43 protein-coding genes and 1 pseudogene are annotated in these 47,218 nt (G+C 65.7%); 27 read left to right on the top strand and 17 right to left on the bottom strand.

The genetic code is table 11. From position 1 onward, the window contains the following. The first annotated feature begins 2 nt into the window (after positions 1 to 2). Positions 3 to 1,916 (top strand): SurA N-terminal domain-containing protein, encoded by a 1,914-nt coding sequence (locus VG320_RS21220; protein WP_327202032.1) that lies wholly within the window; start codon positions 3 to 5, stop codon positions 1,914 to 1,916. A 105-nt stretch (positions 1,917 to 2,021) separates the two neighbouring features. Here VG320_RS21220 and VG320_RS21215 read toward each other — a convergent pair whose 3' ends face one another. After that, positions 2,022 to 2,369 carry a hypothetical protein gene (locus tag VG320_RS21215; protein WP_327202031.1) on the bottom strand — a complete coding sequence of 116 codons (348 nt, stop codon included), beginning with the start codon at positions 2,367 to 2,369 and terminating at the stop codon, positions 2,022 to 2,024. Between the two features lie 183 nt (positions 2,370 to 2,552). Further along, complete coding sequence (locus VG320_RS21210) at positions 2,553 to 3,215, bottom strand: arylesterase (protein WP_327202033.1); 663 nt, start codon at positions 3,213 to 3,215, stop codon at positions 2,553 to 2,555. A 75-nt stretch (positions 3,216 to 3,290) separates the two neighbouring features. Between VG320_RS21210 and VG320_RS21205 the strand changes: the two genes are divergently transcribed. Beyond that, on the top strand, positions 3,291 to 4,031 hold the full coding sequence (locus VG320_RS21205) for an ABC transporter ATP-binding protein (protein ID WP_414696091.1): 741 nt from the start codon (positions 3,291 to 3,293) through the stop codon (positions 4,029 to 4,031). Between the two features lie 77 nt (positions 4,032 to 4,108). On the opposite strand, the gene pgi is transcribed toward VG320_RS21205, so the two are convergent. The 3 genes from pgi to VG320_RS21190 all read right to left on the bottom strand — a co-directional run bounded on the left by pgi (position 4,109) and on the right by VG320_RS21190 (position 8,964). Further along, positions 4,109 to 5,728, bottom strand: a complete 1,620-nt coding sequence (gene pgi / locus VG320_RS21200) for a glucose-6-phosphate isomerase (protein ID WP_327202028.1) — start codon at positions 5,726 to 5,728, stop codon at positions 4,109 to 4,111. Between the two features lie 225 nt (positions 5,729 to 5,953). Then, positions 5,954 to 7,537 carry an NAD(P)H-hydrate dehydratase gene (locus VG320_RS21195; protein ID WP_327202027.1) on the bottom strand — a complete coding sequence of 528 codons (1,584 nt, stop codon included), beginning with the start codon at positions 7,535 to 7,537 and terminating at the stop codon, positions 5,954 to 5,956. A 131-nt stretch (positions 7,538 to 7,668) separates the two neighbouring features. Next, positions 7,669 to 8,964 (bottom strand): FAD-dependent oxidoreductase, encoded by a 1,296-nt coding sequence (locus VG320_RS21190; RefSeq protein ID WP_327202026.1) that lies wholly within the window; start codon positions 8,962 to 8,964, stop codon positions 7,669 to 7,671. A gap of 463 nt (positions 8,965 to 9,427) precedes the next feature. Here VG320_RS21190 and purL point away from each other — a divergent pair, with 463 nt between their 5' ends. Next, entirely contained in the window at positions 9,428 to 13,504 is a 4,077-nt protein-coding gene (gene purL / locus VG320_RS21185; protein ID WP_327202025.1) for a phosphoribosylformylglycinamidine synthase, read from the top strand. A gap of 175 nt (positions 13,505 to 13,679) precedes the next feature. After that, entirely contained in the window at positions 13,680 to 14,804 is a 1,125-nt protein-coding gene (locus VG320_RS21180) for a Fic family protein (RefSeq protein ID WP_327202024.1), read from the top strand. A 69-nt stretch (positions 14,805 to 14,873) separates the two neighbouring features. On the opposite strand, the gene VG320_RS21175 is transcribed toward VG320_RS21180, so the two are convergent. The 5 genes from VG320_RS21175 to VG320_RS21155 all read right to left on the bottom strand — a co-directional run bounded on the left by VG320_RS21175 (position 14,874) and on the right by VG320_RS21155 (position 18,722). Next, positions 14,874 to 15,656, bottom strand: coding sequence for a peptidylprolyl isomerase (locus tag VG320_RS21175; protein WP_327202023.1), 783 nt, complete (start codon positions 15,654 to 15,656; stop codon positions 14,874 to 14,876). A gap of 43 nt (positions 15,657 to 15,699) precedes the next feature. After that, positions 15,700 to 16,023, bottom strand: coding sequence for a BolA family protein (locus VG320_RS21170; RefSeq protein WP_144271246.1), 324 nt, complete (start codon positions 16,021 to 16,023; stop codon positions 15,700 to 15,702). Then, entirely contained in the window at positions 16,020 to 16,553 is a 534-nt protein-coding gene (locus tag VG320_RS21165; protein ID WP_327202022.1) for a septation protein A, read from the bottom strand. Before VG320_RS21165 ends, VG320_RS21170 begins: the two co-directional genes overlap by 4 nt. 93 nt (positions 16,554 to 16,646) lie before the next feature. After that, positions 16,647 to 17,066, bottom strand: a complete 420-nt coding sequence (gene msrB / locus VG320_RS21160; protein ID WP_327202021.1) for a peptide-methionine (R)-S-oxide reductase MsrB — start codon at positions 17,064 to 17,066, stop codon at positions 16,647 to 16,649. A 45-nt stretch (positions 17,067 to 17,111) separates the two neighbouring features. Next, positions 17,112 to 18,722: a protein adenylyltransferase SelO gene (locus VG320_RS21155; RefSeq protein ID WP_327202020.1), complete on the bottom strand. Its 1,611-nt coding sequence runs from the start codon at positions 18,720 to 18,722 to the stop codon at positions 17,112 to 17,114. A 167-nt stretch (positions 18,723 to 18,889) separates the two neighbouring features. Here VG320_RS21155 and VG320_RS21150 point away from each other — a divergent pair, with 167 nt between their 5' ends. From VG320_RS21150 to VG320_RS21135, 4 genes are all read left to right on the top strand, one after another. Continuing rightward, the gene (locus VG320_RS21150; RefSeq protein ID WP_327202019.1) at positions 18,890 to 20,638 is read left to right on the top strand and encodes a 3-(methylthio)propionyl-CoA ligase; all 1,749 of its coding nucleotides are present in this window, start codon (positions 18,890 to 18,892) and stop codon (positions 20,636 to 20,638) included. Positions 20,639 to 20,843: 205 nt separating this feature from the next. Next, positions 20,844 to 22,940 (top strand): 3-hydroxyacyl-CoA dehydrogenase NAD-binding domain-containing protein, encoded by a 2,097-nt coding sequence (locus VG320_RS21145; RefSeq protein ID WP_327202018.1) that lies wholly within the window; start codon positions 20,844 to 20,846, stop codon positions 22,938 to 22,940. Positions 22,941 to 22,969: 29 nt separating this feature from the next. Beyond that, positions 22,970 to 23,605, top strand: coding sequence for a bifunctional nicotinamidase/pyrazinamidase (gene pncA / locus VG320_RS21140; RefSeq protein WP_327202017.1), 636 nt, complete (start codon positions 22,970 to 22,972; stop codon positions 23,603 to 23,605). 64 nt (positions 23,606 to 23,669) lie between these two features. After that, entirely contained in the window at positions 23,670 to 24,848 is a 1,179-nt protein-coding gene (locus VG320_RS21135) for an acetyl-CoA C-acyltransferase (protein ID WP_327202016.1), read from the top strand. Here the strand turns inward: VG320_RS21135 and VG320_RS21130 are convergent. Next, a complete protein-coding gene (locus VG320_RS21130; RefSeq protein WP_327202015.1) occupies positions 24,845 to 25,231 on the bottom strand; it encodes a hypothetical protein in 387 nt (128 codons plus the stop codon). The two genes, VG320_RS21135 and VG320_RS21130, sit on opposite strands and share 4 nt — an antisense overlap. A 203-nt stretch (positions 25,232 to 25,434) precedes the next feature. Between VG320_RS21130 and VG320_RS21125 the strand changes: the two genes are divergently transcribed. The 6 genes from VG320_RS21125 (at position 25,435) to VG320_RS21100 (ending at position 30,860) form a co-directional block, all read left to right on the top strand. Beyond that, the gene (locus tag VG320_RS21125; RefSeq protein WP_327202014.1) at positions 25,435 to 26,913 is read left to right on the top strand and encodes a PLP-dependent aminotransferase family protein; all 1,479 of its coding nucleotides are present in this window, start codon (positions 25,435 to 25,437) and stop codon (positions 26,911 to 26,913) included. Between the two features lie 62 nt (positions 26,914 to 26,975). Continuing rightward, positions 26,976 to 27,278 carry a Dabb family protein gene (locus VG320_RS21120; protein ID WP_327202013.1) on the top strand — a complete coding sequence of 101 codons (303 nt, stop codon included), beginning with the start codon at positions 26,976 to 26,978 and terminating at the stop codon, positions 27,276 to 27,278. A gap of 20 nt (positions 27,279 to 27,298) precedes the next feature. Then, a complete protein-coding gene (locus VG320_RS21115) occupies positions 27,299 to 27,793 on the top strand; it encodes a PaaI family thioesterase (protein ID WP_327202012.1) in 495 nt (164 codons plus the stop codon). 75 nt (positions 27,794 to 27,868) lie between these two features. After that, entirely contained in the window at positions 27,869 to 28,867 is a 999-nt protein-coding gene (locus VG320_RS21110) for an NADP-dependent oxidoreductase (protein ID WP_327202011.1), read from the top strand. Between the two features lie 98 nt (positions 28,868 to 28,965). After that, positions 28,966 to 29,862 (top strand): SDR family oxidoreductase, encoded by an 897-nt coding sequence (locus tag VG320_RS21105; protein WP_327202010.1) that lies wholly within the window; start codon positions 28,966 to 28,968, stop codon positions 29,860 to 29,862. Between the two features lie 35 nt (positions 29,863 to 29,897). Then, positions 29,898 to 30,860: an alpha/beta hydrolase gene (locus tag VG320_RS21100; RefSeq protein WP_327202009.1), complete on the top strand. Its 963-nt coding sequence runs from the start codon at positions 29,898 to 29,900 to the stop codon at positions 30,858 to 30,860. A 3-nt stretch (positions 30,861 to 30,863) separates the two neighbouring features. Here VG320_RS21100 and VG320_RS21095 read toward each other — a convergent pair whose 3' ends face one another. Together VG320_RS21095 and VG320_RS21090 are read right to left on the bottom strand one after the other, a co-directional pair. After that, complete coding sequence (locus VG320_RS21095; RefSeq protein ID WP_327202008.1) at positions 30,864 to 31,709, bottom strand: NRDE family protein; 846 nt, start codon at positions 31,707 to 31,709, stop codon at positions 30,864 to 30,866. A 57-nt stretch (positions 31,710 to 31,766) separates the two neighbouring features. Further along, complete coding sequence (locus VG320_RS21090) at positions 31,767 to 32,783, bottom strand: folate-binding protein (protein ID WP_327202007.1); 1,017 nt, start codon at positions 32,781 to 32,783, stop codon at positions 31,767 to 31,769. A gap of 77 nt (positions 32,784 to 32,860) precedes the next feature. Here VG320_RS21090 and mltG point away from each other — a divergent pair, with 77 nt between their 5' ends. The 10 genes from mltG to VG320_RS21040 all read left to right on the top strand — a co-directional run bounded on the left by mltG (position 32,861) and on the right by VG320_RS21040 (position 43,443). Beyond that, a complete protein-coding gene (mltG, locus tag VG320_RS21085) occupies positions 32,861 to 33,871 on the top strand; it encodes an endolytic transglycosylase MltG (RefSeq protein WP_327202006.1) in 1,011 nt (336 codons plus the stop codon). After that, complete coding sequence (tmk, locus tag VG320_RS21080; RefSeq protein ID WP_027814690.1) at positions 33,872 to 34,492, top strand: dTMP kinase; 621 nt, start codon at positions 33,872 to 33,874, stop codon at positions 34,490 to 34,492. 44 nt (positions 34,493 to 34,536) lie between these two features. After that, positions 34,537 to 35,574, top strand: coding sequence for a DNA polymerase III subunit delta' (locus tag VG320_RS21075; protein ID WP_327202005.1), 1,038 nt, complete (start codon positions 34,537 to 34,539; stop codon positions 35,572 to 35,574). 64 nt (positions 35,575 to 35,638) lie between these two features. Next, positions 35,639 to 36,424 (top strand): TatD family hydrolase, encoded by a 786-nt coding sequence (locus VG320_RS21070; protein WP_327202003.1) that lies wholly within the window; start codon positions 35,639 to 35,641, stop codon positions 36,422 to 36,424. An 89-nt stretch (positions 36,425 to 36,513) separates the two neighbouring features. Next, entirely contained in the window at positions 36,514 to 37,227 is a 714-nt protein-coding gene (locus tag VG320_RS21065) for an ankyrin repeat domain-containing protein (RefSeq protein WP_327202002.1), read from the top strand. Between the two features lie 240 nt (positions 37,228 to 37,467). Next, entirely contained in the window at positions 37,468 to 37,824 is a 357-nt protein-coding gene (locus VG320_RS21060; protein WP_205981610.1) for a Rap1a/Tai family immunity protein, read from the top strand. Between the two features lie 253 nt (positions 37,825 to 38,077). After that, positions 38,078 to 39,391, top strand: a complete 1,314-nt coding sequence (locus tag VG320_RS21055) for a mechanosensitive ion channel family protein (RefSeq protein WP_327201999.1) — start codon at positions 38,078 to 38,080, stop codon at positions 39,389 to 39,391. Positions 39,392 to 39,469: 78 nt separating this feature from the next. Continuing rightward, positions 39,470 to 40,897 (top strand): alpha,alpha-trehalose-phosphate synthase (UDP-forming), encoded by a 1,428-nt coding sequence (gene otsA, locus VG320_RS21050; RefSeq protein ID WP_327201998.1) that lies wholly within the window; start codon positions 39,470 to 39,472, stop codon positions 40,895 to 40,897. 92 nt (positions 40,898 to 40,989) lie between these two features. After that, positions 40,990 to 42,165, top strand: coding sequence for an AAA family ATPase (locus tag VG320_RS21045; RefSeq protein ID WP_327201997.1), 1,176 nt, complete (start codon positions 40,990 to 40,992; stop codon positions 42,163 to 42,165). A 210-nt stretch (positions 42,166 to 42,375) separates the two neighbouring features. Continuing rightward, entirely contained in the window at positions 42,376 to 43,443 is a 1,068-nt protein-coding gene (locus VG320_RS21040) for a glycosyltransferase family 4 protein (RefSeq protein WP_327201996.1), read from the top strand. A gap of 37 nt (positions 43,444 to 43,480) precedes the next feature. Here the strand turns inward: VG320_RS21040 and VG320_RS21035 are convergent, their stop codons facing one another. The 3 genes from VG320_RS21035 to VG320_RS21025 form a co-directional block, all read right to left on the bottom strand. Beyond that, entirely contained in the window at positions 43,481 to 44,068 is a 588-nt protein-coding gene (locus VG320_RS21035) for a BPSL1445 family SYLF domain-containing lipoprotein (RefSeq protein ID WP_327201995.1), read from the bottom strand. 174 nt (positions 44,069 to 44,242) lie between these two features. Further along, the gene (locus VG320_RS21030) at positions 44,243 to 44,689 is read right to left on the bottom strand and encodes a hypothetical protein (RefSeq protein ID WP_327201994.1); all 447 of its coding nucleotides are present in this window, start codon (positions 44,687 to 44,689) and stop codon (positions 44,243 to 44,245) included. Between the two features lie 282 nt (positions 44,690 to 44,971). Further along, the gene (locus VG320_RS21025; RefSeq protein ID WP_327201993.1) at positions 44,972 to 45,295 is read right to left on the bottom strand and encodes a PsiF family protein; all 324 of its coding nucleotides are present in this window, start codon (positions 45,293 to 45,295) and stop codon (positions 44,972 to 44,974) included. Between the two features lie 188 nt (positions 45,296 to 45,483). On the opposite strand from VG320_RS21025, the gene VG320_RS21020 reads away from it, so the two are divergent. After that, positions 45,484 to 45,780: a YciI-like protein gene (locus VG320_RS21020; RefSeq protein WP_327201992.1), complete on the top strand. Its 297-nt coding sequence runs from the start codon at positions 45,484 to 45,486 to the stop codon at positions 45,778 to 45,780. 49 nt (positions 45,781 to 45,829) lie between these two features. On the opposite strand, the gene VG320_RS21015 is transcribed toward VG320_RS21020, so the two are convergent. Beyond that, positions 45,830 to 46,519 (bottom strand): phosphoribosyltransferase, encoded by a 690-nt coding sequence (locus VG320_RS21015; protein ID WP_327201991.1) that lies wholly within the window; start codon positions 46,517 to 46,519, stop codon positions 45,830 to 45,832. Between the two features lie 315 nt (positions 46,520 to 46,834). On the opposite strand from VG320_RS21015, the gene VG320_RS21010 reads away from it, so the two are divergent. Next, complete coding sequence (locus tag VG320_RS21010; RefSeq protein ID WP_327201990.1) at positions 46,835 to 47,056, top strand: hypothetical protein; 222 nt, start codon at positions 46,835 to 46,837, stop codon at positions 47,054 to 47,056. A gap of 77 nt (positions 47,057 to 47,133) precedes the next feature. After that, positions 47,134 to 47,218: pseudogene (locus VG320_RS21005) on the top strand (IS5/IS1182 family transposase); the annotation flags it as partial.

Genomic DNA, 47,218 nt, shown 5'->3' with positions numbered 1-47,218 from the left:
GACTGATGATGCTGATGCTGATGCTGGTGATTCTGCCAGGTCTCGGCTTCGTCGGCATTCAAGGTTTCCGCGGCTTCTTTGACGAAAGCGCCAACGTCGCCAGCGTCAACGGTCACAAGATCACTCGTGTCGACTATGACAGCGCCGCGCGTCAGCAGATGGACCAGGCGCGCCAGATGATGGGCGCGCAGTTCGACGCCAGCATGTTCGACACGCCGCAGCATCGCAAGGACATCCTCGACGGTCTGATCCAGCAGCGCGTGCTCGCCGACGAAGTGCAGCGTCTGCATCTGACGGCATCGGACGAAGCGGTGCGCCGCACGCTGCTCGCCGATCCGATCATCTCGTCGCTCAAGAATCCTGACGGTTCAATCGATCTCGACAAGTACAAGCAGTTGCTCGCGATGCAGGGCATGACGCCCGAGCAGTACGACGAGCGTGTGCGTTACAGCCTCGCGATGCAGCAGTTGCCCGCCGCGCTTGTGAACAGCGCGTTCACGCCGAAGGCGCTCGCGCAGCAACTCACGGGTCTGTCGGAGCAGCAGCGTGACGTGCAGGGCCTCGCGTTCCACGCGAGCGACTATGCACCGAAGGTGCAGCCGACCGACGCGCAGATGCAAGCCTATTACGACGCGCACAAGAACGAGTTCGCTACGCCCGCAACGGCGCAGATCCAGTATCTGGTGCTGTCGGCGGCCACGGTCGCGGCCACGGTCAACCCGAGCGACGCCGATCTCAAGAAGTACTACGACGACAACATCGCGCACTACAAGTCGCAGGAAGAAGTGCGCGCTAGCCACATCCTGATCACGGTTTCGAAGGACGCCAGCGCGGCTGATCGCGCGGCTGCGAAGCAGAAGGCCGAGCAGATTCTCGCCGACGTGAAGGCACATCCGGATCAGTTCGCGCAGCTCGCTCAGAAGGATTCGCAGGATCCCGGCTCGGCCGCCAAGGGTGGCGACCTCGGTTACTTCGGTCCGGGCATGATCGCAGGCGGTCAGGCCTTCGACGACGCCGTCTTCAAGCTCAAGAAGGACGAGATCAGCGACGTGATCCAGTCGGACTTTGGCTACCACATCGTCAAGGTCACGGACATCAAGCCGTCGGTGACGAAGCCGTTCGATGACGTGAAGGGGCAGATTCTCAACGACGTGAAGACGCAGCAGGCCGCGAAGGTGCTCGCCGACACGACGGAAGGCTTTACCTCGACGGTCTACGAACAGGCTAAGAGCCTGCAGCCGGCCGCCGACAAGTACAAGCTGACGATCCAGACCGCTACGGTCACGCCGAAGCCGAATCCCGCGCTGCCGCCGGATAGCCCGCTGAACAACCAGAAGTTCCTGGATGCGGTGTTTGCGAACGATTCGGTGAACAGCCACAACAACACTCAGGCAATCGAGGTGGGCAACAGCACGCTGATCTCGGCGCATGTGACGAACTTCCAGCCCGCTGCCGTACCGGCGTTTGCCGCGGTCAAGGATGCGGTGCGTCAGAAGGTGGTTGTGCAGCAGGCTGCCGATATGGCGCGCAAGGACGGCGAAGCGAAGCTGGCCGACCTGCAGAAGTCGAAGTCGACCGATGGTTTCTCGTCGGCGCTGAAGGTGTCGCGTAACGACGCACAAGGTCTGCCGCCCCATGCGCTGTCCGCCGTGTTCAAGGCCGATGGAGCCAAGCTGCCCGCCTACGTGGGTGTCGATCTCGGCAACGACGGTTACGCGATCTACCGCGTCAACAGCGTGACGAACGGCCCCGCAGTCGATGGCCAGCGTCTCGCGGCAGCGCAGCAGCAGCTTGCCGGCGTCGGCGGTCAGTCGCAGACCCAGGCGTATCTGGATGCGCTGCGCGATCGCTCGAAGGTCAAGTACTATGGCACGCTCGGTGGCTCGAACCAGCAGAGCGACGGTGATGGCCAGTAAGCCCTCGCTTTAAAGCTACAAACGAAAACGCCCCGCAATCTGCGGGGCGTTTTGCTTTTTGCGCGTTGCTGGATAAGCGGCGCGCAGGTATTCAGAAGCAGCACATCACAGGCAGGCGCTGATATCGCTCGTGGCGTCGCCTCCCGCACCGCCGCCGGAGCGGAAGCCCACCCACGTCTTAGCGTTGGCGTTCCAGGCCGGACGAACCGTCGCGGCTGCGCCGTTAGGCGGCTGCTGGCCAGGCACATAGACATCCACGGCCTGGTCGTTGGCGAGCACGCTTTGCGAGACCACCTGCGTCTGCGACTTATCGGCCCACTTCTTGGCGATGCACTGGGCAACGGCCGTTGGCGGTTGCTGGCTGGTGCCGACCGATTGCGTACCGGCGGGCATCGGCTGATTGGCGCAGGCAGCAAGGGCTGCCGTTACGACAATAAGAGGTAAATATTTCACGTTTTATCCCTCCAGTCAGGGTCAATCTGAGATTGGACGAAGTCTCTCGTCCGGCGCAAAAAATGTGACCTGATGCACGACGCTCCTCTGTCAGACGCGCTGTCTAAAAATAACAGCGCAGAACAGCGCGTCTGACAGCGGCAGGATACGCGGCACTGCGCCGGAACGCGCGCCACGTGCCCGCTAGCGCTGCGCGCTGCCGCCAAGCAGCGGCTTGAGCGTCGGCCACACGTTGTCGAGGAGCAAGGGCTGTGCCTGCTGGGTGGGATGCATCTGGTCCGTCTGGAAAAGATCGGGTTTGTTCTCAAGCCCCGCGAGCAGGAACGGCACGAGCGGAACGTGCAGTTCCTTCGAGAGCTGGCCGTAGAGACCGTGGAATTGCTGCGTGTAGTCGGGGCCATAGTTCGGCGGCACATACATGCCCACCAGCACCGGCTGCGCATGACCCTGACGGATCTGCGCGACGATGGCGCGCAGATTGCTGCCGGTAGTCGCGAGCGGCACGCCGCGCAAGGCGTCGTTGGCGCCCAGCTCGACGATCACGACCGAGGGCTTCATGCGTTGCATCACCAGCGGCAGGCGCGCCAGGCCTCCGCTCGTGGTGTCGCCGCTGATGCTGGCATTCGCGACGCTATAATCGATCCGCTCGCTCGTCAGGCGCTGACGCAGCAAGGCCACCCATCCGGTGTCGCGCGGCAGGCCGTATTCGGCGGACAGGCTGTCGCCCAGTACGGCGATCACGGGTTTCGCCGTCGCAGGTTGCGCAGCAGGTGGCGTGGCCGCCGGTGTGGCAGCCTCAGCGGCATTGAGCGCGGCGCAGGGCAGTGCGACCGCCGCAAGCAGCACGAATGCGGTTACGAATGACGCGCGGCGTCCAGAGGCGTGTTTCCTGTCGGCTAATCTTTGCTTCATCATGTGCGAATGAATAGCGATCCAGTCATCGAAGTGCGGGGTTTGAGCAAGCGCGTCACCGACGCGGCGGGCGAACTGACGATCCTCGACGGCATCGACATGAGCGTGCACGCGGGCAGCAGCGTGGCGATCGTCGGCGCATCGGGCTCGGGCAAGTCTACGCTGCTGGGCCTGCTGGCCGGTTTGGACAGCGCAAGCGCCGGCTCGGTTCGACTGCTTGGGCATGAGCTTACCGGTATGGCCGAGGATCGTCGCGCCGCGTTGCGCAATGGCGCGGTCGGCTTCGTGTTCCAGTCGTTCCAGTTGATGCCGCATCTGACCGCGCTGGAAAACGTCGCATTGCCGCTTGAACTGCAGGGCGGTCTGAGCACCCGCGAGGCCTTCACGCGCGCGCGTGCGCTCCTGGAGCGCGTGGGGCTCGGCCAGCGCACTGGCCATTATCCCAAGTTGCTTTCGGGCGGCGAACAGCAGCGCGTGGCGCTCGCGCGCGCCTTCGTCACCCATCCATCTGTCCTTTTCGCCGACGAACCCACCGGCAGCCTCGACGCCGCCACGGGCCACGCCGTCATCGACCTGATGTTCGAACTGAACCGCGCGAACGGCGCGACGCTCGTGCTGGTCACGCACGACATCGACCTCGCGCGCCGCTGCGACACCGTCGTGACGATCGAAGCGGGGCGCCGCGTGCCGAACGCGCTGCACGTCGACGGCCCGGAAGACGCCAGCGATCGCATCGAAGCCGCTCGCTAGGCGGCGTCTACAAAAAAACAGGGCGCGCACGGCAATCACCGCGCACGCCCTTTTTACTTCAGCACAACCTCAATCGTTCAACGCTTGAGCGCCGCGCGTGCCCGCGCGATCAGCGCGCTCGTGGACGAATCGTGCGCCTTCACGTCGCCGCTTGCCGCAGTGAGATCGGCTTCCACAACCTTGCCGAGGATCTTGCCAAGCTCCACGCCCCACTGGTCGAACGGGTTGATATTCCACACCGACGCCTGCACCAGCACCTTATGCTCGTACAGCGCGATCAGCGCGCCGAGCGAGCGCGCCGTGAGCGCGTCGACGAGCAGCGTCGTGGTCGGGCGATTGCCGGGGAACATGATGTGCGGCACGAGTTCGGGCTTGTCGGGGCCGGCGATCTTCTTCGCTTCTTCCTCGGTGCGTCCGAGCATCATCGCTTCGCTCTGCGCAAAGCAGTTGGCGAGCAGCTTCGGATGATGATCGGCGAGCGGATGCTCGGGCGTGAGCACGGCGATAAAGTCGATCGGCACGATCGTCGTGCCCTGGTGCAGCATCTGGAAGAACGCGTGCTGGCCGTTGGTGCCCGGCTCGCCCCACGTGATGGCCGAAGTCGCGTAATCGACAAACTTGCCGTCCAGACGCGCCTGTTTGCCGTTACTCTCCATTTCGAGCTGCTGGAGATAAGAGGGCAGGTAGTGCAATGCTTCGGAGTACGGAGCGACCAGGTAGCTTTGCGAGCCGAAGAAGTTGCGATACCAGATGCCGATCATGCCGAGCAGCACCGGCAGGTTCTTTTCCAGCGGCGCGGTGCTGAAATGCTCGTCCATATCGTGCGCACCGGCCAGCAGTTCGTCGAACTGCTGCGGCCCGATCGCAATCATGATGGAGAGACCGACGGCCGACCACAGCGAATAGCGCCCGCCAACCCAGTCCCACATCTCGAAGACATTCTCTTTGGCGATGCCGAACTTGACGACTTCAGCAGGATTCGCCGATACGCCCACGAAATGCTTCGCGAGCGCGTCTTCCGGGCAACCGTGCTTGACGAACCAGTCGCGCATCGAGCGCGCGTTCGTCATGGTTTCGAGCGTCGTGAAGGTCTTGGAGACGATGATTGCCAACGTCTCTTCCGGATCGATGTTTTCGATCACGCGCCACAGATCGGCGCCATCGACGTTCGAGACGAAGTGCGAGTCAAGCTCCGGCGCTTCCAGATGCTTGAGCGCGTGCACGACCATCTTCGGCCCGAGGTCCGAGCCGCCGATGCCGATGTTGACAATGTGGCGAATGCGTTTGCCGGTGTAGCCCGTCCAGGCGCCGCTGCGCACGGCGTCGGCGAACTTCGCCATCTTCGCTTTCTCGGCGAGTACCTGGGCGTGGAACGGCGCGTTCGGTTCGGTGGCGCGCAGCGCCGTGTGCAGGGCGGCGCGGCCTTCGGTCGGGTTGACGACTTCGCCGGCGAACATCGCGTCGCGGCGCTGTTCGACGCCGGCCTCGCGCGCGAGCTGCACGAGCAGCTTGAGCGTGGCGTCATTGATGCGGTTTTTCGAGAAGTCGGCTGCAAGACCGCCGCCCGCGTATGTATAGCGTTCGGCGCGGGTCGGCGCGGGATCGTTGGCGGGTGCGAACCAGTCGCGCATCTGTTCGTTGCGGATCTGTTCGTAATGCGTCTGTAGCGCGGACCAGGCAGGGAGCGGATTCGTCATGTTCGTCTAGCGAGGGAAAACGAATGAAGGGCGGCGGACGGCGTCAGCCGGTCAGGCCGACGCACGCGTCACGCGCTGCGGGGAAGCGCGCCACCGGTGGGCAGCGCACGAAAGATCAGTATAGCGGGCCTGGGCGAGGCTGAGCACCGGGGCGGCTGTGCTAACGGAATCAGCGAAACGTTAGCAAACGCCGTGCCGCGATTTCTCTCACTATGTGGCCGATCTTCAATCGTTCGCCGCGTAGAAAAGCCGGTTGACGAGGCGTCGCACCATCGGCGCGAGTTCGCCCGCGGCGAGTCCCGCCGGACCGTCGCCTTGCGCGACCAGCGCATCGGCGGCGAGGCCGTGCAGATAGACGCCTGCCAGCGCCGCTTCGAAGGGCGGCAGGCGCTGCGCGAGCAGTGCGCCGATCAAGCCGCCGAGCACGTCGCCGGTGCCGCCCGTCGCGAGCGCCGCGTTGCCCGTCGGGTTGATGGCGAGGCGTCCGTTCGGTGCGGCGATCACCGTGCCGCTGCCCTTGAGCACCACGACCGCCTCGTAACGCGCGGCGAGCGCACGCGCCGAGGCCAGCCGGTCGCGCTGCACCTCAGCCGTATCCGTGCCGAGCAGACGCGCGGCTTCGAGCGGATGCGGAGTCAGCACACACGGCGCGCTGCGCCTGCGCCCATGTTCGCAGACGTGCGCGGCGAGCGCCTCGTCGCGGGCGACGAGATTGAGCGCGTCGGCGTCGAGCAGCACAGCGGTGTCTAGCCGCAGGATGCGCTCGACCAGTTGTCGCGCCGATGCGCTACCGCCCATGCCGCAACCCGCCGCCACGGCGCTCATCGCGTCGAGCGCGAGCTTGCCCGCGCTGTGCAGCATCAGTTCGGGATGCGGCGCGTCATAGGGCGGCGCGTCGCTGCCGAGAAACCCGACGTTCACCTTGCCCGCGCCCGCGAGCAGGGCGGCGCGCGCGGCGAGAATCGGCGCGCCGCACATACCTGTGTCGCCGCCGATGACGGCCAGCGTGCCGAAGCTGCCCTTGTGGGTTGCGAAGTCGCGCGCGGGCATGGACGGCCCGAACAGCGCAGTGGCGTTGAGTTGGGCGATGTGTGCGCTTTGCGGCGCAAGCGGCGATTCAATTCCGATCGGCGCCACGCTTACCAGACCCGCGTAATCGCGCCCCACGCCCGTATAAAGCCCCGGCTTCGCGGCGATGAAGGTGACCGTGTGACTGGCGCGCACGGCCGTGCCGCCGCCGACCACGTTACCGGTGTCGGTATCGAGACCGCTCGGCACGTCGAGCGCGAGCACGTGGCCACGCTCGCGCGTGCGTGCCGACAGGCGTTCGGCCAGCGCGCCGAACTCGCCGTCGAGCGCGCGCGCAAGGCCAATGCCGAACAGCCCGTCGACAAGCCAGCCATAGCCGTCGAACGAGGCGGGCGGCGTCTGCGTGATCGGCACGCCGGCGGCGCGCGCTTCGGCGAGCGCCCAGCGCGCGTCGTCGGGTTTCACTTCGACGGGCATGCAGACTTCGCAGTCGATGCCCGCGCGCTTGAGCGCGGCGGCGGCCACCAGCGCGTCGCCGCCGTTATTGCCCGGTCCGGCGGCAAACCACACGGGACGTGCGCTGGCCGCCGACGGCGCATGCAGGATCTGTTCGCGCAGGAAGTGTGCGGCGGCGGCGCCCGCGCGCGCCATCAGCGTATGGGCGGGCAGCGACGCCTGGGCGGCATGCTCGCGCTCGCGCAGTTGCGCGACGGTGAGCAGCGCCACGGCGCGGTCATGCGGATTGACGAGGGTAGGGTGAGAAGGCGTGGCGTCTGTCATGGTGGCGAAGCGTGCAGGCAAGCACGCGGAAAATCGACACTGCAACGATACCCGAGCGACGCCGGCCCGGGTCCGTAAAAAGGCTCGCTGAGAGGCTAGCTCAGAGGCTAGCTGCGGGACTAACTGCGGGACTAACTGCGCCCCGGCGAGAGCGCCTCGACCGTTTCGCCAGGCAGTTCGGGCGCGGTGCCCGATACCTGAGCGGCGATCAGTCGTGCCGAGCCTAGCGCAAGTGCCCAGCCCGACGGGCCGTGCCCCGCGTTGACGAACAGGCGCGGACTACCGGCGTTGCCCACCGCCGGCAGGCCGTCCGCGGAAAGCAGTTTCATCCCTTCCCACGCGAGCGCCGCCGAGATGCGCGCAGCGCCCGGCGCCCAGTCTCGCGATGCTTCGCCGAGCAGGGCGAGCGCCTCTTCGGTGAGCGCCTCGGGCAGGGCTTGCTCGAGCTGCTTGGTGCGCTGGAGCACCGCGCCGCCTGCGATACGCAGCCGGTGATTCGTGCGCGTGACGACGATGCGCCGAGCGGCATCGACGAGCGTGGAACCGGGCACGCATTCTTCGTGTGCGACCGGCGCGTTGAGCGTATGCATGCGCACCGGATAGAACGGCAGCTTGATGCCGAGCGGCGCGAGCAGCTTCGGCGTCTGCGCGCCCGCCGCGACCACCACCGCATCGGCGGAGATGACTTCGACGTCGCGGTGCTTGCCCGCTTCGTCGGGGCGCGGCGCGAGTTCCACAGCAGCACGCTGGCTTTCGACACGAATCGCGCTCACTGTGCGCCCGGTCTCGAACTGCACGCCGCCGAGCGTATCGAGCGTCTGCTTGAGCTGCTTGACGAACAGCGGACAGTTGGCGACGCGCCCCTGATCGAAACGCACCGCGCCCGCAAATGGCGGATCGGCGGGAATCGTGTGCTCGGCGGCCACGCATTCGTGGGGCGTCAGCACGTGATGCGGCGTCTCGAAGCGGCGCAGCAGTTCCAGCGCGGGCTGGTTGAGCGACCATTCGTCGTTGCCGCGCACGAGATAGAGCAGGCCTTCGCGCTGCTCGTATTCAAGCTGGAAGCGGGTTTCGACATCGTCGAGCGCAGCCTGCGCCGACTCGATCAGCGGACGCAGCAGCGCATAGCGCGCCGCGAACGCTTCGGAGCCGTGCAGCGTGGCGAGGCGCTTGACGAACGCGCGCGCCTGGCCAGTGAAGCCGGTCTTGCAGATCACGCCGCCCGACGAGTGCCGGCCGTTGCGCAGAAAGGTGGGGCCGAACCAGACGTCGAGCGGCGTGGGCAGCACGATGCCGCTATGACCGTAGCTTGCGCCCTGCGCGACGGTGGCGTGGCGCTCGACCACGCAGACGCGATGGCCCGCCGCGCGCAACTGGTAGGCGGTGGCGACGCCGGCAATTCCGCCGCCAATGACGATGACATCCATGATGATTCGATCTGCAGGCAGGCGGTGCGCTGTCGGCCGTCGAAGACCTGGCGCCCTGCCGAAGAGGGTGAGACGTGCGACGCACGCGTAGCGCTGCGCCGATCGGGTGAAACGCGCAATCATAGCAGTCAATTGGGCGTCGTCGCCATGCGCGCGGCAGTGCCGAGGTGCGCCAGGATCGGCTCCACGCCTGCGGGCCGATCGCGCAGACATCGCAAAAAAACGGCTCAGTGAAGCGCGAATGATCGCCGCGGCGTTTTCCCATATCGCGAAAAGGCGTACGGACGTGCTTCGCGCAGTGTCGTCAGAGCGCCGCCAGGGCGGTCGGAGAGGGGCTTCCGGGTTATAATCGCGGTCTCCCTTCGCCTGACCGTCGCCACCGCCCCGCGCGACGCATCGCCACCTTGCGACGCAACCGCGCGAGGCGAAGCCGCGATGTAACCTCGACGCAACGCCCCAGTCCATGGCCCACTTCTCGTGTTTCCCCGGTGCTTCGGCCCTTTCCGACTTCCGTCAGACCCGCCTGCTCGACACGCTCCAGCGTATCGACGCCAACATCGTCGGCGTGCACGGCCAGTATCTGCACTTCGTCAACTCGGCCACGCCGCTTAACGCTGACGACAGCGCGAAGATCGAAGCGCTGATGCACTACGGCGCGCCGTTCGCGGCTGCGCAGGAGCGCGGCAGCGCGGTGACCTTCCTTGTCGTGCCGCGCTTTGGCACGGTGTCGCCGTGGGCCTCCAAGGCCACCGATATCGCGCTTCACTGCGGCCTCGAGCAGGTGCGCCGTATCGAGCGTGGCGTCGAATACACGGTGATCCTCAAGAGCGGTTTGCTCGGCGGCAAGAAGACGCTGTCGGACGACGCGCACGCGCAGGTTGCCGCCGCGCTGCACGACCGCATGACCGAGAGCGTGGCGCCGTCGCGCGACGCCGCGCTGCATCTGTTCGACGAACTGCCGGCGCGCCCGATGCAGACGGTCGACGTGCTCGGCCACGGCCGCGCGGCGCTGGAAACGGCCAATGGCGAGCTGGGCCTCGCGCTCGCCGACGACGAAATCGACTATCTGGTCGAGAACTTCACGAAGCTCGGCCGCAATCCGACCGACGTCGAACTGATGATGTTCGCGCAGGCGAACAGCGAGCACTGCCGCCACAAGATCTTCAACGCGAGCTGGACGATCGACGGTCAGGACCAGGATCTGTCGCTCTTCGCGATGATCCGCAACACCGAAAAGATCAGCCCGCAAGGCACCATCGTCGCGTATTCGGACAACTCGTCGATCATGGAAGGCGCGGTCGCGGAGCGCTGGTTCCCGCGCAAGACGGGCGCTGACGGCACGCCGGGCGAGCAGTACGGCCGCCACACCGAACTCACGCACACGCTGATGAAGGTGGAGACGCACAACCACCCGACCGCGATCTCGCCGTTCGCAGGCGCGGCCACGGGCTCGGGCGGCGAAATCCGCGACGAAGGCGCAACGGGCCGCGGCGCGCGTCCGAAGGCCGGTCTCACGGGCTTCACGGTCTCGAACCTCGATCTGCCCGATGCACGCGAAACGTGGGAAAACGCCCGCGACGCCGCCGTGCCGCTCGCGCACCGCAATCCTGCCGATGCGCATGGCACCTATGGCCGCCCGGACCGCATCGCCTCGCCGCTGCAGATCATGATCGACGGGCCGCTGGGCGGCGCCGCGTTCAACAACGAATTCGGTCGTCCGAACCTGGGCGGCTACTTCCGCGTCTACGAGCAGAACGTCGCGGGCACCGTGCGCGGCTACCACAAGCCGATCATGATCGCCGGCGGCCTTGGCAACATCAGCGACCAGCACACCCACAAGCACGACCTGCCCGCAGGCTCGCTGCTGATCCAGATCGGCGGCCCCGGCATGCGTATCGGCATGGGCGGCGGCGCCGCCAGCTCGATGGCGACCGGTACCAACACCGCCGAACTCGACTTCGACTCGGTTCAGCGCGGCAACCCGGAAATCGAACGTCGCGCGCAGGAAGTCATCAACTCGTGCTGGCAACTGGGCGAAGGCAATCCGATCCTGAGCATCCACGACGTGGGCGCGGGCGGTCTGTCGAACGCGTTCCCTGAACTCGTCGATGGCGCCGACAAGGGCGCGCGCTTCGAACTGCGCCAGGTTCAGCTTGAAGAATCGGGGCTCTCGCCGCGCGAAATCTGGTCGAACGAATCGCAGGAACGCTACGTTCTGGCGATCGCACCGGCCGATCTGCCCGCCTTCGAAGCGATCTGCGCGCGCGAGCGCTGCCCGTTCGCGGTCGTGGGCGTTGCCACCGAAGAGCGCGAACTCAAGCTGATCGACACCGACGAAAAGGCGCTCGCGGCCAATGGCGGCCACCAGCCCGTCGACATGCCGATGGACATCCTGCTCGGCAAGCCGCCGCGTATGCACCGCACGGTCGAACACGCGAGCACGCCGCTCGTGCCGGTCGACGTCACGGGCATCTCGCTCGACGAAGTCGCGAAGAGCGTGCTGCGTCACCCGACGGTCGGCAGCAAGTCCTTCCTCATCACCATCGGCGACCGCTCGGTGGGCGGCATGAACGTGCGCGACCAGATGGTCGGCCCGTGGCAGGTGCCGGTCGCAGACTGCGCAATCACCGCGCTCGACTACGCCGGCTTCAAGGGCGAAGCGATGACGATGGCCGAGCGCACGCCGCTGGCCGTCATCAATGCGCCCGCATCGGGCCGCATGGCCGTGGGCGAGGCGATCACCAACATCGCTTCGGCCCCCATCGCCTCGCTCGACAAGCTCAAGCTCTCCGCCAACTGGATGGCCGCGTGCGGCGCCCCGGGCGAAGACGCCGCCCTCTACGACACCGTGAAGGCGATCGGCATGGAGCTGTGCCCGGCGCTGGGCATCGGCATTCCGGTGGGCAAGGATTCGCTGTCGATGCGCACGAAGTGGAACGAAGAAGGCGTCGCCAAGGAAGTAGTCGCGCCGGTTTCGCTCATCATTTCCGCGTTCGCGCCGGTCGAAGACGTGCGCCGCCACCTCACGCCGCAACTGCGCCGCATCGACGAAGCGGGCGAATCGGTGCTGATCTCGATCGATCTGGGCCGTGGCAAGAACCGCATGGGCGGCTCGATCTTCGCGCAGGTCACGCAGCAGGTCGGCGACGCCGCGCCTGACGTCGATAGCGCCGAAGACCTCAAGCAGTTCTTCAACGCGATCCAGAAGCTCAACGCCAACGAGCAGGTGCTGGCGTACCACGACCGCTCGGACGGAGGCCTGTGGGCGACGGTCTGCGAAATGGCCTTTGCGGGCCACACCGGCGTGTCGCTGAACGTCGACATGCTCACGCTCGACGGCGAGCACGGCACGGACTTCGGCGACGCCAAGGACTGGGCGAAGCAGACCAGCGGCCGCCGCGACGACCGCACGCTGCGCGCGCTGTTCTCGGAAGAACTGGGCGCCGTGATCCAGGTGCCGGCAACGCAACGCGACGCCGTGATGGCGGTGCTGCGCGAGCACAACCTGTCGGTCTGCTCGAACGTGATCGGCACGCTCAACAACCGCGACTCGATCGAAATCTACCGCGACGCCAAGCGCATCTATGAAGCGCCGCGCTCCGAACTGCAGCGCGTGTGGAGCGAAGTGAGCTGGCGTATCGCGCGTCTGCGCGACAACCCCGCCTGCGCCGACGCCGAATACGACGCGCTGCTCGACGCCGCCGATCCGGGCATGCAGCCGACGCTCACGTTCGACGCGGCCGAAGACATCGCCGCGCCGTTCATCGGCACGGGCGCACGTCCGCGCGTCGCGATCCTGCGCGAGCAGGGCGTGAACTCGCACCTCGAAACCGCGTACGCGTTCGACCGCGCCGGCTTCGACGCGCACGACGTGCACATGAGCGACCTGCTGGAAGGCCGCGCCACGCTGGCTGACTTCGCGGGCGCAGTGGCCTGCGGCGGCTTCTCGTACGGCGACGTGCTGGGCGCGGGCGAAGGCTGGGCCAAGACGATCCGCTTCAATGCGCAGCTCGCGGACATGTTCGCGGCGTTCTTCGGGCGTCAGGACACCTTTGCGCTGGGTATCTGCAACGGCTGCCAGATGCTGTCGAGCCTCGCCTCGATGATTCCGGGCGCCGAAGCCTGGCCCAAGTTCACGCGCAACAAGTCGGAGCAGTTCGAAGCGCGCTTCTCGCTGGCCGAAGTGCAAAGCTCGCCGTCGATCTTCTTCGCCGGCATGGAAGGCTCGCGCATTCCGGTTGCGGTCGCGCACGGCGAAGGTTTCGCGGACTTCTCGCAGCAGGGCGATATCTCGAAGGTGGCGGTGGCGATGCGTTACGTCGATCACCGTGGCCAGGCCACCGAAGGCTATCCGTTCAACCCGAACGGCTCGCCGCAAGGCATCACCTCGGTCACGACCGCCGACGGCCGCTTCACCGTGCTGATGCCGCACATGGAGCGCGTGCACCGCACCGTGACGATGAGCTGGCACCCCGAAGGCTGGGGCGAAGCGAGCCCGTGGCTGCGCGCGTTCCAGAACGCCCGCAAGTGGGTGGGTTAAACGCCCTGGCCGCCTGAAGGGCGGCTCCCGCAGCATCCCGGAAACCCCGGTCATGGCCGCTACGGCGGCTGTGACCGGGGTTTTTCTTTGGCATGCGGCGAATAGCTGATTTAATCGCTGCAAATTGTGCGGTGATTAAATTGCCCATGCGGCGAATCCGCGTCATAATCACCGCATGAATAGCGGCGATTACACCTACATCTGGCAAGCCGGCGACTGGCCGGACTGGCGCTTCGACATCGCGGCGCTCGCTGGGCCCATGGTCGAAGCCAGCCGCGCCCAGGGCGTGCTGATGGGGCGTCTGGCGGATGTCGGCATGCGCCTGCGCGATCAGGCAAGTCTCGCGGCGCTGACCGAGGACGTGCTCAAGACCAGCGAAATCGAAGGCGAGCGCCTGAGCGCTGCATCGGTGCGCTCATCGATTGCGCGGCGTCTGGGCGTGGATATCGGCGCCTTGGCTCCGGTCGACCGGCATGTGGAAGGCGTGGTCGCCATGGTGCTCGACGCGACGGCCAGCAACCGCCAGCCGATCACGCGCGAACGCCTGTTCGGCTGGCATGCGGCGCTGTTTCCCACTGGCTACGCGGGCCTGTCGCGCATCACCGTCGGTGCCTGGCGTGACGACGCCACCGGGCCGATGCAAGTCGTGTCCGGTCCTATCGGGCGCCAGCGCGTGCATTTCGAGGCGCCGCCCGCGCCGCTGCTCGAAGCGCAGATGCAACGGTTTATCGACTGGGTCAACGCGCCCACGCCGATTCCGCCGCTTATCAAGGCGGGGCTAGGCCATCTGTGGTTCGTCACCTTGCATCCGTTCGACGACGGTAACGGCCGCATCGCGCGCGCGATCGGCGATCTGCTGCTCGCGCGCGCCGATGGCAGCACGCAACGCTTCTATAGTCTCTCGGCGCAGATCCAGCGCGAGCGCAAGGCGTATTACGAGATCCTCGAACGCACGCAGAAGGGCTCGATGGACGTGACGCAATGGCTGATGTGGTTTCTCGACACGCTCCATCGCGCTGTCGATCAGGCGCAGGTCACGCTGGATTCGGTGCTGGTCAAGGCGCGTTTCTGGCACCAGTGGGCCGACACGCCGTTCAACGAACGGCAGGCGAAGCTGCTCAACAAACTGCTCGATGGCTTCGACGGCAAGCTCACCAGCAGCAAATGGGCGGCCATCGCCAAATGCTCATCCGATACGGCCTTGCGCGATATCAACGATCTGGTCGCGCGCGGCATGTTGCGTAAGGCCGAGGGTGGCGGCCGCAGCACGAGTTACGAATTGATGCCGTTGCCACAATGAGTTGCCATGAAAAAACCCCGCGCCTTTGCAGGTCGCGGGGTTTTGCAGCAGCGAAACCGCAATGCGGTTTTACTGGATCTTTGCTTGCGCGCGCAGTTGCTTTTCGAACGCGAGCAGCTTTTCCTGCTGGAGCTGCTGGACGATCTGCGGGCGTACCTGCTCGAGCGGCGGCGGGGCGATCGCGCGGATGTCGTCGACACGGATGATGTGCCAGCCGAACTGCGTGTGCACCGGCGTATCGGTGATCTGGCCTTTCTGCAGCGACGTTGCAGCAGCCGCGAATTCCGGCACGTAAGCCTTCGGATCCGACCAGTCGAGGTCGCCGCCGTTCTTCGCCGAACCCGGGTCCTTCGAGTACTGCTTGGCGAGGTCTTCGAAGCTTGCGCCGGCCTTGATCTTGGCGATCAGGTCCTTGGCCTGCTGCTCGTCGGCGACGAGGATGTGGTGCAGGTGATATTCCTTGCCGCCACCCGCGCCTTGCGTGACCTTGTCGTACATCGCCTTGACCTCGGCGTCGCTCGGCTGGTTGTTCTTGAGGAAGTCCTCGATCCACGCGTGCAGGATGACCTGCTGCTGCGCCATCGCCAGTTGTGCCTTCACGTCCGGACGATTCGGGATGCCCTGGCGTGCGGCTTCCTGCATCAGCACTTCGCGGTTGATCAGTTCCTCACGCACGGCCTTTTGCAGATCCGGCGTATCTTGCTGGCCCTGGGCCACGACCTGGGCGACGAGCGCGTTGGCGCGCGACGTCGGAATCGGCGTGCCGTTCACAACGGCGACATTCTGCGCAAAGGCGGGAGCCGCCGCGCACGCAGCCAGCAACACCCAGAGACGGGTTTTCTTCAAGGTCATCGAAAAATCCTGATAGGGCGAATCAAAGGACAAATAAGGCAAATCAAAGCGGGGCTTGACGGGGCAGCGCTGCGGCTTCTTCGGGCGTGAGCGCCGTGATCGCAAGGGCGTGAATGCCGCGCTGCATGGCCTCGGCCAGCGCATCATACACCAAGCGATGCCTTGCTACGCGGGCTTTCCCCATGAATGCGGCCGCAACGATCGTGACATGAAAATGACCGCCGGCAGACGCGCCGGCATGGCCCGCGTGCAGCGCGCTGTCGTCGCGCACGACGATCGATTCGACCGGCGCGAGCGCTGCGGTGAGGCGCGTTTCGATCAGCGCGAGGCGCTCGGCGGGACTGGCGTTGAGGAACACGTCGCTCATTCTTCTTCCTTCATGTGACGCGACAGCCAGAGGCTCTGGCCGACGATAAACACGACCAGGATGCCGGTCGCGCCAAACAGTTTGAAATCGACCCACGCGTCAGTGGAAAAGTGGAAGGCGACGAACAGATTGAGAATGCCGAGCAGCGCGAAGAAGATCGACCAGACGAAGTTCAGTTGCGTCCAGACGCGGTGCGGCAGGGAGATCTGCTTGCCCATCATCGCTTCGATGAGGTTCTTGCCGAACGCCACCTGCGAGACCAGCAGCACAACCGAGAAGGCCCAATAGAGCACGGTGGGCTTCCACTTGATGAAGGTTTCGTCGTGCAGGATCAGCGTGGCGCCGCCGAATACGACGACGATGCCCAGCGACAGCCACAGCATCGGATCGACCTTGCGGTGCCGGAACGCCACCCAGGCGATCTGCACGAGCGTTGCGACGATGGCCACGGTCGTGGCCGTGTAGATGCCCCATACCTTGAAGGCGACGAAGAACAGGATGATCGGGAACAGATCAAACAGAAATTTCATTATCGGCCTGGAGTCCGCAAAAAGAGCCGCAAAAAGGGGCGCGACATCGGGAAAACACGCGCCCTGCATCGACGGGGCGCGTGCCTGCCCGCGTCACTTGGGCTCGAATTGTAGCGCAGCCGAATTGATGCAATACCGCAGGCCCGTCGGGGCCGGACCGTCTTCGAAAACGTGGCCCAGATGCGCGCCGCAGTTCTTGCAGCGCACTTCGATGCGCAGCATGCCGTGCGTGCGGTCGGTGCGCTCCTCGATCACCTCGCCGTCGATCGGGCGGAAGTAGCTCGGCCAGCCACAGCCGGCGTCGAATTTCGTGTCCGATTCGAACAGCGGCGTGCCGCAGCAGACGCAGTCGTAGATGCCGCGTTCGGTGTGGTCCCAGTACTTGCCGGTGAAGGCGCGCTCGGTGGCCGCGTGGCGCGTGACCTGATATTGGGTCGGATCGAGCTGCGCGCGCCATTCGGCGTCGCTCTTGTGGCCGGGGTAGGCGTCGGAGTTATGGTCGTCCTGGCTCATGTCGGGTTTCCTGTTGAGGGGAGGATTGCGTAGATGGGGGCGCGCTTACGAAGAGCAACTGACTTCGAGCGAGCTGGCCCACTCGGGCGGCAGCGCCGCATAGGCGGCGTTTTCCGGCTGCTCGTCGAAGGGGCGCTTGAGCACGTTGGCGAGCCGTTCGACTTCGCTGAAATCTTTCTGCGCCGCGCGCTCGATCGCCGTCTGCGCGAGGTGGTTGCGCAGCACGAACTTCGGATTCACCCGGTTCATCGCGGCGGCGCGTGCGGCGTCGTCGCGCGTTTCGTGGGCGAGGCGCGCGCGGTAGTCGGCGGCCCAGGCGTCAAAGGCCGGACGGTCGAGGAACAGGTCGCGCACGCTCGTGTCGCCTTGTGCGTCCAGCTTCGATACGCGTGCGAGATTGCGGAACGTCAGCGTGAAATCGGCGCGATTGGCGTTCATGATTTCGAACAGGCGGTTCACGAGCTGGTCGTCGCCCTCGCGTGCGTGCTCAAGCCCCAGCTTCGCGCGCATGCGCGCTTCGAGCGCGGGCGCGAAATGCGATTTGAAACGCTCGAGCACGCCTTGCGCGTCGGCCACGCAGCGCTCACCGCGCGCTTTTTCGTCGGCGATATCGTAGTGCGCGCCGAACAGCGGCAGCAGCGCCTGCGCAAGGCAAAACAGGTTCCAGTAACCGATCTGCGGCTGGTTGCGGTATGCGTAACGGCCCTGCGAATCCGAATGATTGCAGATGTGGTTCGCGTCGAAACCGTCGATGAAACCGAACGGGCCGTAATCGATCGTGAGACCGAGGATCGACATGTTGTCCGTATTCATCACGCCGTGGCAGAAGCCCACGGCCTGCCATTCGACCATCAGCGCCGCCGTGCTGCGAACCGCTTCGTCGAGCAGCCCGAGATACGGATCGTCGGCTTCACGCAGATGCGGATAAAAGCGGCCAATGACGTGATCGGCGAGCTGGCGCAGCGCCTCGACGTTGTCGTTCGAATAGAAGTGCTCGAAATGGCCAAAGCGCACGAAGCTCGGCGACACGCGCGTGACGACCGCGGCGGTTTCCAGTTCCTCGCGGCGCACCGGCTGGTCGGAACCGGTCACGGCGAGCGCGCGCGTGGTCGGAATGCCGAGATGATGCATGGCTTCGGAACACAGGAATTCGCGGATCGACGAGCGCAGCACCGCGCGGCCATCGCCCATGCGCGAATAGGGTGTGCGTCCCGCGCCCTTGAGTTGCACCTCGAAGCGCTTACCCGCATGGTCGACTTCGCCGAGCATCAGCGCGCGGCCGTCGCCGAGCTGGCCCGCCCATACGCCAAATTGATGCCCGGAATACACCGTCGCGTACGACATCGCCGCAGGCGAGCGCTCGCGCGTGAAGTTGCCGCTGAAGAGCGCCGCGAACGACGGGTCTTTCACGGCCGCAGCGTCGAGGCCGAGCATAGCCGCCGTTTCAGGCGAGTAACCGACCACGTAAGGCGCGGCCAGCGGCGTGCCCGGCAGGCGCGTGTAAAAGGTCGCGCCGAGCGCGGCAAAGCTGTCGTCGCGCGGCGCGGTGAGCGCGCGCTCGAAGTCGGCGAGCGGGCCGCTGGCCGGCAGGTTCGTGGCGGTCTGTGTCACTTGGGATTCGCTGGAAGAGGAATTCGGGCCTGGTGAAAACGACATGTTGAGCGCCTGTTGAATAGCCGATATTGTAAGTCCGCGCCCGCTGGCGTGCAGGACGCCGCCGCGGGCCATGTCAGACAGCCTGGAACCTGAGACCCTCGCTGCACATAAGCTGTACACAACACCAACGAGCTTTCCAGACATCCGAGTCGAGGAGACCGCCGACCATGACCGCGCCGACTGCATCGCTTCTGGGCCAGATGATGGACGTGCCGCTGCTGGTGTCGTCGCTGATCGCGCATGCGGCGCGCCATCACGGCAGCGCGCAGATCGTCTCGCGGCGCATCGAGGGCGATATCCATCGATACACCTATCGCGACTGCGAAGCGCGCGCGAAACAGCTTGCGCAGGCGCTGATCGCGCTGGGCGTGGAGCCTGGCGAGCGGGTGGCGACGCTGGCCTGGAACGGCTACCGGCATATGGAGGCGTACTTCGGCGTGACGGGCTTTGGCGCGGTGTGCCACACCATCAATCCGCGCCTCTTTCCCGAGCAGATCGCCTGGATCGTCAATCACGCCGACGATCGCTACGTCCTCTTCGATACGACCTTCGCGGCGCTGGTCGACGTACTTGCACCGCAATGTCCGCAGGTGCGCGGCTGGATCGCGCTGTGCGACGAAGCGCATCGGCCCGCCATGCGCACGCCGGTACGCTGTTACGAAACGCTGCTCGCGGCGCAGGACGGCGAATACGACTGGCCGCTGCTCGACGAGCGCAGCGCTTCGAACCTTTGCTACACATCCGGCACGACCGGTAATCCCAAGGGCGCGCTGTACACGCATCGCTCATCGGTGCTGCATGCGTATGCCGCTTCCTTGCCCGATTCGATCGCTTTGTCCGCGCGCGACGCCTTGCTGCCCGTCGTGCCGATGTTCCATGTCAACGCCTGGGGCATTCCGCATGCCGCGCCGCTCAACGGCACCAAGCTCGTGCTGCCCGGCAAGGACCTCGACGGCAAGTCGCTCTACGAACTGATGGAAGCCGAAGGCGTGACCTGTTCCGCCGGCGTGCCGACCGTCTGGCTCGGTTTGCTCACGTACATGCGTGAGGCGGGCGTGAAGTTTTCCACGCTCAATCGCACGGTGATCGGCGGCTCGGCGTGTCCGCCCGCGATGTTGCGCACCTATGAGGACGACTACGGCGTGCAGGTGATCCACGCGTGGGGCATGACGGAGATGTCGCCGCTGGGCACGCTCGCGAAGCTCAACTGGGAGCAGGCGCAACGGCCGCTTGCGGCGCAGCGCGCGCTGCTCGAAAAGCAGGGCCGCGTGATCTTCGGCGTGGACATGAAGATCGTCGGCGACGACGGGCGCGAGCTGCCCTGGGATGGCGTGGCGTTCGGCGATCTGCACGTGCGCGGGCCGTGGGTCATCGACCGGTATTTCCGGCAGGACGAGGGGACGCCCCTGGTTGAAGGCTGGTTCCCGACCGGCGACGTCGCCACCATCGATCCCGATGGCTTCCTGCACATCACCGACCGCAGCAAGGACGTGATCAAGTCGGGTGGCGAGTGGATCAGCTCGATCGAACTGGAAAACATCGCGGTCGCACACCCGGCGATCGCGGAAGCCGCCTGCATTGCCTGCGCACATCCGCGCTGGACCGAGCGTCCTCTGATCGTCGCGGTGAAAAAGCCTGGTGCCGAGGTCTCGCGCGAGGAACTGCTGGCTTTCTTCGACGGCAAGGTTGTGAAGTGGTGGCTGCCCGACGACGTGGTGTTCGTCGACGAATTGCCGCACACGGCCACCGGCAAGCTGCAAAAGCTCAAGCTGCGCGAGCGCTTCCGCGACCACGTCCTGCCGACTGCGCTCGCGGCGTCGGAGCAGTGTCCGATGGAGCCCCTCGATCTGCATCAGGGCGGCGGCAGCGCGGCCGATCACGCAAAATCGGCCGCTTTGCGCGACCAGACACGCTGAACACGCCCAAACCCTTTTCTCCGGCGCGGCCTTCGGGCTGCGTTTTTTTTTGCCCTTTTTCGGTGCTCGGTACAAACCCTGGCGCTTAAGTTGCCGAAAAAAATGGAACGAGCGTACTTTTTTCGGTATTCTGCCTGCTGACCGGGAATGTCGGACAATGAAGCCGGCGACGCACAACGCGGCCCGCATGCATGGAGGCAGGCAAATGGTAGTGGACAACGCGGCAGTGAATTACACGACTCGCGACGGCGTCGCCGTCATCACGCTCAACAATCCGCCCGTCAACGGCCTGGGTCTAACGACTCGCACCGGCATCGTCGAGGGCCTCGCGCGCGCCAACAGCGATGCGGCGGTGACGGCCATCGTCATCACGGGCGCAGGCAAAGCCTTTTCGGGCGGCGCCGACATCACCGAATTCAACACGCCGAAGGCGACCCAGGAGCCCACGCTCCACACCGTCATCAAGGAAGTCGAAAAGAGCGCCAAGCCCGTCGTGGCCGCGATCCATAGCGTGGCAATGGGCGGCGGCCTGGAACTGGCGCTCGGCGCGCATTACCGCGTAGCTGCACCGGGCGCGCAGATCGCGCTGCCCGAAGTCAAGCTCGGCATCCTGCCGGGCGCGGGCGGCACGCAGCGTCTGCCGCGCGCAATCGGCCTCGAAGCCGCGCTCAACATGATCGTGAGCGGCGCGCCGGTGCCGTCGGAAAAGCTCGCGAAGTCGGGTCTGTTCGACGCGATGATCGAAGGCGATCTGCTGACTGAAGCCATCGCTTTCGCCCGCAAGGCCGCCGACAAACAAGGCCCGCATCCGCTCGTGCGCAACCGCAAGATCGAGCATCCGAACGCCGAAGGCTTCCTGCAGTTCTCGCGCAACACCGTCGGCGCGATGTCGAAGAACTATCCGGCGCCCGTGAAGTGCGTCGATGCGATCGCCGCAGGCGTGAAGCAGGGCTTCGACAAGGGTCTCGCTTACGAGCGCGAATGCTTTATCGAACTCGTGCAGACGCCGGAATCGCACGCGCTGCGCCATGCCTTCTTCGGCGAGCGCGCCGCGAGCAAGATTCCCGATGTGCCGTCTTCCACGCCGGTGCGCGATATCCAGAAGATCGCGGTGATCGGCGCGGGCACGATGGGCGGCGGCATCACGATGAACTTCCTCAACGCGGGCCTGCCGGTCACGTTGCTGGAAACGAAGCAGGAAGCGCTCGATCGCGGCATCGCGACGATCCGCAAGAACTACGAAGCGCAGGTCAAGAAGGGCAAGCTCTCGCAGGAGAAGCTGGACGCGCGTATGGCGCTGATCAGCCCGACGCTGTCCTACGACGATCTCAAGCAGGCCGATCTCATCATCGAAGCCGTGTTCGAGGAACTCGGCGTGAAGGAGCAGGTGTTCAAGCGCCTCGATGAAGTGGCCAAACAAGGCGCGATTCTCGCCTCGAACACCTCGACGCTCGATGTCGACAAGATCGCCGCATTCACGAAGCGTCCGCAAGACGTGGTCGGTCTGCACTTCTTTAGTCCCGCCAATGTGATGAAGCTGCTGGAAGTCGTGCGCGGCAAGGACACGGCGAAGGACGTGCTGGCCACGGTCATGCAGGTCGCGAAGAAGATCCGCAAGACGGCCGTTGTTTCGGGCGTGTGCGATGGCTTTATCGGCAACCGCATGATCGAGCAATACGTGCGTCAGGGCCTCTACATGCTCGAAGAAGGCGCGCTTCCCGCGCAGGTCGACCGCGCGGCGGAGAAGTTCGGCTTCGCGATGGGGCCGTTCCGCATGGGCGACCTCGCAGGCAACGATATCGGCTGGGCGATCCGCAAGCGCCGCTATCAGGAAAAGCCGGACATCAAGTATTCGAAGATCGCCGACCGTCTGTGCGAAGCGGGCCGTTTTGGCCAGAAGACCGTCGCGGGCTGGTACGACTACAAGGCCGGCGAGCGCAACGCGCTGCCTTCGAAACTCGTCGATGACATGATCGTCGCGTATTCGAAGGAAGCGGGCGTCGAACGCCGCAAGATCAGCGACGAGGAAATCGTCGAACGCCTCGTGTTCGCGCTCGTCAACGAAGGCGCGAAGATCCTCGAAGAAGGCATTGCTTCGAAGGCTTCGGACATCGACATGGTCTATCTGACGGGCTACGGCTTCCCGCTGTGGCGCGGCGGCCCGATGCTCTACGCGGACACGGTCGGCCTTTACAACGTGGCGCGCGCAATCCGCCGCTACGCGGCGCAGCCCAACGGCGACGCCTGGCAGATCGCGTCCTCGCTGGCTGAAAAGGCCGAAAACGGCGGCACGTTCAACTAAGCCCATCGATTTAAAACCGGACGGACATCATGAGAAGCGCAGACGACGTGCTCCTGTTGATCGACCTGCAATACGACTTCATGCCTGGCGGAGCGCTGGCCGTTGCGCACGGCGACGAAGTCGTGCCGGTCGCCAACCGGCTCGCGCAGGGCTTCCGGCATGTGGTGCTGACGCAGGACTGGCACCCGGCGGAGCACGTGTCGTTTGCGGCGAATCACACGGCACGCGCGCCTTTCGAGACCATCGCGCTGCCGTATGGCGAGCAGGTGCTGTGGCCGACGCATTGCGTGCAGGGCACGCAGGGCGCGGCGCTGCATCGCGATCTCGACGTGCCGCATGCGCGTGCGCTGATCCGCAAGGGCCATCACGCCGACGTCGACAGCTACTCCGCGTTTCTCGAAGCCGATCGCACGACGCCCACGGGCCTCGCGGGCTATCTGCGCGAGACCGGCGCGAAACGCGTCTATTGCTGTGGCCTCGCGACCGACTATTGCGTCGCGTGGTCCGCGCTCGATGCGCGCGCCGCTGGCTTCGAAACCGTGCTGATCGAGGACGCCTCGCGCGCCATCGATCTGAACGGGTCGCTGGCCGCCGCGTGGGAGCAGTTGCAGGCTGCGGGCGTGACGCGCGCGCAGTCGGCCGATGTGCTCGCAGGCCGCGTTTGAAAAGCGCCTTGATGAACGTCCAACGCCACCATTCGCAGCATCCAAAATTTTGCTGGAGACACGCATGACTGACGCCGTAATCGTTTCGACTGCCCGTACGGGCCTCGCCAAATCGTGGAAGGGCGCCTTCAACATGACGCATGGCGCCACGCTGGGCGGCCATGTCACGCAGGCCGCCGTCGAGCGCGCGAAGATCGACCCCGCGCGCATCGAGGACGTGATCATGGGCTGCGCGAACCCAGAAGGCGCTACCGGCGCCAATATCGCGCGCCAGATCGCGCTGCGCGCGGGCCTGCCGGTTTCGGTGCCGGGCATGACCGTGAATCGTTTTTGTTCGTCGGGACTGCAAACCATTGCGCTGGCCGCGCAACGCGTGATCGCCGGTGAAGGCGACGTGTTCGTGGCAGGCGGCGTGGAATCGATCTCGTGCGTGCAGAACGAGATGAACCGCCACATGATGGCCGAAGGCTGGCTCAACCAGCACAAGCCGGAAATCTACTGGAGCATGCTGCAGACCGCTGAAACCGTGGCGAAGCGCTACGAGATTTCCAGGGATCGTCAGGACGAATACGGCGTGCAGTCGCAACTGCGTGCGGCGGCGGCCCAGGCCGCAGGCCTCTTCAACGACGAAATCGTGCCGATGACGGTGCTTGCGGGCGTGGGCGACAAGGCCACGGGCCAGCTCATCACGAAGGAAGTGACGATTGCCGCCGACGAAGGCATCCGCGGCGACACCACGCTCGAAGGCGTGTCGAAGATCCGCACGGCGCTGCCGGGCGGCGTCATCACCGCCGGCAACGCGAGCCAGTTCTCGGACGGCGCGAGCGCCTGCGTGGTGATGAACGCCAAGGTCGCGGAGCGCGAAGGCCTGCAACCGCTGGGCATCTTCCGCGGCTTCGCGGTGGCCGGTTGCGAGCCGGACGAAATGGGTATCGGCCCGGTGTACGCGGTGCCCAAGCTGCTCAAGCAGGCGGGCCTCAAGGTCGAGGACATCGATCTGTGGGAGCTGAACGAAGCTTTCGCCGTGCAGGTGCTGTACTGCCGCGACAAGCTGGGCATTCCCGCCGATCGCCTCAACGTGAACGGCGGCGCGATCGCGGTCGGTCACCCGTATGGCGTATCGGGCGCGCGTCTGACGGGTCACGCGCTGATTGAAGGCAAGCGCCGTGGCGCGAAGCTCGTGGTCGTGACGATGTGTATCGGCGGCGGTCAGGGCGCGGCGGGTCTGTTCGAGGTCGTTTAAGCCTGTGTTCGCGGGCGGGCGCGCAGCCACGCGCCCGCCCGGAACAGTCGTTTTGCCAGCGCCGTCCATGCGGCGCGGGCGGGGCTGTGCGGCGCTTGCATCAGAAAGCGTGCGCCGCTCGCTTGCGCGGCGCTAACGGCATAAAAGGTGCGCTCGCGGGCGATGTATTGCTCGCCTTCCTGCAGACGCAGCGTCTGTTCTGGCGCGAGCTGCCCAAGCGAGGCAAGCGACGCATCGCGATACCTGATCAGCAGTTCGCCCTCGAGCGCAACAATTGCCGCGCCGCGGCGCAACTCGATCGTCTGGAGCGCGCCGCGCACGAGCGCGATCGTGCGTGTATTGGCGGGCAGGATGCCATTTTCCGAGCGTGACGAGTCGTGCATGGTCGATATCCGGTCGTGAAGCGAAAATGAGGCGAAATGATGCGAAGTCAGGCACCCAGCTTAAAAGTGCGCGCTTGCCTGCAACAGCCGCAGGACGGCATCAATCGCTGCGCTACAGCGCTTGTGCGGTGCGTGCTGTACCGGTGCAACCGTCGCTTGCGTGTATCTGTCGCGGTACGCCGCGCGTCTGGCATCATCGACCGATGAACGTCCTGCCTCAGCGTAATCAGCCTCTCTACCGGCAACTGGCCGGCCAATACCGGCGCAGTATCGAAAGCGGCGTACTGCGCGCGGGCGACCGTATGCCGTCGATGCGCGCCTTCATGCGCCAGCACGAAGTCAGTCTCGCCACCGCCACCGAAAGCTATCGCGTGCTCGAACGCGAGGCGCTGATCGAGGCGCGTCCGCGTGAAGGCTATTTCGTGCGCGCCATCGCCAGCACACTGCCTGCGGCGCGCGAGCCCGACTGGCAGGAAGCGCAAGCCGAAGCGCAATTCGTCGGCATTCACGCGAGTATTTCGGCGCTCGTCGCGCGCTGGCAGCAGGTGCCCGACGCGCTCAATCTGGGCGGCGTAACCGCCGCCGATGCGCTCTTTCCCGGCGAAGCGCTACAGAAGATCGCCGTGCGCACGCTGCGCCATCGCCCGGACCTGCTGACCGCGCCGGGCCACGAACGGGGCGACCCCAACCTGCGCGCCGTGATCGCGCGCCGGGCGCTTGCCGCCGGGTTCACCGTCCATCCCGACGAAATCGTCATGACCCACGGTGGCACCGAGGCCGTCAATCTCGCGCTGCGCGCGGTGACGCAGCCGGGTGACACCGTCGCCGTCGAATCGCCGTGTTTCTATGGCTTGCTGCAGGTGCTCGAAAGCCTCGGCTTGCGCGCGCTGGAAATCCCCGCGAGTCCGACTACGGGGCTGTCGATCGAGGCGCTCGATTTTGCGCTGCGCCAGCAAGCGGGTGTGAAAGCGCTGGTGGTCGTGCCGCATCTGCAGAATCCGCTTGGCTGCGTGATGCCGGATGCGCACAAGCAGCGCATTGTCGAGCTGTGTACTGAAGCGGGGGTTGCCGTGATCGAAGACGATCCCTATCGCGAACTGGTGGAGAGCGAGACGCCGCCGCGCGCGCTCAAGTCCTGGGACACGCAGGGCTGCGTGATCCATTGCACGTCGTTCAACAAGACGCTCGCGCCGGGCATGCGCGTGGGCTGGATGGCGGGCGGGCGCTGGCATTCGCGCATTGCGATGCTCAAGTTCGCGCAATCGCGCCTGAACGAACCGCTTTCGCAGGCCGTGCTGGCCGAATTTTTGCAGAGCCAGGCGCACGAGCGGCATCTGCGCCGTCTGCGCGAGCGTCTGGGTTTGCAGCGCGCACGCATGGCTCAGGGCATCAGCGCGTCGTTTCCCGAGGGCACGCGTTTCACGCCGCCCAGTGGCGGCATGGCGTTCTGGATCGAGTTGCCGGCAGGTGTCGATTCGATGGCGATGTTCGATGCCGCGCTGGCCGAGCGCATCCGCATCATGCCGGGCACGGTGTTCTCGAATTCGGGCCGTTTCGAGCGGTTTATCCGCGTGAGTTGTCCGGGGCCGGACCCGCAGAGCGCCGACGCCGCGCTCGCGCGCATCGGCGCGATTGCGCACCGGTTGGCGGCTCTCGCATCGCACAGCGCGCGGTTATCATGACGGCAGTTTCGCGCCCTCGCGGCGCGGCTCTTTCGTTCAAGACAGACAGAAAAGGTGATTACGTGATTCGTCATATCGTGATGTGGAAGCTCAAGGATTCGGCCGAAGGTGCAACGCGCGCCGAAAACGTCGCGAAATTCCGCACGCTGCTCGAAGGCTGCCGCGATCTGGTGCCGGGCACGCTGCATCTCGAAGTGGGCCTGGCGGGCGAGGGCCTCGATTCGACTTACGACCTCGTGCTCGTATCCGATTTCGCCGATAAGGCCGCGCTCGACGCCTATCAGGTTCACCCCGAGCACCAGAAGGTGAAGGACTTCGCCAAACGCGTGGTCGAAACGCGCCAGTGCGTCGATTACGTGGCGTGATTGAAGCCATGACCGTCGATATGAAGCAAGACGCAAAGCACGGCACCGCGCCTGCTAACCAGCAGCCCACGATCGAAAGCCCGTTCGTCGATGAACTCGGCGCGAAGCTCGTGAGCGCGCGCGATGGCGCCAGCGAAGTGCTGTTGCCGCTCGCGCCGCGCCACATGAATACGTGGCAGGTGGCGCACGGCGGCGTGACCATGACGCTCGCCGATATCGCGCTAGCGATGGCCGCGCGTAGTGTCGCCGCCGACGGCGTGGGCGTCGTCACCGTCGAAATGAAGGTGAATTTCATGCAGCCGGGGCGCGGCGAATTGCGCGCCTATGGCCGCGTGCTGCACCGCTCGACCACGATGGCCTATTGCGAAGGCGAAATCCGCGACAGCGAGGGCCATTTCGTCGCCAAGGCGCTTGGCACGTTCAAGTACATGCGGCGTCTCGCCGTGGGCCGCGATGTGGTGCGCCAGCGCCTGCGCAGCGACCCGGACGCGACGCCCGGTCCCAGCGACGGCTGAGCTTTTCCGCTCGCCATCGCCGTTTTTCCATCCGCGCGGTGCAAGCCGCGCTTTCTTGAAGCCATTCCGAACGCCATGACCCAGACCAATCGCCAGATCCTGCTCGCGTCGCGCCCCGACGGCGTCGCCAGCGTCGATAACTTCCGTCTCGTCGAAACGCCGCTTGCGCCGCTCGCGCAAGGTCAGGTGCGCGTGCGCAATCACTGGCTCTCGCTCGACCCGTACATGCGCGGCCGCATGAGCGACAGCAAGTCGTACGCGGCGCCCCAGGCGCTCGATTCGGTGATGATCGGTGGCACCTCGGGCGAGGTGGTCGAGTCGCAGAACCCGAAGTTCAAGGTCGGCGACAAGGTGGTCGGCATGAGCGGCTGGCAGGAATTCGGCACGTCAGATGGCAGCGATCTGCATGTCGTCGATACGACGCATGTGCCGCTTTCCGCGTATCTCGGCCCGGTCGGCATGCCGGGTGTGACGGCCTGGTACGGCCTGAACCGCATCATCGCGCCGAAGGCGGGGCAAACCGTGGTGGTGAGCGCGGCGAGCGGTGCGGTCGGCAGCGTGGTCGGCCAGCTTGCGAAACGCGCGGGCTGCCGCGCCGTGGGTATCGCAGGCGGCGCGGACAAGTGCCGCTACGTGGTGGAAGAGCTGGGCTTCGACGCCTGCGTCGACTACAAGGCCGGCAATCTCTTTCAGGATCTCAAGACCGCGACGCCGGACGGCGTGGACGGCTACTTTGAGAACGTGGGCGGCGCGGTGCTCGACGCCACGCTTGCGCGCATGAACGCGTTTGGGCGCATCGCGCTGTGCGGCATGATCGCGGGCTATGACGGCGAGCCGGTGCCGCTCAAGTATCCGCAATTGTTGCTCACGCAACGTCTGCTGGTGCAGGGCTTTATCGTGTCCGAGCATCTGGATGTGTGGCCGCAGGCGCTGACGGAACTCGGCGGCCTGGTCGCGCAGAAGAAGCTGGTCTATCGCGAAACGGTGGCCGAAGGCCTGGAAAACGCGCCTAGCGCGTTCCTCGGCATGCTCAAGGGGCAGAACTTCGGCAAGCAGCTCGTCAAGTTGATCTGAGCGGGCAGCACACCCAGGCCGGCTCTCGTTGCGCCGGCCTGTTTTTTCGACGCATGAAAATACTCATGCAGTCCTAATGAACCACAGAGGAGACGCTTGTGTCCGATCCGTTCCAGTTCGAAGGCCGCGTGGCCGTCATCACCGGCGCCGCCAGCGGCTTTGGCCGCGCGTTCGCGCAGCAGGCGGCTGCGCTCGGCATGAAGCTCGTGCTCGCCGATGTCGATGCCGCTGCGCTCGAAGGCGCGGTTGCGGCGATGCGCGATCAGGGCGCGCAGGCGATCGGCGTGCGCACCGATGTGCGCGATCCGGCGCAGGTGGACGCGCTCGCGAAGGCCACGCTCGACACCTACGGCAAGGTTCATCTGCTCTTCAACAACGCGGGCGTGGGCACGGGCGGCTTCGTGTGGGAAAGCAGCGCGAAGGACTGGGATTGGGTGTTCGGCGTCAACGTGATGGGCGTCGCCAACGGCGTGCGCAGCTTCACGCCCGCCATGCTCGCGCAGGGCGAGCGTGCGCATATCGTCAATACGGCGTCGGTGGCGGGGCTGCTCGCGCCGTCCGCGATGGCCGTCTACAACGCCTCGAAGCACGCCGTCGTGGCGCTCACCGAAACGCTTTATCACGACCTGAAGAGCGTTGGCTCGAACGCAGGTGGCCAGGTGAGCTGCTCGCTGCTGTGCCCGGCCTTCGTGCCGACCGGCATCGCCAACGCCGAGCGCAGCCGTCCCGACGATCTGCGCAACGACGCGCCGCCCACGCGCTCGCAGCAGGCCGCCGATCTGCAATTGCAGCGGGCCGTGCGCTCGGGCCGCCTCACGCCCGAGGACGTGGCGAAGCTCACCTTCGACGCCGTGCGCGAGGGCCGCTTTTATATCTTCACGCATCCGGGCATACTCGCGTCGGTCAAGCTGCGTCACGAGGACATCGAGACGCTGCGCAACCCCACCGATCCGCTCTCGCTCAAGCCCGAAGTCAAGGAGTCGCGCTCGCAATAGCGCCTCGCCTCGCCACGGGCACGCCACGAACGCCTATGCCGCTGAACGCGAAAATTGCACTCGTACTCGATCTTGTAGCCCGCGCGGGCCGCAAGCCGTACCACGAACTCACGCCGCAGGCGGCGCGCGCGTCATATGACAAGAGCGCATCGGTGCTGGACATTCCGGCCGCGCCGATGCATTCGGTCGAAGATATCGAGGTGCCGGTGCGCGACGGCGCATCGATTCGCGCGCGGCTGTATCTGCCGGTCGAGCCGCAATGGTCCGAGCTGCTGCCCGCGCTGGTTTATTTTCATGGCGGTGGCTTCACGGTGGGCAGCGTCGACACCCACGACGCGCTGTGCCGCATGTTCGCTCACGACGCGCGCTGCGCGGTGCTGTCGGTCGATTACCGGCTCGCGCCCGAGCACAAGTTCCCGACCGCCGTGCACGACGTCTTCGACGCCTATGCGTGGCTGCACGCGCATGCGGCGCAATTCGCCATCGACCCGGCGCGCCTGGCGGTAGGCGGCGATAGCGCGGGCGGCACGCTGGCGACGGTGTGCGCCGTGATGGCGCGCGACGCGGGCATCGCGCCCGTGCTGCAACTGCTGATCTATCCGGGCACGGGCAGTCATCAGCAGACGGGTTCGCACCGGCGCTTCGCTCATGGCTATCTGCTGGATGCGCCCACGATCCAGTGGTTTTTCAATCACTACGTGCGCGACATGTCCGATCGCGACGACTGGCGTTTTGCACCGCTCGACGGCACGGGCGGCGCGCCCGATTTTCATGGCGTGGCGCCTGCATGGATCGCGGTGGCGGAATTCGATCCGCTCGTCGATGAAGGGGTGGCGTACGCAGAGAAACTACGCGCGGCGGGCAACGTCGTCACCCTGGTGCGCTACGAAGGCATGATCCACGAGTTCTTCAAGTTCGGGACCTTCGTGGAGGAAGCGCGGCGCGCTCACGCGCAGGCCACGCAGGCGTTGCGCGAGGCCTTCGATTCCGCGCGGTGAGTTTTAGGCCGGGTCGAGACTGCCGACCGTCGCGCTGACCGTGTAGCGCTCATGCCGCTCGAAACTGCCCGGGCGCGTAATGCGATGCGAGCCGTCGTCGTCGCTGCGCTCGCAAGCTTCCACGTCCAGATGTTCGCCACGGATGCGCACGCGTAGCGCTGTCGTGCCGCGCGTGCCGTAGTCGGGCGTATCGATAAAAGCCGCCGACAACGCCCGTTCGCGCTCCAGCGGAATGCCGGTGGCCGGGAGTTGGGCGTCGGGTGCGGTGCGCGGGTCGCGCATGACGCCGATCAGCGTATCCAGCGGCACGTCAGGGCCGTTCGCCACTTGCTGCGCCAGTTCGGCGCGCTTGTGCACGAGCTTGGGCCAGGGCGTGTCGAGCACGGCGTTCGAGATGCCGTGCGTGCCGTCGGGCAGCAGGGCGGGTGCACGGTCGGCCCGATTGCAGTACCAGGCCAGCTCGCGGCGCGTCCAGTCGCCGACGATCAGATTGAAGCCGTTGTACAGATCGCCTTCGCGCGCGACCGCTTCGAGATAGCCAAGCGGCGTGTCTGGAAGATCGGCTGCGCCGGTAAGCCAGCGCGAGACCAGCGTGCCGCGCGTGGGCGCGTCGGGGCGCATCTCGTGCGGCGCACGGTAATTGGTGAGCGCGGCGAAGCGCCCGCCGCGCGTCATCCCCAGCCATGTCCCGCCGCCGACCAGATCGCGGCCCGCCAGCACGTCGGGCGCATCGGCCCACCATTGCAGGGGCTCGGCGGTGCGACGCAGGAATTCGTCGCGGTTGGCCGCAAGCGTGAAGAGCGCGCCGTCGCTCGCGCGCGGTCGCCAGTCGAATACGATCAGGCACATGGCGCGCGGTCTCCTTCGGGCGCAGCGACGTGTTGCGTCAAACGCGGCGTCAAGGCATCAAACCTCGGTGGGCAAGGCGTAGGGCAGCGGCAGCACGCGCAGCGCCGGCCCGTCGGCGGCACCCAGATGCACGCTGCCTGTCTCCAGCGCGGCGAGCTTGATCTCGGCCAGCAGATCGACGCCGCCTTCGGGCGAGGCCGCGGCGTTCACGATCATGCCGCAGGGCTGGCCCGGATCGTCGGAGTGGAACAGCTCGACGCCCGCATGCGCGGCGTCCAGGCCGGTCGCGACGCTCGCCAGCGCCGTGCGGCGCTTGATCGTGCCGCGATACTGGCTGCGCGCGACGATTTCCTGGCCCGGATAGCAACCTTTCTTGAAGTTCACGCCGCCCAGTACGTCGTAGTTGACCATCTGCGGCACGAACTGCTCGCTCACCGGCTGGGTGATGCGCGGTTCGCCCGCGCGAATGTCGAGCCAGTCCCACACGGCGGGCGACACGGCCTTGATTTCGTCGCCGAGCGTGGCGAGCTTCGCCTCGACGGCTTCCTTCGGCCCGACCCACAGATAACGCAGGCGTCCAGCCGCGTCCGGCATGCGGATCAGCGTGCCGGCGGGGTCGTCCACCTTGACGTGCACGCCGTCGGGCAGCGCGTCGAACACGCGGGCGAGCGCGCCGCGCACTTCACCGGCGAGGCCGACGACGAGGAGCTTGTCAGTGTCGTCGGTGAGTTTGGCCTTGGCGCGCAGCACGAACATCGACAGGCGCTTTTGTACCGGAGCCTGCACATCCTTCGAAATCAGCAGGCGGATGGTTTCGCCGGTCTTCCAGGTAAGGAACGAGGCGAGCAGGCGGCCCTTGGCGGAGCAGTAGCCCGCGAGGCGCGCGCCCGCGACATCGAGATGCTGGACGTCGTTGGTGAGCTGGCCATGCAGGAAGCTGGCCGCGTCGTCGCCATTGGCGTCGATCACGCCGAACTGCGGCAGGATCGCGTAGCCGCCTCCTTTGAGGACAGCGTCGAAATCGGCCGCGGAGGGGGTGTCGGGGGTCGGTTGTGCAGCGAGCGGTGCGTTCATGGATTCGGGGAACAGTCAATCCTGACTTTAGCGAGGGCAAGCGGTTATTATATGAGGTCCCCCAGAGTCATGTTTCCATGTCCCTTCTGAAGAAATGCCTTGCAGCGGGCGCAGCGCTCGTGGTGCTCGGCGCAGCCGCCGCGGGCGGCGTCGCATATTGGGCCACGCAGCCCATCCCGCTTGCCGTCCAGCAGCTCGACGTCACCATCAAGCCACATAGTTCGGTGCGCAGCGTCACCACGCAGTTGCGCCGCGGCGGCGTGCCGGTTCAGCCCCAGCTATTCGTGCTGATGACGCGCGTACTCGGCCTGCAAAGCCAGCTCAAATCGGGCAATTACGAGTTCAAGGCGGGCATCACGCCCTATGAAGTGCTGCAGAAGATGGCGCTCGGCGACGTCAACGAATACGTCGCGACCATCATCGAAGGCTGGACCTTCAGGCATATGCGCCAGGAACTCGACGCCAATCCGGCGCTCAGCCATGACACCGCCGGCATGAGCGACGCGCAGTTGCTCGCCGCGATCGGCGCGCCGCCCGCGCCGCAGGGCAGCGGCGAAGGTCTGTTCTTCCCGGACACCTACCTGTTCGACAAGGGTTCGAGCGATCTGGACGTTTACCGCCGCGCCTACAAGCTGATGCAGACGCATCTGAACGAGGTGTGGGCCGCGCGCGCGCCAGGCTTGCCGCTGAAGTCGCCTTACGAGGCGCTCACGCTGGCCTCGCTAGTCGAAAAGGAAACCGGCAAGGCCGGCGACCGCGCCCAGGTGGCGGCGGTGTTCACGAACCGGCTCAAGGTGGGCATGCCGTTGCAGACCGATCCGTCGGTGATCTACGGGATGGGCGAAACCTACATGGGGCATCTGCACAAGCGCGATCTGCAGGCCGACACTCTTTACAATACGTACCTGCGCCTCGGGCTGCCGCCGACACCAATCGCGCTGCCCGGCGCCGCCTCCTTGCAGGCGGCGCTCAATCCGGCCGCGACCGCCGCGCTGTATTTCGTGGCGCGCGGCGACGGCAGCAGCGTTTTTTCTGACAATCTCGTCGACCATAACAAAGCCGTCGACAAGTACATCCGGGGTAACTAAATGGCGCGGGGCCGATTCATCACGTTCGAGGGCATCGACGGCGCGGGCAAGACCACGCATCTGGCGTGGTTTCGCGAGCAGCTCGAACAGAAGCTTGCCGCCGCCGGACGCACCGTTGTCATGACGCGCGAGCCGGGCGGCACGCCGATGGGCGAGAAGCTGCGCGAGATCCTGCTCAACGAGCCGATGGATCTCGAAACCGAGGCGCTGCTGATGTTCGCGGCGCGCCGCGAGCACCTCGCACGCGTGATCGAGCCTGCGCTCGCGCGCGGCGATTGGGTACTGTCCGACCGCTTCACCGACGCGACTTTTGCCTACCAGGGCGGTGGGCGTGGCCTGCCGCGCGACAAGCTCGAAACGCTGGAGCGCTGGGTGCAGGGCGGTTTTCAGCCCGATCTGACAGTGCTGTTCGACATCGACCCCGATACCGCGAGCGAGCGCCGTGGCGCCGCGCGCGCGCCGGACCGTTTCGAGAGCGAAACCGATGCGTTTTTCACGCGCACGCGCACCGAATATCTGCGCCGCGCCGAAGAAGCGCCGTATCGCTTCGCCATCGTCGATTCGTCGCAGAGCATCGAGGAGATCCGCCGCAAGCTCGAACAGGTGATCGCCGCGTTCTGAGTTGCGCTGCGTTTCTTCGCGCATCTAAAAGGTTGATTTGACACATGATTTATCCCTGGCAAAGCGGTGATTGGGAACGCCTGCAGCAACTGCGCAGCCACTGGCCGCATGCGCTGCTGCTGCATGGGCAGGCCGGCATCGGCAAGCTCCAGTTCGCCCAGCATCTGGCGAAGGGGCTGCTGTGCGAGTCGCCGCAAGCCGACGCTCAGCCCTGCGGCGCGTGCCCGGCCTGTACGTGGTTCGCGCAGGGCAATCACCCGGATTACCGCGTGGTGGTGCCTGAAGCGCTGGCGCACCTGGTCGGCCCCACGGGCGCCGAGGACGACGCCAAGGCCGACAAGGCCGACGGCGAAGAAGGCAAGAAGACCCGCACGCCCAGCAAGGAAATCAAGATCGAGCAGGTGCGCGCGCTGCTGGACTTCACCAGCGTGGGGTCACATCGCGGCGGACTGCGCGTGGTCGTGCTGTACCCGGCCGAGGGACTCAATGTCGCCGCGGCCAATGCGCTGTTGAAGACGCTCGAAGAGCCGCCCGCGAGCGTGGTCTTCCTGCTTGTGTCCGCGCGCATCGACCGGCTGTTGCCGACCATCATCAGCCGCTGCCGCCAATGGCCGATGGGCACGCCTTCGCCGCAGGAGGCGCAGAGCTGGCTCGCGCAGCAGGGCGTGGCCGATCCGGTGGGGCTGCTGGCCGAAGCGGGCGGCGCGCCGCTTGCGGCGCTGGCGCTCGCGAGCGACGAAAACCGCACGCTGCGCGACTGGACGCTCGGGCAGCTTGCGGCCGGGCCGAACTGCGACGCCTTCGCCTGTGGCGAGACGCTGCAGAAGCTGCCGGTGCCGCTCGTGCTGGGCTGGTTGCAGCGCTGGGCCTACGATCTGCTCGCCGAACGCACGGCGGGCCGTCCGCGTTATTACCCGCAGGCGGCAGACGCCCTGGCGCGCTGCGCGAGCAAGGCCGACGCAAGCGCGCTCGCGCGCTTCCTCAAGACCGTGACGCGCCAGCGTGCGGTCGAGAACCATCCGCTGAATGCGCGCCTCGTGTTCGAGGAGCTTTTTCTCGGCTATCGTGAAATGTTCGCCTGAGCTTGGCATCTAGCCCGTTTCAAGCCACTACCCCCGTTTTCCGTCTCTCTTCGCAGGACCGCTCATGTTTGTCGATTCGCATTGCCATATCAATTTCGAGGGCCTGGCCGACCGGTTGCCCCAGGTGCTCGAGAACATGCGCGCGCAGGACGTCACTCACGCGCTGTGCGTCTCGGTCGATCTGGAGACGCTGCCTTCGGTGCTCGATATCGCGAGCCGCTTCGAGAACGTCTATGCGTCGGTGGGTGTGCATCCCGATCACGAGGACGTGCAGGAACCCTCGGTCGCCGATCTAGTGGAGCTGGCGAAGCACCCGAAAGTCGTCGCGATCGGCGAAACGGGGCTTGATTACTATCGGCTGGGCGAGCGCACGATCGAAGACATGGAGTGGCAGCGCGAGCGTTTTCGCAATCACATCCGCGCCGCGCACGCGACGGGCAAGCCGCTCATCATCCACACGCGCGCGTCGTCCGAAGACACGCTGCGGATCATGGAGGAGGAGCGCGCTGGGGAGCCCGGCGGCGTGATGCATTGCTTCACCGAACCCTGGGCGATCGCGGAACGCGCCATCGCGCGGAATTTTTACATTTCGCTTTCTGGCATCGTCACCTTCAAGAGCGCGACGGACGTGCAGGATGTGGCGCGCCGCGTGCCGATCGAGCGTTTGCTGATCGAAACGGACTCGCCGTATCTTGCGCCAGTGCCATTTCGCGGCAAACCGAATGAACCTGCGTACGTTAGCCATGTCGGAAGGTTCATTGCCCAGCAACGCGGATTGCCGGACGCCGAACTCGGCGCTGCCACCACGCAGAACTTTTTCCGGCTCTTCAAGATCCCGGTTCCGGCCTGACGCTGATCCGTCGTCGTGCTGAACAACCGTCCGCTGCTGGCAAGTTCGACTTGTTATCAATCAGATATCGAATAACGTTAAGGCCTGACATGAACCTGAATTCGCTTACGTCCTCCGTCCAAGCCACGCGCGCACCGCGCGCCGCCGGTCTGCGCAGCCTTGCCGCCGCGCTCGCCATCGGCGTGGGCGCCGCCTTCGTCGCGAGCGCGCCGGCCTATGCCGCACCGATCGACTCGCTCGTGAAGGGCGTGAAGTTCGACGACGACAAGGGCGTCGGCAAGGACATCGCGAACGGCCAGGACCCCAACGCCACTGACGACCAGGGCATGCCGCTGCTCGTGCTGGCTGCGCGCGAAAAATCCGACAAAGTCGCGGCGCTGCTGCTCGACAACCCGAACACGAAGATCGACGCCGAAGACAAGGCCGGCGAAAACGCGCTGATGCTGGCGTCGCTTAACGGCGACGTCGATCTGGTCAAGCTGCTCATCACCAAGGGCGCGGCCGTGAACAAGCAAGGCTGGACGCCGCTGCACTATGCTGCCGCGAACGGCAACGACGACGTGGCGAAGCTGCTGATCGGTTACTCGGCGGACGTGAACGCGCCGTCGCCCAACGGCACCACGCCGTTGATGATGGCCGCGCGTGGCGACCACATGAGCACGGCGAAGCTGCTGCTCGACCACGGCGCGAACCTGCAGGCCAAGAACCAGATCGGCATGACCGCGCTCGATTTCGCCAAGCAATACAAGGCGCCGGACGCGATCAAGGATCTGTCGGCGCGCATGGGGCAGGCCGCGCAGTAAGCAGGCAAATTCAACGCAATATCGACGCAACGAGCACGCAATAACCCGGTTGTGCGGGCCCGAGCCCAGGCTCGCGGCCCGCGTATGAAAGGACGCCGCAAGCGGCCAGCCGCACGGCAGTCGGGAAAAACAGTGCACAATAGCGGAATTGCCTTTCGCTGCCGACGCCGCCACCGGCTCGCGCCAGTGACCGGCACGCGGCGCGGGGGCGCCGCCCCACACGACGAATCAAGGAGAACCATGCTGCGGGCTCTGTTCTGCGCCGGCGCGCTCATGTTGCCGCTCTCGGCTTTCGCATTCACCGCCAGCGACCTCAACCGCCTTTGCTCGAAGACCGACGTAGCTTCGCGTAGCGCCTGTGCGGCTTATATCGAAGGGGCCGCCGACGGCATCTTCAATACCATCGACGCGATCGGCGGCACGACCGGTCCGCGGGTCGGCCAGTATTTCTGCCTGCCGGCGGATGCGCGCTCCGCGCAACTCACCGACGCGGTGCGCAAGTACATCGCCGACAATCCGAATGTCGCCGGCTATAACGCCAGCACGGCGATTTCGCTGGGTCTGGGCAAGGCGTTTCCCTGCAAGACGGGTAGCTGAAACCGCTGGCTTTCCACTGGATGGGCTCACCATCCAGGGACCGATCATTAGCTGTGTCCTTTAACCGGCTGCGCGCCCACGCGCGCAGCCGCGTCCAATTGCCGTTGAACCTACGGCGAAATCCTCAGTCGATTTAGATGCGCGCGTGCTGCGACGCCGCATTCTTGAGCATGCTGCCCCATCCCACGCGTGTCCGGGCGCGCTTTGCCCCTTTCCATCCGATGCCACCCCATTCAGGAGGAACCGGCTGCCGATGCCCACGATCGACTCGTTTTCCGATTTCGCCACGCGTCTGGCCGACGCGCCCCTGCAGAACTGGCTCGGCACGCTGATCGTCAGCGCGTTGGCGCTGGCCTTTGCTTTCTCGCTTCACTGGCTCGGCGCGCGCGTCGTGCGCCGCATCGCGCGGCCGTATCCGCATGTGAGCGTGTTCGTGCGCTACGTGCATCAACCTGCGCGTGTGCTGCTCGGGGTGGTCGCGCTGGAATTCGTCTGGTGGCAGGCCCCCGACACGCTGCGCTTCATCTCGACCCTGCGCGAGCTGTGCGCCTTTGCGCTGGTCGGCGCCATGACCTGGCTGTCGGTGCGCTGTGCTGCGGCCATCGGCGAAGCCATCGTCGCCGCGCATCCGCTCGATATCGCCGACAACCTGCATGCGCGTCGCATCCATACCCAGGCGCGCGTGCTGGCGCGCACGGTGATGGTCGTCATCATTATCTTCGGCGTGGGCGCGGCGCTCATGACTTTTCCCAACGTGCGGCAGATCGGCGCGAGTCTGCTGGCGTCGGCGGGCGTGGCGGGTCTGGTCGCCGGTATCGCGGCACGCCCCGTGCTAGGGAATCTGATCGCGGGTTTGCAGATTGCGATTTCGCAGCCGATCCGGCTCGACGATGTGGTCGTGATCCAGGGCGAGTGGGGGCGCATCGAAGAAATTACCGGCACCTACGTGTCGGTGCGTATCTGGGATCAGCGTCGCCTGATCGTGCCGCTGCAGTGGTTTATCGAGAACCCGTTCACTAACTGGACGCGCAGCAGTTCGCAGATCATCGGTTCGGTGTTTCTGTGGCTCGATTACCGCATGCCGCTCGCGCCCTTGCGCGAGGAACTGGCGCGCATCGTCGAGCACGCGCCCGAATGGGACCGGCGAGTGCAGGTGCTGCAGGTCACGGACGCCAACGAGCGCGCGATGCAGTTGCGCGTGCTGGTGAGTTCGCAGGACTCGGGGCTGAACTGGGATCTGCGCTGCCGTGTGCGCGAAGGGCTGCTGGATTTCGTCAACGCGCGCTATCCGGCGTATCTGCCGAAGGCGCGCGCCGAGGTCGCGGCGCAGATCGACGGCGGGCTGTTCGAGTCGGCGGGCGAGGCGATCTCCGCGAATGGCGCACAGCGTCCGATGCCGCCGTGGCGTGCGCCCGCCGAGCCCGCGTCGAGCACGGCGGCGCACACCGAAGCGGATCCGGTGGCGGGCAGCAGCCTGCGAGCCGGTCAGCAGCGCGAGGGCGAAGTGCGCGAGACGGAGAAGGCGCAGGCGGCGCAGGTGGAGGAGGACATGCAGACGACGCGCTGAATGCACCCTCCGTACAACCCGTGCGCCCAGAACCTATAACAGAGGAAGCTAGCAGATGAGACGGGAAGGAGTGCAACGATGGCGCGGCTAATAGTCGTCTCGAACCGTGTGGCGACGCCCACGGAGACCAAGGGGTCGGCAGGCGGGCTTGCCGTCGGCGTGTTTGGCGCGCTCAAGGACGCGGGCGGCGTATGGTTCGGCTGGAGCGGCGACGTGGTCAGCGAGACCGTGGCAAACGCCGGTCCCACGCTGGTCCAGGAAGGCGCCGTCACGTTCGCGACAATCGGCCTCACGAAGAAGGATTACGACCAGTACTATCGCGGCTTCTCGAACGCTACGCTCTGGCCCGTCTTCCACTACCGCAACGATCTGGCGCGCTACGAGCGCGATGAATACGCGGGTTATCGGCGCGTCAACGCGTGGCTTGCGCACAAGCTCATCAAGCTGATCGAACCCGACGACATCATCTGGGTCCACGACTACCATCTGATCCCATTCGCTGAAGCGCTGCGCGGCGAAGGCGTGCGCAATCGCATTGGCTTCTTCCTGCACATTCCGTTTCCGTCGCCTCAGGTGCTGCAGACGATTCCGCCGCATGACGAACTGGTGAAGTCGCTGTGCTGCTATGACCTGCTCGGTTTTCAAACGCGTAACGACCAGCAGGCGTTTCATGACTACGTGGCGCGCGAGGCGCGCGGCGTCGTGCGCGATCTCGGCGATAAAGGCAATGAGGGCAAGCACGGCGAACACGAAGGCGAAATCGAAGCCTATGGGCGCAAGCTGCGCACGGGCGTCTACCGTATCGGCGTGTTTCCCGACGAGATCGCCGAACAGGCCGCGCGCTACGAGAGCCGCCAGCATGTACTCGATCTCAAGCAGAGCCTCGAAGGCCGCAAGCTCATCATGAGCGTGGATCGGCTCGATTATTCGAAGGGCCTCGTCGAGCGCTTTCATGCCTTCGAGCAATTGCTCGAGCATTCGCCCGAATGGCGCGGCAAGGTTACGCTCGTGCAGATCGCGCCACCCACGCGCTCGGACGTCGCCAGCTACAAGGTGATTCGCGAGGAACTGGAGCGCGAAGCCGGGCGCATCAATGGGCGCTACTCGGGCCTCGATTACACGCCGATCCGCTATCTGAGCCAGCAGTACGACCGCTGGAAGCTGATGTCGCTATTTCGCGAATCCCAGATTGGCTATGTGACGCCGCTGCACGACGGCATGAATCTCGTCGCGAAGGAGTACGTAGCAGCGCAGAATCCCGACGATCCCGGCGTGCTGGTACTGTCGATCTTCGCGGGCGCCGCGGCGGAATTGAGCGGTGCGCTGCTCGTCAATCCGCACGACGCGGCGGGCATGTCCGAGGCGCTGGAGCGCGCGCTGTCGATGCCGCTCGCCGAGCGCAAGGAGCGCTATCAAACCAATATGGAAGCGCTGCGGCACAACGATCTGGGTGTGTGGCGCGACCGCTTCCTGCGCGATCTGGCGAGCGTGCCGCAGCCGCGTTGAGCGAAGCTTGCGCCACGCATCGAGAGCGGGCGGGGACGATTGCGTATCATCCGGCGTTGGTCCTTGCCTTCCTGACGCACTCTCCACGCCTCATGCTCACCACGCTCGCCATCGCCAACTACCGCTCGCTGCGCGAGCTTATCGTGCCGCTCGGACCGCTCAACGTCATTACCGGCCCCAACGGCAGCGGCAAGTCCAATCTCTATCGCGCGTTGCGTCTGCTTGCGCTTACGGCGCGCGGCGGCGTGATCCCCTCGCTGGCCCGTGAGGGCGGTCTGCAATCGACGCTGTGGGCCGGACCTGAGCGCTTCTCGCGTGCTGTCGCGGCGGGCGATTATGCGGTGCAGGGCACCGTGCGCAAGGACGCGGTGAGTCTCAAACTCGGCTTCGCGGGCGAGACCTTCGGTTATGCCATCGATCTGGGCTTGCCGCCGCCCGCATCGACATCGCAGTTTTCGCTCGACCCGGTCATCAAGCGCGAATGCATCTGGAGCGGGCCGGTGCTGCGTCCTTCGGCGCTGCTGGTGGATCGCCAGGGACCGATGATCCGCATCCGCGATGAAGCCAGGGGCAGCGGCGAATGGTCCACGCTCGCGCAGCCCGTGGCGAGCTTCGACAGCATGATGACGGAGTACGCCGACCCGCGCAGCGCGCCCGAGATGATCGCGGTGCGCGAGCAGATCCGCTCGTGGCGCTTCTACGACCATTTCCGCACCGACGAGCACGCCAGCGCCCGCCAGGTGCAGATCGGCACGCATTCGCCGGTGCTTGCCGATGACGGTTCGAATCTCGCTGCGGCCTTGCAGACGATCCGCGAGATTGGCGATGGCGCGGCGCTCGATGCGACCATCGGCGATGCATTTGCGGGGGCGCGTGTCGAGATCGTCAATCACGACGGTCGTTTCGAAGTGGCGCTGCGTCAGGAAGGGCTGCTGCGGCCGCTACGCGGCGCGGAGTTGTCGGACGGCACCTTGCGTTATCTGCTGCTCGCCGCGGCGCTGCTTAGCCCGCGTCCGCCCGCGCTGCTGGTGCTCGACGAACCGGAGACCAGTCTGCATCCCGATCTGCTGCCGTCGCTTGCGCGCCTGATCGCGCGGGCGTCGACGCAGTCGCAGGTGCTGGTGGTCTCGCATGCGGCGCGGCTGGTGGCCGCGCTCGAACGCGAGGCGGGCAGCCAGTCGATCGTGCTGGAGCGGCGTCTGGGCGCGACGAGCTTCGCCGATCCCGATACGCTCGATATTCCGGCCTGGAAATGGCCGGCGCGCTGATTTCCGCGTGATTCGTCGCTTTTATGCGAAGGCTATGTTTCCGCATGTAAGCCGATATGAGAAATTGAAAGACCCGGGGCGCAGCGCCGACGATTCCCCAATAATGACTGTTTGCCGGCATGCCGGGCCACATCAGGCGCGCAATGTGCGCCGCCTGAACCGCGCCCCGAATTGACCCCGTCATGAATGGCCGAACACTGGAGACACCCGATGAGAATTGCGCAGATCGCTCCGCTGACCGAATCGGTTCCGCCCAAGCTTTATGGCGGCACGGAACGCGCCGTGTCGTACATCACCGAGGCGCTGGTCGAACTCGGCCACGACGTCACGCTGTTCGCGAGCGGCGATTCCGTCACCAGCGCGAAACTCGAACCGGTCTGGCCGCGCGCGCTGCGGCTCGATCCCGCGATCCGCGACCGGGTCGCGCCGCACATGCTGCTGATGGAACTGGTGCGCCGCCAGGCCGATCAGTTCGACGTGCTGCACTTCCATATGGACTACTACTCGTTTTCGGTGTTCAAGCGCCAGGAAACGCCGTTCGTGACGACGCTGCATGGCCGCCTCGATTTGCCCGAGCAGCAGCCGGTGTTCGACACCTTCAACACCGCGCCCGTCATCTCGATCTCCAATTCGCAACGCCAGCCGATACCTCAGGCCAGGTGGCTGCGCACGGTCTATCACGGCCTGCCCGAGCACCTCTATACGCCGCAGCCGGTGGAGCCGCGCTATCTGGCCTTCCTCGGCCGTATTTCGCCGGAAAAGCGCGTCGATACCGCGATCCGCATCGCCCAGCGTTGCGGCCTGCCGATCCGCATCGCCGCCAAGGTGGACGAGGCCGATCGCGAGTATTTCGAACGCCAGATCAAACCGCTGTTCGCCTTGCCGAACGTGGAGTTTGTCGGCGAAATCAACGATAGCCAGAAGGCCGAGTTTCTTTCCGGCGCGCACGCGCTGCTGTTCCCGATCGACTGGCCCGAGCCGTTCGGTCTGGTGATGATCGAAGCGATGGCTTGCGGCACGCCTGTGATCGCCTTCAATCGCGGCGCGGTGCCGGAAGTGGTGGACGACGGCGTGTCGGGTTTTATCGTCGAGGATGAGATCGGCGCGGTGGCCGCCGTGAATCGCCTCGCGCGCTTGCCGCGCGAAGGCGTGCGCCGCCGCTTCGAGGAGCGCTTTACCTCCCATCGCATGGCGCAGCAGTATGTGGAGGCCTATCAGGCGGTGATTCGCGCGAACCGGCGCTCGCGCTTCAAGGTGATCGATACGTCCGCGACCTGAGCTAATGGCCGGGCCGCGGACGTAGCGCTTTCAAGCGTTAGAGCTTCAGGCGCGTGATCTTGGTGGTGCCCAGCGACAGATCGCCGATCAGGCCGCTGTTGGTGAGCACGAAGACTTCGACCGGCTTGACGGCGGTGGTGGTGTCGATCGAGCCGTTGGCGCCGACCTTGACGAGCGCGACCGATGCGTCGCCGCCCACCGACCAGCCTTCCGAGGTATGCAGACGTTCCAGCGCGTCCTGCGTCATGAAGAGATAGACCACGGCCTTCGACTGCATGCCGAGCGTCGCACCCACCGACGCGCCGGTCGTGCTGTAGTAGCCGACGGTGCTGCCGCCTTCGCGCAACGCGCCGTCGCCGTGCTCGCCGCCGATACCGATACCCGCCTGGATCACCTGCGGGAAGACCAGCACGCCGCGCGCCTTGCCGACCAGTTCACGCGCACCCGGCACGGTCTGGAACAGACGCGACAACGTGCCGTCGACGCTGGCGTCGATCGACTGACGGCGTGCGTCGTTGCCTTGTTCGGTAGGCTGCGAGCTGCCGGTGGTGGAGCAGCCTGCGAGAGCTGCGCTGGCCAGCGCAATGGCGACAGAAGTCCTCAGGATGAAGCGACGTCCTTGCATGTTGTTCTCCGTTATGGTGTCCGGAAAGCCAAACCGCTGCGGCGCTGCCGATCGCGGATCAGCCTCGTCGTTATAGCACAGCGTTTCAAATGAGCTTTCGGAGCGGGCACGGAATTCGCGCAAGGCGGCGCGCGCGTTGTAGCGGAGGCTTCACAGCCTCGCCAGCGGCAAGCGTCAGGGTTCCGCCACGGCCTTGGCGGCGGGAGGGCGGCGCAGCGCCCGCCGCAGCGCGCCAATCAGCATGCCGAGGGCAAGCAGCGCGACCGCCGGAACCACCCAATAGCCGACGAACGCGTGCCAGAGATAGCGCACGAGAGTCGCGCGTCGCACGGCGTATTCGTCGCGGGCTTCCTGCCATGTGGCGGCGTTTTCGGCCAGCACGGCCGATGGGCAGCCTGCCGCGCGCGCCTGATCGGCATTGTCCTGGCAGTGCTGGGGGGCGCCTGCGGCGCGTTGTGCGTCGGTGAAGGTCCACGAGGTAAGCGCGCGCTGCAGATCGGCACGGTTGTAGGCCATTTCGTCCTGGGTCTCGCGCACCGCGACGATCATCACCGGCACCAGCCAGAACACCATCACCAGCATCCAGCGGCGAAACCAGCGATTCTTGTGTCTCCATGCCATCTGCGCCTCCGTTCGATGCCGATGGCATCAAGCAGGATCAGCCTGTGTGTGACGGCCCGATGGCGATGACGTTTCGTGTTAGGGCGGGGGCCGCTGGAGCCATCATAGGAGAAAAACGGCGCGCCGTCGTGGGCCGACCTCGGTCTGTGGCGGTCTGCGCGCCGCCTGAAAAAAACGACGCGCCGCAGCATGAGCTGGGGCGCGTCGTCTGGCAGCACGGTCTTCAGGCAGCGGATTGGCCAGATTAATCAGGAATGCCTGGCGGATCCGTATGCCAGGCAATCAGCTCTTGGTCGACAGGCAGGTCTTCATGAAAGCCTTGCGGTCGTCGCCTTTCTTGTCGCCAGCTTGCGCGTTGCAGGCCTTCATGCGGTCCTGCTGCGTCATCTTCGGAGCGGGTGCGCCGGCAGCCGACAGGCATTGCTTCATGTAGGCCTTGCGATCGTCGCCTTTCTTGTCGCCGGCCTGCGTGTTGCAGGTCTTCATTTTCGACTGCTGGCTATTCGTGCCGGCGGCGGGCGCGGCCGGTGCAGCGGTTTGCGCGAAAGCCGGTGCGGCAAACACACCGCCCAGCACGATTGCAGCAATGACGGATTGGATCTTCATCGTTCACTCCCATGGGATATTCGACGTTGTCGGTAGTCGTGCGCGCAGGCCGCTAATCGGTCCATCCTCGCCCATCGCCGCAACCATTATGGCAAAGCCACCCTGAAAACGGCCCGGCGCCGCCTTCGGTTGACGCCCGCTGCGGCACAATGTGTATTAACTTCGCTACGAGCGCCAGGAGACAGACCATGCATTACCTCTTGATGTACGACCTCGCCGACGATTACCTCGAACGCCGCGCCGAGCATCGCAGCGCGCACCTCGCGCTGGCGTGGGCAGCGGCGCAACGCGGCGAACTGCTGCTTGCCGGTGCGATTGCGGAACCGGTCGACAATGCGCTGCTGCTGTTCCAGGGCGACAGTCCGGCCGCCGCCGAAGCGTTCGCGCGTGCCGATCCCTACGTGCAGGCGGGACTGGTGAAAGCGTGGCGCGTGCGGCCGTGGCAGACCGTGGTGGGCGAGCACGCGGCGAATCCGGTGCGTTGATTTGCGTGCGCGTGCAACGGTCGCGCAGAATGCTGGCCGCCTGGTGCGGTCAGCCTGAAGTAGCGACATCGGCGCCCGGGCTGCCTTGGCCATGTACCGCCGCGCGATCGAGCAGGTCGCGCACGGTTTCGTCGTCGATCTGATCGAAATCGGCATAAAACTGGCCGACGCTCATGAACGACGCCGGCATCTTCACGCAGACCAGATCGTCGATAACGCCGGCCAGGCGCTCTCTCGCACCTGCGGGCGCGACCGGCAGCGCCGCGACGATGCGTGCCGGCCCAAGCGACGCCAGCGCCAGCGCCGCCGCCTTGAGCGACGCGCCCGTGGCCATGCCGTCGTCGATCACCAGCGCGACGCGTCCCGCCACCGGCAGCGGCCCACGCTCGCCCCGATAACGCGCTTCGCGCCGGCCCAGTTCGATGCGTGCGAGCGCGAGCGCGCTTTGCAACTGCGGCTCGCTCACGCCGGCTTCGCGGATCAGCGCTTCGTCCACGTATTGCGCGCCGTTCGAGGACAGCGCGCCCATTGCCAGCTCGGGCTGCCAGGGCACGCCCAGCTTGCACACGGGCAGCACATCGAGCGGGGCGCACAGCGCCTGCGCCACCTCGAACGCCACTGGCACGCCGCCGCGCGGCAGCGCGAGCACGACCACATCGCGCCGCCCGCCATAGGGCGCGACAAGCGGCGCGGCAAGCAGGCGACCCGCCTCGCGGCGATCGGCAAATGGGCGTTCCATGACGGTTTCCCCTCGATGCGCAGCGGTGTTTTCGATTGTTGGATGCACGCGCTGGCGTGAAAAACGGTGCATCCAGTGTGCCACGCGCGGCGCACGCACGGCGCAAATTCTGGGACAAAACCGCTAGCCGGGAATGAATGTCGTTCAGGTCGCGAAATTGCGAAATCGGCTTGCGCAATCCATAGCGCGCAGACCGCAAACATCTCCCGCCGGGCACTGATTTGCATACGCGGATTTCTCGTTTGGCGCAGCCTGTACGCGTGGTTAGCATGAGACCCGTGCCCATCCTTGCCTTCCACCGACGAGGTCCATGCCATGCCCGACAGCGCCTGTTTTTCTCCCCGTGTGGTCGAACCCGCCGAAGCCGATTCGCCCGAGGGCCGCGGTCTCGCGCTGGAGCTGCGCCTGGCGCGCCCCATTGACGGCATCGCGGGTCACGCGCTGCGCATCCATCTGCGGCGCGGCGCGCGCATGCATCAGGCGGAAACCTTGCGCGACCTGCTGCACGAGTTCGGCGCGGATATCGTGGTGGCCTGAATCCGACGCGTGACTGGCGCGTTTAGAGTCGCTAACACAACCTGGACATCAAGCCATGGACGCAATATCCTGGCGACATGGCAAGACGAAAAATCAGTAATGAATTGTGGGCGGCGCTGGAACCGCTGATTCCGGTGTTCACGCCGTCGCCCAAAGGCGGAC

Source organism: Paraburkholderia sp. (genome assembly GCF_035948235.1).
Classification (GTDB): Bacteria; Pseudomonadota; Gammaproteobacteria; order Burkholderiales; family Burkholderiaceae; genus Paraburkholderia.
The sequence above is the reverse complement of the archived record's forward strand: the minus strand, read 5'-3'. Positions and strand labels throughout refer to the sequence as shown.

Excerpts from the sequence above, each read along its gene's own strand:
- pncA (WP_327202017.1), top strand. The coding sequence starts at position 22,970 with ATGAGAAGCGCAGACGACGTGCTCCTGTTGATCGACCTGCAATACGAC.
- VG320_RS21175 (WP_327202023.1), bottom strand. The coding sequence starts at position 15,656 with ATGACCTTGAAGAAAACCCGTCTCTGGGTGTTGCTGGCTGCGTGCGCG.
- tmk (WP_027814690.1), top strand. The coding sequence starts at position 33,872 with ATGGCGCGGGGCCGATTCATCACGTTCGAGGGCATCGACGGCGCGGGC.
- VG320_RS21130 (WP_327202015.1), bottom strand. The coding sequence starts at position 25,231 with ATGCACGACTCGTCACGCTCGGAAAATGGCATCCTGCCCGCCAATACA.
- VG320_RS21195 (WP_327202027.1), bottom strand. The coding sequence starts at position 7,537 with ATGACAGACGCCACGCCTTCTCACCCTACCCTCGTCAATCCGCATGAC.
- purL (WP_327202025.1), top strand. The coding sequence starts at position 9,428 with ATGGCCCACTTCTCGTGTTTCCCCGGTGCTTCGGCCCTTTCCGACTTC.
- VG320_RS21170 (WP_144271246.1), bottom strand. The coding sequence starts at position 16,023 with ATGAGCGACGTGTTCCTCAACGCCAGTCCCGCCGAGCGCCTCGCGCTG.
- VG320_RS21205 (WP_414696091.1), top strand. The coding sequence starts at position 3,291 with ATGAATAGCGATCCAGTCATCGAAGTGCGGGGTTTGAGCAAGCGCGTC.
- VG320_RS21020 (WP_327201992.1), top strand. The coding sequence starts at position 45,484 with ATGCATTACCTCTTGATGTACGACCTCGCCGACGATTACCTCGAACGC.
- VG320_RS21075 (WP_327202005.1), top strand. The coding sequence starts at position 34,537 with ATGATTTATCCCTGGCAAAGCGGTGATTGGGAACGCCTGCAGCAACTG.
- VG320_RS21070 (WP_327202003.1), top strand. The coding sequence starts at position 35,639 with ATGTTTGTCGATTCGCATTGCCATATCAATTTCGAGGGCCTGGCCGAC.
- VG320_RS21040 (WP_327201996.1), top strand. The coding sequence starts at position 42,376 with ATGAGAATTGCGCAGATCGCTCCGCTGACCGAATCGGTTCCGCCCAAG.
- VG320_RS21010 (WP_327201990.1), top strand. The coding sequence starts at position 46,835 with ATGCCCGACAGCGCCTGTTTTTCTCCCCGTGTGGTCGAACCCGCCGAA.
- VG320_RS21110 (WP_327202011.1), top strand. The coding sequence starts at position 27,869 with ATGACCCAGACCAATCGCCAGATCCTGCTCGCGTCGCGCCCCGACGGC.
- VG320_RS21135 (WP_327202016.1), top strand. The coding sequence starts at position 23,670 with ATGACTGACGCCGTAATCGTTTCGACTGCCCGTACGGGCCTCGCCAAA.
- VG320_RS21180 (WP_327202024.1), top strand. The coding sequence starts at position 13,680 with ATGAATAGCGGCGATTACACCTACATCTGGCAAGCCGGCGACTGGCCG.
- VG320_RS21190 (WP_327202026.1), bottom strand. The coding sequence starts at position 8,964 with ATGGATGTCATCGTCATTGGCGGCGGAATTGCCGGCGTCGCCACCGCC.
- VG320_RS21165 (WP_327202022.1), bottom strand. The coding sequence starts at position 16,553 with ATGAAATTTCTGTTTGATCTGTTCCCGATCATCCTGTTCTTCGTCGCC.
- VG320_RS21030 (WP_327201994.1), bottom strand. The coding sequence starts at position 44,689 with ATGGCATGGAGACACAAGAATCGCTGGTTTCGCCGCTGGATGCTGGTG.
- VG320_RS21055 (WP_327201999.1), top strand. The coding sequence starts at position 38,078 with ATGCCCACGATCGACTCGTTTTCCGATTTCGCCACGCGTCTGGCCGAC.
- VG320_RS21060 (WP_205981610.1), top strand. The coding sequence starts at position 37,468 with ATGCTGCGGGCTCTGTTCTGCGCCGGCGCGCTCATGTTGCCGCTCTCG.
- VG320_RS21100 (WP_327202009.1), top strand. The coding sequence starts at position 29,898 with ATGCCGCTGAACGCGAAAATTGCACTCGTACTCGATCTTGTAGCCCGC.
- VG320_RS21155 (WP_327202020.1), bottom strand. The coding sequence starts at position 18,722 with ATGTCGTTTTCACCAGGCCCGAATTCCTCTTCCAGCGAATCCCAAGTG.
- VG320_RS21145 (WP_327202018.1), top strand. The coding sequence starts at position 20,844 with ATGGTAGTGGACAACGCGGCAGTGAATTACACGACTCGCGACGGCGTC.
- VG320_RS21025 (WP_327201993.1), bottom strand. The coding sequence starts at position 45,295 with ATGAAGATCCAATCCGTCATTGCTGCAATCGTGCTGGGCGGTGTGTTT.
- VG320_RS21125 (WP_327202014.1), top strand. The coding sequence starts at position 25,435 with ATGAACGTCCTGCCTCAGCGTAATCAGCCTCTCTACCGGCAACTGGCC.
- otsA (WP_327201998.1), top strand. The coding sequence starts at position 39,470 with ATGGCGCGGCTAATAGTCGTCTCGAACCGTGTGGCGACGCCCACGGAG.
- msrB (WP_327202021.1), bottom strand. The coding sequence starts at position 17,066 with ATGAGCCAGGACGACCATAACTCCGACGCCTACCCCGGCCACAAGAGC.
- VG320_RS21115 (WP_327202012.1), top strand. The coding sequence starts at position 27,299 with ATGAAGCAAGACGCAAAGCACGGCACCGCGCCTGCTAACCAGCAGCCC.
- mltG (WP_327202006.1), top strand. The coding sequence starts at position 32,861 with ATGTCCCTTCTGAAGAAATGCCTTGCAGCGGGCGCAGCGCTCGTGGTG.
- VG320_RS21090 (WP_327202007.1), bottom strand. The coding sequence starts at position 32,783 with ATGAACGCACCGCTCGCTGCACAACCGACCCCCGACACCCCCTCCGCG.
- pgi (WP_327202028.1), bottom strand. The coding sequence starts at position 5,728 with ATGACGAATCCGCTCCCTGCCTGGTCCGCGCTACAGACGCATTACGAA.
- VG320_RS21015 (WP_327201991.1), bottom strand. The coding sequence starts at position 46,519 with ATGGAACGCCCATTTGCCGATCGCCGCGAGGCGGGTCGCCTGCTTGCC.
- VG320_RS21065 (WP_327202002.1), top strand. The coding sequence starts at position 36,514 with ATGAACCTGAATTCGCTTACGTCCTCCGTCCAAGCCACGCGCGCACCG.
- VG320_RS21095 (WP_327202008.1), bottom strand. The coding sequence starts at position 31,709 with ATGTGCCTGATCGTATTCGACTGGCGACCGCGCGCGAGCGACGGCGCG.
- VG320_RS21150 (WP_327202019.1), top strand. The coding sequence starts at position 18,890 with ATGACCGCGCCGACTGCATCGCTTCTGGGCCAGATGATGGACGTGCCG.
- VG320_RS21035 (WP_327201995.1), bottom strand. The coding sequence starts at position 44,068 with ATGCAAGGACGTCGCTTCATCCTGAGGACTTCTGTCGCCATTGCGCTG.
- VG320_RS21045 (WP_327201997.1), top strand. The coding sequence starts at position 40,990 with ATGCTCACCACGCTCGCCATCGCCAACTACCGCTCGCTGCGCGAGCTT.